This is a genomic window from Cryobacterium aureum (assembly GCF_002954245.1).
In the GTDB taxonomy this organism is placed as follows: domain Bacteria; phylum Actinomycetota; class Actinomycetes; order Actinomycetales; family Microbacteriaceae; genus Cryobacterium; species Cryobacterium aureum.
This window is the reverse complement of sequence record NZ_PPTG01000038.1, coordinates 1-57253: the sequence shown is the minus strand read 5'-3', so window position 1 is coordinate 57253 and position 57253 is coordinate 1. Positions and strand designations below refer to the sequence as shown.

Sequence of the window (57253 nt, the reverse complement as noted above, 5' to 3'; positions counted from 1 at the left end):
TCAGCCAGATCCCGGTCAGCCCCGCAGCGGCCGCGCCCACAGCATCCGTGCGCAGTCGATCACCCACGTACACCGCTGCACCGACGGGCACATCGAACTGCGCGCAGGCGTACTCGAAGATGCGTGCATCGGGCTTGGTGAAGCCGACCGCACCCGATGCGATGACGTGGTCGAACCGATCAGCGAGGCCGACACGACGAATCTTGTCCCCCTGAAACACCGGGTCGCCGTTCGTGATGAGGCCGAAGCGAACTCCGGGAATCTGCTCGGCGAGGGCATCAAAGCAGGGAAGAGCGTCGTCGTGCAGCCGCCAGCTCGCCCGGTAGCTCTCAAAATATTGGTCGAACCAAACATCCGCCTGATCATCGGTCAGCGCGATGTCGAACCAAGCAGCAAAATCCTGGGCACGAGCGCGACGCTGGCCGGCAAAGTCCAATTCATTGGTGAGGTAGGAGTGATAATGCTTCTCTTCGAGGGCATCCCACAGCGCCGTCGACGCGCTCCGGTCCCCGGTTGCGAAGGCGCCACCGACTCGATCGAGGTGCAGCAGAATACCGTCAGCGACCGCGGCTCGGTGCGCGAACAGGGTGTCGTCGAGGTCGAACAGCACGACCCTTGGCAGCATCACAGTTCGAGGACCTCGGCGGGCCAGCCGGGTTGAGGCCTGCGGTCGTCTCCGGCGGCGAGGTGGCCCTGCCAGGAGTCGGGGTAGCTTCCGTCCCGGTAGGCGGCGACGGATGGCCCCACCCCGGAATATCGAAACCCCGACTTCCACGCCGCTCGGGCTGACGCGACGTTCCCGAGCAGGCACTCCCAGTGCAGAACGTCGATGATCCCCTGATCGAAGGCCCAATCGGCGACCAGTCGCTGCGCTTCGGGGATGAGCCCACGACCGCGGTGCGGGGCCCCCAGCCAGAATCCGATTGACCCCACCCGGTGAACGGATGCGTCCGCCGCGACGGATTCTCCCGTCAAGCGCAGCGCGATCACGCCCACAAGGTCTGCCCCAGCCGACTCGCGCAGCGCCCAGGTATATTCCCGATCCGACGCCCAACCGGCGGGAACATACTCACCGAGGAATCCCTCGGCGTGCTCACGGGCATACGGCCACGGAACGGTGAGGAAACGCTCGAAGATTGGGTCCTGACAGTAGTCAAAGACCTGGTCGGCGTCTCCGAGCGACGGCTCATCCAGCAGCACCACTGGCGATGAGAGCGAGAACGGGCGCATCAGCGGCGGGGGAGGAAGCCTACGCGGTCGTAGACGGTAGCGAGGGTCTCGTTGGCGACAGCGTCAGCCCGGGCGGCGTTCGACGCCAGCACCCGGTCGAGCTCGGCTGGGTCGCCGAGCAGTTCGGCGACGCGCGCGCGAATAGGGTCGAAGGTGCCTAAAACAACGTCGACGAGTCCCTTTTTCAGGTCGCCGTAGCCGCGACCGGCGTACTCGGTTTCGAGCGACTCGATCGTGCGCGAGGCGAGCACGGAGTAGATCGTGAGCAGGTTGGCCACGCCCGGCTTGTTCTCGCGGTCGAAGACCACGCCGCCATCGGCATCCGTCACGGCTCGCATGATCTTCTTCTTAGTGACGCCGGGCTCGTCGAGCAACCAGATGACTCCGGCGTGCGACTCGGCCGACTTCGACATTTTCGACGACGGATTCTGCAGGTCGTAGATCTTCGCGGTCTCCTTCACGATCGCCACCTCGGGAATCGTAAAGGTGTCGCCGAAGCGCGAGTTGAAGCGCAGCGCGAGGTCCCGGGTGAGTTCAACGTGCTGACGCTGGTCTTCCCCCACCGGCACCACCTCCGTTTGGTACAACAGAATGTCCGCGGCCATCAGTGTCGGGTAGGCGAACAGCCCCACGGTCGTCGCGTCGGCGCCGTGCCGCGCGGACTTGTCCTTGAACTGCGTCATCCGGCTCGCCTCACCGAACCCGGTGATGGTGTTCAGTACCCAGGCCAGCTGCGCGTGCGCGGACACGTGCGACTGCACGTACAGCGTCGACGCCGACGGGTCGATCCCGGCCGCAATGTATTGCGCCGCCGTGCCGCGGGTGTTCTCGCGCAGCTTGGCTGGCTCCTGGGCGACCGTAATGGCGTGCAGGTCCACGATAGAGAAGAACGCGTCGTGGGTCTGCTGCAGCGACTTCCAGTTGAGCAGTGCGCCAATGTAATTGCCGATCTGCAGGGACTCGGCGGAGGGCTGCATGCCCGAATACAGGCGGGGTTTGGTCATGATTTAGCTCCAGAAAGGTCATAGTCGACAACGACGGGGGAGTGGTCGCTCCATCGCTGGTCATACGCTGCAGCCCGGTCGACCGCGTAAGAAACAACGGATGCCGCCAAAACCGGGCTGGCCAGATGGTAGTCCAGTCGCCACCCGGTGTCATTGTCGAAGGCCTGCCCGCGCTGGGACCACCAGGTGTAGGGCCCCTCGACCTCACCGGCCCACTTACGCCCGACATCCACCCAGCCGATTCCGGCACCCGCGTTGTACTCAGCGTCGCCTTCGGCCCCGAGGATACGGTCGAAATACTCACGCTCTTCCGGCAGGAAGCCCGCGTGCTTCTTGTTTCCGCGCCAGTTCTTGATATCGAGCGTGCGGTGCCCCACGTTCAGGTCGCCCAGCACGAGCGCGAGCGGGCTGTGCATGCTCAACTCGGGCAGCCGAGCGAGCATGGCGTCCAGAAACTTGTACTTCTCGACCTGCTTCGGAGTGTCGGTCTCGCCGGAGTGCACGTACGTGCTCACCACGGTGATGATGTGCCCGTTGACCTCGTAGTCGGCTTCGAGCCAGCGGCCCGCGCTGTCGAATTCTTCGGCGCCGAGGGCGACACGGTGAATGGATGCCCCGGCGCGACTCGCCAGGGCAACTCCGGCGCGGCCCTTGGCCGTGGCGGCATCGTGCAGAATGTTCCAGTCCGGCCCGAGCAGTCCCTCGAGGTCTTCGGTGGAGGCTCGCACCTCCTGAATCGCGAGAATGTCAACGTCACGGGCATCTAACCAGTCGCCCATCCCCTTGCGGTACGCGGCTCGTACCCCGTTCGTGTTGATGCTCGCAATGCGAAGGGGTTTGGTGTCAGACATGGGTCAAGTCTACTTAGGGGCGTCGGCCGCATCCGCCGTGGCGTACCCCTCGACGACTGCCTCGGCCGTCTTAAGTCGGCGTCGGGCGTTCCAGCGGGCATACCACGGCGCCGCATCGAGGTCGCCCCTGGCGGCGGTGAATTCGGCCTGCGCGGTCAACCGCAAGGCATCGTGCATCCGCTGTTCCTGATTTTCGGCGGCTTCATCGGCGCTGAGCGTGTGCGGCGGAATTCCCGCGTCATTCATGCCGACCGCAATCCAGGAGGCGGCGAGGAGCGTGACACTGCTCACCAGATTGAACCAGACCAGCAGACCGATGATCACAGCGAAAGTCGCCAACAACGGGTTGCGACTGGCACCGCCGAGCAGCGCGCCACCAAGAATCTTCAGCACCCCCAGAGCGACGCCGCCCAGTACGGCTCCGGCGAACAGCCGTCGCACCGGAATGCGCACCCGTGACAGTACCCGGAACAGGCCGGCCAAGGTAATCGTGTCGATGATGAGCACCACCAAAAGACCGATGCCACGGGCCGATGCCTCGTAAAACACCGAGTCCTGCGGAATCTGGAACAGGCCGAACAGGGCACCGAGCAGCGCGGTGCTCGCGAGTGAGACCAGCGCGGAGACGACCAGGGCCAGCCCGAACAGCAGTCCCAGGCCGAGCTCGCGCAGTTTGACCCAGATGAAGAACGTGGCCTGGGGCGGCATTCCAAAGACGGTACGCACGGCCTGCGCCGTGGTCGAGAGCCACCCCAATGCCGTCAGCAGCAATCCGGCCAGAGCGATTACCCCGGTCCAGGTGAGGATGCCAGCAGTCGCGAGAACCTCAGGGTCAATAATGCCGTCGGTACCGATGAGGCCCGGAATCGACTGGTTGATAATGGCGTAGAGCGCGTTCAACAGCCCCTGGTTCGCGGTGAGAAACAGCCCAGCGATGGAGAATCCCACCCAGACTGCCGCGAAGATGGCGAAGATGGCCTGGTACGACATGCCGCCGGCGAGGATACTGCCGCCCACGCTGGTGAAGTGGGTGAACACCCGTACGGGTCGCCACGCCATGATGCGCGCCAGAAGCTCTTTCACTGGTTCAGCCTAACCGGATGCACGAACACCCCCATCGAATCGACGGGGGTGTTCGTCATGCAATCGAGCAGTTACGCCTTGCCGCGCATAATGGCCTGCTTGACCTCGGCGATGGCCTGGGTCACCTGAATACCGCGGGGGCAGGCATCCGTGCAGTTGAAGGTTGTGCGGCAACGCCACACGCCCTCCTTGTCGTTGAGAATGTCCAGGCGCACGGCCGCATTCTCATCGCGCGAGTCGAAGATGAAACGGTGCGCGTTGACGATGGCGGCCGGGCCGAAGTACTGGCCGTCGGTCCAGAAAACCGGGCAGCTCGACGTGCACGCAGCGCAGAGAATACATTTCGTAGTGTCGTCGAAGCGCGCACGCTGAGCGACCGTCTGAATGCGTTCCTTGCCCTTGACCGGGGTAACGCTGTTCATGAGGAACGGCTGCACCGCCCGGAAGGAGTCGAAGAACGGCTCCATGTCAACAATGAGGTCCTTCTCCAGCGGCAGGCCCTTGATGGCCTCCACGTAGATGGGCTTCGTGACGTCAAGGTCCTTCATGAGCGTCTTGCAGGCCAGACGGTTGCGGCCGTTGATGCGCATGGCGTCCGAGCCACAGATGCCGTGGGCGCAGGAGCGACGGAAGGTCAACGAACCGTCCTGCTCCCACTTGATCTTGTGCAGCGCGTCGAGCACGCGGTCGGTCGGGTAGAGCTGTACGTCGAAGTCCTGCCAGTGCGGCTCGTCGTCGACCTCTGGGTTGAAGCGACGAATAATGAGCGTCACCGTGAAGGACTTGATCTCTTCGGGAACAACGGGCTTGTTATCGATCGTGGTGGTACTCACTAGTACTTCCTCTCCATCGGCTGGTAGCGGGTGATGACAACCGGTTTCCAGTCGAGCTTGATGTGGTCGGCGGCATCGGCGCTCATCGCGTCGCCCTTGAGATACGCCATGGTGTGCTTGAGATAGTTCTCGTCGTCGCGCACGAGGTAGTCCTCGCGCTGGTGTCCGCCGCGGCTTTCCTTGCGGTTGCGGGCGGAATAGACGACAACCTCGGCGAGGTCGAGCAAAAAGCCCAGCTCGACGGCCTCGAGCAGGTCGGTGTTGAACCGACGCCCTTTGTCTTGCACGCCGATGTTCTTGTACCGCTGACGCAGCAGGTGGATGGTCTCTGTTACTTCGGCGAGGGACTCGTCGGTGCGGAACACCTGCGCCTTCTTGTCCATTTCTTCCTGCAGAATCTTGCGCAGCACGGCAATACGTTCGGTTCCGGTCGACGAACGGATGCCTTCCAGCAGTTCGCGCACCTCCTTGGCCGGGTCTTCCGGCAGGGGAGTGAACGAGGCCGTCTTGACGTATTCGACCGCGTTGTTGCCGGCGCGCTTGCCGAACACGTTGATGTCGAGCAGCGAGTTGGTGCCGAGGCGGTTGGAGCCGTGCACGGAGACGCAGGCGCACTCGCCGGCGGCGTACAGACCGGGAACGACCTGCTCGTTGTTGCGCCAGACTTCGGCGTTCACGTTCGTGGGGATGCCGCCCATCGCGTAGTGCGCGGTCGGCATGACCGGAACCGGCTCGGTGACCGGGTCAACGCCGAGGTAGGTGCGGGCGAACTCGGTGATGTCTGGCAGCTTGGTCTCGAGCAGTTCCTTGCCGAGGTGGGTGCAGTCGAGGTACAGGTAGTCCTTGTCCGGGCCGGCGCCGCGACCCTCAGCGACCTCCTTGAGCATGCAGCGCGAGACGATGTCGCGCGGGGCGAGGTCCTTGATGGTGGGCGCGTAGCGTTCCATGAAGCGCTCACCGGAGGCGTTTCGCAGGATGGCTCCCTCGCCGCGGGCTCCCTCGGTCAAGAGGATGCCCAGCCCGGCCAGCCCGGTCGGGTGGAACTGGAAGAATTCCATGTCCTCCAGCGGCAGTCCCTTGCGCCAGACGATTCCGACGCCGTCACCGGTGAGGGTGTGGGCGTTCGACGTGGTCTTGTAGATCTTGCCGAAACCGCCGGTGGCGAAGATGAATGCCTTGCCCTGGAACACGTGCAGCTCGCCGCTGGACAGGTCGAGGGCGACCACGGCCGATGGCTGATCGACGCCGTCGACGTTGGTCATAACGAGGTCGAGCACGTAGTACTCGTTGAAGAAGTTGATGCCGCGCTTGACGCAGTTCTGATAGAGCGTCTGCAAAATCATGTGGCCGGTGCGGTCGGCGGCGTAGCAGGAGCGACGAACCGGCGCCTTGCCGTGGTCGCGGGTGTGACCACCGAAGCGTCGCTGGTCGATCTTGCCCTCTGGCGTGCGGTTGAACGGCAGACCCATGTTCTCGAGGTCGATGACCGCGTCGATGGCTTCCTTGGCCAGAATCTCGGCGGCGTCCTGGTCGACCAGGTAGTCGCCACCCTTGATCGTGTCGAAGGTGTGCCATTCCCAGTTGTCTTCCTCGACGTTGGCGAGGGCGGCAGCCATCCCGCCCTGCGCCGCACCGGTGTGCGAACGCGTCGGGTAGAGCTTGGAGATGACCGCCGTGCTGGCGTGGGGGCCGGCTTCGATGGCGGCACGCATGCCGGCTCCACCCGCTCCCACAATTACGATGTCGTGCTGGTGGTAGTGCACGCCGTCTACGACGGTGGACTCCGTGGGTGCTGAGGTGGAAGAAGTCATATTTGTTAGTGCAGCTCCTAGAGGGACTTACAGAACGAGGCCACGAGGTCGGCGGGCGCACCGGCGGGGCAGGGATCAAAGGTGAACACCACGAGGGTGCCGAGCACGATTAGCGCAACAACGCTGACCAGGATCGCGACCTTCAAGATGCCGCGGCTGATTCGCGAGGTGGCGTAGTCGTTGACCAGGGTGCGCATGCCGTTGCCGCCGTGAATCAGCGCGAGCCAGAGCATGATGATGTCCCAGACCATCCAGAACGGGTTGGTGAGCTTGCCGGCGACGAACGCGAAGTTCAGGGCGCTGACGCCCTCGCCGATCATGAGATTGACGAACAGGTGGCCGAAGATGAGCACGACCAGCACGACGCCGGAGACACGCATGTAAATCCAGCCCCACTTTTCCCAGTTGACACCGCTCTTCTTCGTGCTGCGGCCATAAGGGCCCTTGGGGGTCCGCGGGCTGCGGGGAGCTTCGATTGTTGAAGTCATATTGTCGCCCCCTAGTGGCTGAACACGTTGATGAGGTGGCGCGGCACGAAGCCGAGCATGGTGACGACCCACAGGCCGATGACCACGTAGAACAGCACCCGCTGGTACTTGGCGTTCCAGAAGTCGATCAGGATGATGCGCAGTCCGTTGAAGGCGTGGAACACGATGGCGCCGACGAGCGCGACCTCACCGAGCCCCATGATCGGCGTCTGGTACTGCGAGATGACCGCGTTGTACGCTTCGGGGCTGACCCGCACGAGCGCCGTATCGAGAATATGAACGAGCAGAAAGAAGAAAATCGCGACGCCGGTGATGCGGTGCAATACCCACGACCACATGCCCGTGTTACCCCGATAAAGGGTGCCGGCGGGGCGACGTGACGTCGTCTTCTGCTGAGAATCTAGGGTTCCTGCCGTCTGTGGCATGAACAACCCTCCCTGGCTGAATTATGGCTCTTAAGTGAGACCGAGAATGCGCTATAAGCACATTTCATTAGTCTACAAGCGCTCCGCCTTCTTGTGCCGGTTAGGGTGACCTAACGTTGCATCGAGGGCGGGACGTGCGTGTTGGCGCGTACGGCGAGACGCTCGTCGATGGCCTGTTCGTAGTATTCGATCAGCTCGGAGCAGACCGTGGGCCAGGAGCGACCGAGCACGGCGCGGCGCCCGGCTTCGCCCATCCGCGCCCGAAGCATGGGGTCGTTGGCGAGTTGGCACACCCAGTGCTTCAGGTCGCCGTCGTCGTCCGGTCGAAATAGATACCCGTTCTCGCCGTGGGCGACGAGGTCGATTGGCCCGCCGGCGTGCGGGGCCACCACCGGCAGCCCGGCCGCGTGGGCTTCCTGCAGGGTCTGGCCGAAGGTTTCTTCCGTACCGGCGTGCACGAACACATCAAAGCTCGCGTAGGCGACGGCGAGTTCGCGGCCTGACAACCGCCCGAGCCAGGTGACCGGCATGCCCGCGAGTGCCCGCCGTATAGAGGGAACGCTCGGCCCGTCACCCACGAGAGCCAGACGGATGCCCGGCACCCCGCGCAGCGCACGCAGCCGCTCCACCTGCTTCTCCGGGGCCATGCGACCGACGTAGCCTACGATCACGTCGGGCGGGCCTTCCGTTTTGGGGGCAGGCGCGATCCGTTCCCGTAGCGCGGCGACCGCCGGATCGTTCTTCAGGTTGGGGTGAAAGCCGTTCAGGTCGACACCGCGAGTCCACATAGCCAGCCGGGGCACACCGAGGCGCAGCAGCGCGGCCATGGACGACGACGATGGAACCAGGGTGCGGGTGGCGCCATCGTGTACCCACTTCACAAATCGCCAGGCTAGCGCCGTTGCGGGGCCGAGGTGGTTTCTGTGTGCGTAGCCGGCGACATCCGTTTGGAAGATCGCGACCGAGGGAATGTCGAGCCGGTTGGCGGCGCTGATGCCCTGAGCACCGAGCAGAAACGGCGAGGCGGCGTGCAACACGTCGGGGCGAAAGTCAGCGAGCAGCTTCTGCACCTGCGGGCTGGGCATACCCACTGGAAATTCGCGGTAGTTCACTGCAGAGACCGTGTGTACCGGAAATCCGGCGTACTCGGCCGGGGCGCCGGAAGGGGCGATGACCATGGCCTCGTGTCCGGTGCCGGCCAGGTGTTCGAGCACTCTGCATACGCTCGTGGTCACCCCGCTCACGGTGGGGAGAAAACTTTCGCTGATGACTGCGATCCGCATGGTTCGAGACTAAGCAACGGCCATTGCCGCCTGGTGACGCGCGCATGAACAATCGTGGCCGACAGTGGTCGGGACCGCCCGATAGTCTGAGCCAATGATTACGTCCAGTGAGCCCATCGACCGCCTGTACAACGTGATTCCCGCTGGCGGTATCGGCTCCCGGCTGTGGCCGTTGTCGCGAGCGGATGCCCCCAAATTTCTGCACGACCTCACCGGTTCCGGCCACACCCTGCTGCGCGATACCTGGGATCGCCTCGTTCCACTGTCGGGCGAGCAGCGCATCATGGTCGTCACCGGCCGTGCCCACCGGGCTGCCGTCGAAGTGCAACTGCCCGAACTGGCTGACCCCAACGTCGTGCTCGAGAGCGAACCGCGTGACTCCACCGCCGCGATCGGACTCGCCGCCGCTATTTTGCAGCGTCGCGAGCCGGGCGTCATCATTGGGTCGTTCCCGGCCGATCACGTCATCAAGGGCGACGCCCAGTTTCGGTCGGCGGTCACCGAAGCGGTTGCCGCGGCGGATTCCGGTTACATCGTCACGATCGGCATCCAGCCGACCGAGGCCGCGATCGGCTTCGGTTATATCAAGAGCGCAGCGTCGCTAGCCATCGACGGCGCTCCGACCGCATTGGCCGTCGCCTCCTTCGTGGAGAAACCCAGCCCCTACATCGCCGAGGGTTACCTCGCCGACGGACACTACCTGTGGAACGCCGGAATCTTTATCGCCCGCGCCGACCGCCTGCTCGCCGAGATCGAAGCGGCAGAGCCGGAACTGCATGCCGGCCTGCTGGAGCTCGCTGCCGCCTGGGATACCCCGGCCCGCGGCGCCGTGGTCGACCAGGTCTGGCCGCGCCTGAAGAAAATCGCCATTGACTACTCGGTGGCTGAACCTGCCGCGGCCGCCGGCAAACTCGTCGTCATTCCCGGCCAGTTCGACTGGGATGACGTTGGCGACTTTGCGTCGATTGCCAAGCTGCACTCCGGCGGGCGCAAAGCCAACCTCGCCATCCTCGGCGAGGGGGCCCGCGTACTCGCCGACTCGTCGAGCGGTATCGTGGTCAGCCACACCGGCCGTATGATCGCGCTTATCGGCGTCGAAGACATCGTCGTGGTCGACACCCCTGATGCCCTGCTGGTCACCACGAGCGCGAACGCCCAGAAGGTCAAGGCGGTCGTCGATGCGCTGAAGCTCTCGGGTTCCAGCGACGTGCTCTAAGCCCGACCTGACTAGAATTCCAGTTCATGCTTAAGGGAGTGCTCATGCGCCGGTTGATTGCTGTTTCTGCCCTCGCGGCATCCGCTCTGCTGCTGGCGGGGTGCGCGCAGGCGCCGACACCGACCGCGACAGTGGATGCGACGGCGCCCGACTACTGCGCCCGCATGGTCACGAACTCGGGTGGCCTCGAAGACCGGTCCTTCAACCAGTCCAGCTGGGAAGGGCTGCAGGAGGCGGCGACGAAGTACAGCATTGACACCGATGCGATCGTGTCGACGTCGGAGATCGACCTGGCACCCAACGTGAGTCAGGCCGTGGCAACCGGATGCCAGTTCGTTCTCACCGTCGGCTTTGAACTCGCCGATGCCACCCTCGCGGAGGCGACCGCCAACCCCGACGTGCACTTCGCGATCGTCGACGAGGTCGTCGATGCCCCCAACGTGAAACCGATCGTGTTCGACACCGCCCAGGCCTCGTTCCTCGCCGGCTACCTCGCGGCCGGCGTCACCAAGACCGGCATCGTGGCGACCTTCGGCGGCGGCAACCAGCCACCCGTCACCCTGTTCATGGACGGTTTCGTCGACGGTGTCGCGATGTATAACGACAAGCACAAGACGCAGGTGCAGGTTCTCGGCTGGAACAAGGACGCCCAGGACGGCAGTTTCACAGGCGACTTCGAAGACGTCAACAAGGGCAAAGCCCTCGCCCAGTCGTTCATCGACCAGGGGGCCGACATCATTCTGCCGGTGGCCGGCCAGGTCGGTCAGGGCGCGGCGGCCGCAGCGATCGAAACGCCGGGCGTCTCCGTCATCTGGGTCGACAACGACGGCTACATCACCCTGCCGGCCCAGTTTCAGTCGGTCGTGCTCACGAGCGTGCTGAAGAACACGTCGGCCGCCGTCGTCGAAACCATCGGGGCCGACCTCGACGGTAGCTTCGACAACACGGCGTTCGTGGGAACCCTGAAGAACGGCGGCGTCGAGATTGCCGACTTCCACGATCAGGCCGCGCTCGTCTCGGCCGAACTCGTGGATGAACTCGACCAGATTCGATCCGCGATTATAGCCGGGATCATTTCCGTGGAAGGCCCGAGTTCACCCCAATAAGGGAGAAATTGTTTCGGCAATGTCGCGGCTTGATAACGACTCGCCCGTGCACGCACAATGCTCATCTGCGCAGCGTCACATTCGGTAACGTGGATCGCACCACGCCCGTGCGATCTCGCTGGGCAGCACCCTGGAGGTCCTCTTGACAATTTCGACCCGTAAGACCGTACTCGCCGGTCTTGCAATGTTCGGTTCCGTGGCGATGCTCGCGGCCTGTGCCCAGGCCCCCGCTACCACTGATGACACCAACTCCGCTGCCGCCAGCGACTTTCTGCCCTGCATGGTGTCCGACGCCGGTGGCTTCGATGACCAGTCGTTCAACCAGCTCGGCTTCGAGGGCCTCAACGAGGCCGCCGCTGAACTCAAAGTCACTCCGAAGACGGTCCAATCCGCTGCCGAAACCGACTACCAGTCGAACGTGCAGAACCTGGTTGACCAGGGCTGCAGCCTCATCATCACCGTCGGCTTCGACCTCGCCGCCGCCACCATTGAGTCGGCACTCGCGAACCCCGAAGTCAACTACGCCCTCATCGATAACAATGCCGACCTGGACAATGACGGCAAAATCGACGCCCCGAATATCAAGCCGCTCCTGTTCGACACCGCCCCGGCCGGCTTCATGGCCGGCTACGCCGCTGCCGGATACAGCAAGACCGGCGTCGTCGGTACCTATGGCGGACGGCAGATCCCACCGGTCACCATCTTCATGGACGGTTTCGCTGACGGCGTCGCGTACTACAACGAGCAGAACGGTACCTCCGTCAAGACCATTGGCTGGGACGTCGCCTCGCAGACCGGTTCGTTCACCGGTGGCTTCGCCGCCGGCGTTGACTCCCTCGCCAAGGCCCAGGGCCTCATCGATCAGAACGCCGACGTGCTCCTGCCCGTTGGTGGACCGATCTTTCTGAGCGCGATCGAAGCGATCAAGAGCTCGGGCAAGGACATCGCCATGGTGGGTGTTGACGCCGATCTGTACGTGACCAACCCGGCCGGCTCCAGCCTGTTCCTGACCAGCATTCTCAAGGACATCAAGGTCGCCGTGTCCACAGTGGTGACCGCCTCCGGCTCTGGAACCTTCGACCCGAGCGCCTACGTCGGGACCCTCGACAATGAGGGCGTCGGCATCGCACCGTTCCACGACTTCGAGTCCAAGGTTCCTGCGACCATAGCCGCCGACGTTGACGCGATCAAGGCCGGCATCATCGACGGTTCGATCACTGTCGAATCGCCCGCCTCGCCGAAGCAGTAATACGCTGCAGTGACCTGGGGAGGCCGGATTGTCGGCCTCCCCATTTTAATCCCCCGTGCAGCGATCCGCCGGTGCTACCCCAAGAATTCAGGATGAATGAAGCTCGAACTTCGCGGCATCACCAAGCGCTTCGGTGCGTTGGTCGCCAACAACAACATCTCCCTCACCGTCGAGCCGGGTGAAATTCACGCCCTCCTGGGCGAGAACGGTGCCGGCAAGTCCACCCTGATGAACGTGCTGTACGGCCTCTACATCGCCGAAGAGGGCGAGATTCTGCTCGACGAGGTGGTGCAGAAATTCGCCGGTCCCGGCGACGCCATGAATGCCGGTATCGGCATGGTGCACCAGCACTTCATGCTCGTTCCGGTGTTCACCGTCGCCGAGAATGTCGTGCTCGGCCACGAACAGACCACTTTCGGCGGACGCCTGGATCTCAGTGCGGCCCGGGCCAAGGTGCGGGAGATATCCGACCGGTTCGGCTTCGACATCGATCCCGACGCCCTGATCGAAGATCTGCCCGTCGGCGTGCAGCAGCGCGTGGAGATTATCAAGGCGCTGTCCCAAGACGCCAAGGTGCTGGTCTTCGACGAACCCACCGCCGTGCTCACCCCGCAGGAAACCGACGAGCTCATGATCATCATGCGCCAGCTGGCCGAGTCGGGCACGTCAATCGTGTTCATCACGCACAAGCTGAGGGAGGTGCGCGCCGTCGCCGACCGCATCACCGTCATCCGCTTAGGAACCGTTGTCGGTGAGGCCTCGCCGACCGCGACGAACGCCGAGCTGGCCTCACTCATGGTGGGACGCGCTGTTGAACTGACCGTGCACAAGAACGCGCCAGAGTTGCGCGGTACCGCACTGTCGGTGAAGAACCTGACGGTCATCGACGCCCGCAACCAGATCGTCGTGAACAACGTGAGCTTCGACGTTCAGGCCGGTGAGGTGCTCGCCATTGCCGGCGTGCAGGGCAATGGCCAAACCGAACTGACCGAGGCACTGATCGGGCTGCAGCACCACGTGACCGGGTCGATCGAACTCGACGGAAAACCGCTGCGCGGCTACAGCGTGCGGCACATCCTCGATTCCGGTGTCGGGTTCGTTCCCGAGGACCGCACTGAAGACGGCCTCATCGCGGACTTCAGCATTGCCGAGAACCTCATGCTCGACCGCAGCTCCGGCGCGCCGTTCGTGAAGGCAGGCAACCTGCAACTGGGCTTTCGGGCCAGGTTTGCCGCCGACAAGATTCACGAGTTTGACATTCGCTCGCAGGGCAGCGACATGGAAGCCGGTCGGCTTTCCGGGGGGAACCAGCAAAAGGTCGTGCTCGCACGCGAACTCAGCCGTGACCTGCGCCTGTTCGTGGCGGCGCAGCCGACCCGCGGACTCGACGTTGGCTCGATCGAATTCGTGCACACCCGCATTATTGAAACACGCGACTCCGGAATTCCGGTGATTGTGGTCTCCACCGAGCTTGACGAGGTCGTCGCTCTGGCCGACCGCATCGCGGTGATGTATCGAGGAGAAATCGTTGGAATCGTGCCCGGCACCACGCCCCGCGCCACTCTCGGCCTCATGATGGCTGGCGAACACGCTCCCGCAACGGAGGCCGCACTGTGAGCGACCTGACAGCACCGGCAGCCCCGGCTCCCGCCGCTCCGGCTTCCGGACCGGCCCAGACGGACGGGTCTGAGCGCTGGAACCAAACCCTGCGCGACATCACCGGTGGCAGCGCCATGATTTCCATCCTGGCTGTCGTGTTCGCGCTCGTGGTCGGCGCCATCCTGATCGCATTCACCAACGAACGTGTGCAGGAAACGTCCGGATACTTCTTTTCCCGGCCCGCCGACCTGCTGCAGGCCGTCGGGGATGCCGTGGCTGGCGCCTATTCCGCCCTGTTCCAGGGGGCGATCTATAACTTTCGGGCTAACGGCTTTCTGACCGCGATCCGTCCGCTGACCGAGACGCTCACCTTCGCGACGCCGCTGATCGCGGCCGGCCTCGGCGTCGGGCTCGCCTTCCGGGTGGGAATGTTCAACATCGGTGGCCGTGGGCAGATGCTCATTGCGGCCGGCGCCGCTGGCTATGTCGCCTTCGCGATCGAACTCCCGGCCGGCATCCACTTGATCGTGGCTGTACTGGCCGGGCTGCTCGGCGGTGCCATTTGGGGCGGAATCGTGGGCCTGCTCAAGGCCCGCACCGGAGCCCACGAGGTGATCGTCACGATCATGCTCAACTTCGTGGCGCTCTATCTCATTCAGTTTCTGCTCCGTACCCCGGGTGCACTACAGGCTCCGGGCAGCAACAACCCGAAGACCCCGCCGATGTTGTCGACCGCGGTCTTCCCCGACCTGTTCGGCCCCAGGTACAACCTGCACGCCGGTTTTCTCACGGTCATCGCGGCCACGATCTTCGTCTGGTGGCTGCTCAGCCGGTCCAACCTGGGGTTCCAGTTTCGCGCCGTCGGGCAGAACCCGAGCGCGGCCCGGGTGGCCGGCATTAACGTGAAGAACGTCTACATGTATGCCATGGCCATCTCGGGCGCGCTTGTGGGCTTGGCCGGTATCAACCAGGTGCTCGGCACAGTGACTACCGGGTTCGGCGCCGGCATCGACGCCGGTATCGGCTTCGACGCCATCACCGTCGCCCTGCTCGGGCGGTCCAAGCCGTGGGGCATCTTCGCCGCCGGCATCCTCTTCGGCGCGTTCAAGGCCGGTGGCTTCGCCATGCAGGCCGCCGAGGGCGTTCCGATCGACATTGTCGTGGTCGTGCAGGCCCTCATCGTGCTGTTCATCGCCGCGCCGCCGCTGGTGCGTGCCATGTTCCGCCTGCCGACACCGGGCACCACCAAAAAACCCAAAATCCGCCCCGTCAAGGTGCGCAAGACCAACGAGGTGGTGGCCAAATGAGCACTCTGACAGAGAGCAACGTTCCGGTTCCGGCCTCGGCGCCGATCGTGAAACCGACGGCGCAAATTCGCAGCTGGAAGATTCCGATCACCTTCGGCGGCTTTTCCGTGCTGTCCTTGATCCTGTTCGTGCTCTTCGGGCGTGGCCAGCGCGGCGAGCTCAGCACCTTCCGCCTGTCCGAAGCGCGCGACCTGATCCAACTGCCCGAAGTTGCCCTGCCCACCTTCGCCACCGGCGTGTTCGTCGCCATCGTGCTCGTGCTCCTGGCAGCGGCGTCGGCCTGGCTGGTCTACCGCCACCGCAAGATTCCCATCGTGCTGACCATTCTGTTCGCTCTGCTGTTCCTGGTCGGGTTTCTGGCCTGGGCGGCATCGGGTTCGACTATTCCGGTGCCCGGGCTGCTGATCGGAACGGTCACCCTGAGCGCCCCGCTCATCTTCGGTGCTCTCGGCGGTGTGATGTCTGAGCGCGCCGGCGTCGTGAACGTGGCCATCGAGGCGCAGCTCCTGGCCGGTGCCTTCAGTTCGGCGGTCGTCGCCTCTGCCACGGGCAACCCCTACCTCGGCCTGCTCGCCGCGATGGTGGCCGGAGCGCTCGTCTCGATGGTGCTCGCCGCGTTCGCGCTCAAGTATCTCGTCGACCAGGTCATCGTCGGTGTCGTGCTCAACGTGCTCGTGATCGGGCTCACCAGCTTTCTCTACTCGCAGGTTCTCGCCCCGAGCGCCAACCTCAACTCACCGGATGTTTTTCCTCGACTCAACATTCCGCTGCTCAGCGAAATCCCCATCATCGGCCCGGTACTGTTTCGCCAGACCATCATCGTCTACGTCATGTACGTTGCCGTTGCCGTGGTGTATTTCGGCTTGTTTCGCACCAAGTGGGGCCTGCGCGTGCGGGCCGTGGGGGAGCATCCGCAGGCCGCCGACACTGTCGGCATCAACGTGAACCGCACCCGTTTCGTTGCCGTCACCCTCGGCGGTGTTATCTCGGGCTTCGGCGGAGCGTACTTCACGCTCGGTGCTGTCGGTGCGTTCAACAAGGAGATGACCAACGGCATGGGCTTCATCGCCCTCGCCGCGGTGATCTTCGGCCAGTGGCATCCGATCAAGGCCACCCTCGCGGCGCTTCTGTTCGGCTTCGCCACCAACCTGCAAAACGTGCTGGGCATCATCGGCTCGCCGGTACCGAGCGAATTCATGCTCATGCTGCCCTACGTCGTCACGATCTTCGCCGTGGCCGGGTTCGTCGGCCGCTCCCGGGCCCCCGCCGCCGACGGAAAGCCGTACATCAAGTGAGTGCATTGACCATCGATTGGGCTCTGCTGCGTTCGCAGGCCCTCGACGCTATGAAAACCGCCTACGTGCCGTACTCGAAGTTTCCGGTGGGTGTCGCGGCGTTGGTCGACGACGGGCGCGTAGTTAGCGGATGCAACGTGGAGAACGCTTCCTACGGCCTCACCCTCTGCGCCGAGTGCGGTCTGGTCTCCGCGCTGCATCGCAGCGGCGGCGGCCAGCTCGTGGCGTTCACCTGCGTCGACGGCAACGGTGGCATCCTCATGCCGTGCGGTCGCTGCCGGCAGCTTCTGTATGAACACTCCGCGCCGGGCATGCTGCTTGAAACGGTCTCCGGCGTGAAGACCATCGACGAGGTGCTGCCGGATGCCTTCGGGCCCAGGCAACTCGCCGAGTACCACGCTGTACAGGAGCACACAGAATGACCACCATCGAAGCGTTTGACGCCGTCGACCTCATCCACACCAAACGTGACCGCGGGGAGCTCAGCGAAGCACAGATCAACTGGCTGATCGACGCCTACACGCGCGGTTACGTCGGCGACGAGCAGATGGCCGCCATGACCATGGCCATCTTTCTGAACGGTATGACGCGCAGCGAGATCCGCGCCCTCACCATGGCGATGCTCGAAAGCGGCGAACGCATGAGCTTTACCGGCCTTGGCAAGCCGACCGCCGACAAGCATTCCACCGGCGGTGTCGGCGACAAGATCACCCTGCCGCTGATGCCGCTCGTGGCCGTGTTCGGCGCGGCCGTGCCGCAGCTCTCGGGCCGTGGCCTCGGCCATACCGGCGGCACGCTCGACAAGCTCGAGTCGATTCCGGGCTGGCGCGCCAACCTGACCAACGACGAGATGCTCAAGCAGTTGCAGGAGATCGGCGGCGTGGTCTGCGCGGCCGGCAGCGGTCTGGCTCCGGCCGACAGCAAGCTCTACGCCCTGCGCGACATCACCGGAACGGTCGAGGCGATTCCGCTGATCGCATCGTCGATCATGTCGAAGAAGATCGCCGAGGGCACCAGCGCGCTCGTACTCGACGTAAAGTTCGGCTCCGGCGCCTTTTTGAAAGACATCGAGCGGTCGCGGGAACTGGCCCGCACCATGGTGGAGCTCGGCGAGGATGCCGGGGTGGCGACATCCGCGCTGCTGACCAATATGAACGTGCCGCTCGGATTGGCCATCGGCAACGCCAACGAGGTGCGCGAGTCGGTCGAGGTGCTCGCCGGCGGCGGGCCCGCCGATGTAGTCGAGTTGACCGTGGCGCTGGCGGAGGAGATGCTCTCCCTGGCCGGAATCACCGGCGTCGACGTGGGGGCTGCCTTGAAAGATGGTCGCGCCATGGACAAGTGGCGCGCCGTGATTCGCGCGCAGGGCGGCGACCCGGATGCCGCGTTGCCGGTGGCCCGCGAAACTCACGTCGTGCTCGCTGAGCGGAGTGGACTGTTGGTCGAACAGCAGGCCCTTTCGTTCGGCATCGGCGCCTGGCGGCTTGGCGCCGGCCGGGCGCGCAAGCAGGATCCGGTGCAGCACGCGGCCGGAATAGACCTGCACGCCAAGCCCGGCGACACCGTCGTCAAGGGCCAGCCCCTGTTCACGCTCAGCGCCGACGAGCCCGAGCGGTTCGCACGTGCCCTCGAGGCCGTCGAGGGTGCCTGGCGCATCGGCGACCCGGGTGAGCCTGTGCAAAATGGTGGACCGCTGATCGCCGAGCGGGTCGGGAGTCGCTAGGCTCAGGGTGTGGCTTTCCGGGGGTAGACGGCCCGTCGCGCCGGCACAGATTCGAGGGGGATTGATGCTGCAACCATGGCACGTCGACGATGAGCGTTTTCATTCGGGATTTGATCACCGACCGGCTCGGTCGTGAATGCCGGTGCCGCAGACCGCGCATCGGATGCTGCGTCCCTCGGCGTGCAGCGACACCCGCGTGTGGTGGTGTTCGGTGACGTCATCGACGACATCATGGTGCGACCGCACCGGAAGCCGGAGGGCGATACCAACACGGCGTCGTCGATTCGGCAGCTTCCGGGTGGCGCCGCGGCCAACGTGTCGGCCTGGTTCGGAAGCGCGGGTGTCGCGGTCGACTTCATCGGCAGGGTCGGTGCCATCGACCGTGATTACCATGCGGGCTTCCTCGCTGAGTTCGGTGTGCGCGCCCACCTCACCCCCGACGCGACCCGGCCCACGGGCACAATCATTGTCATCGTCGATGAAAATGGCTCCCGTACAGTGCTGACCGAACGCGGTGCGAACCGGGTCCTTACTCCGAATGACGTTCCCGATTCCCTACTCGACGGTGCTGCCGCACTGTACTTCACCGGGTACTCGGTGTTCTCTGGACTGCACGATCCGGAGGGCACTATCGGCTCCTTTCAAGACCTGCTGGCTCGGTGCCGCGAGCGCGGCGTGCCCGTTGTCGTCGACCCGGGGTCGGCACGCGTCCTGGCGGATTTCGGAGTCGCGCATTTCTTGCGTGCGGTGGCGGGAGCATCCGTTCTGTTGCCCAACCTTCCAGAGGGGCGCGCCCTCACAGGGCTTGACGATCCGCTCGCCGTTGCGACACGCCTGGCCGAAAGCTTTGGGGTCGTTGCCCTGACTATGGGCGCCAAGGGCTCGGTCGTGGCCGTTTCCGGCCAACCTCCGGTGATGATTCCTGTTGCGCGCGTCGAGCGGGCGGACTCGACCGGAGCCGGGGATGCGTTCGGCGCTGGCTTCGTCACAGCGTGGCTCGAGGGCGCGTCGTTGGCGTTGGCGGCGGCTGCCGGTGCCCGCCTCGCGGCGCGCGCCGTCACCATCATCGGGGGCCGCCCGACCTGAGACTTCCGCGGCGGTTCTGCTGCACAGGGTTTGGCGCGCCGTTGCACCCAATGTCTAAGCTGGAGCTATGCAAAAACGAACCCTGGGACGAACCGGCCGCACTGTTTCCGTGATCGGGCTCGGAACCTGGCAGCTCGGCGCCGACTGGGGCGCCGTGACTGACGCCGACGCGGCTGCTGTGCTGGCGGCATCCGCCGATGCCGGAATCACCTTCTTCGACACAGCGGATGTCTATGGTGACGGCCGCAGCGAACGCCTGATCGGACATTTTCTCGCGCACGACGCCCCCGGCGCAGAGATCACCGTCGCCACCAAGATGGGGCGCCGGGCTGAGCAACTGGCCGAGAACTTCGTGCTGGCCAATTTTCGTGAGTGGACCGACCGCTCGCGCACGAACTTGGGCATGGACACCCTCGACCTCGTGCAATTGCACTGCCCACCGAGCGCGGTCTTCGACTCCGGTGAAGTCTATGACGCGCTTGACACCCTCGTCGATGAGGGCGTGATCAGCCATTACGGTGTGAGCGTCGAGACCTGCGACCAGGCCCTCGCCGCGATCAGCCACCCGGGCGTAGCCACCGTGCAAATCATTCTGAACGCGTTTAGACTGAAGCCGCTCGACGTGGTGCTGCCCGCCGCGCGTGAGGCCGGGGTCGGCATCATTGCGCGGGTTCCGCTGGCCAGTGGACTGCTGACCGGCAAATATTCTCGCGAGACCGTGTTCGCCGAAAGCGACCACCGCAACTTCAACCGCGACGGCAGCCACTTCGACGTCGGCGAGACGTTCTCCGGAGTTGACTTCGAGGTGGGTCTTCAGGCCGCCACCGAATTCGCCGCTCTGGCCCCGGCCGGCCTCACGCCAGCGCAGGCGGCACTGGCCTGGGTCGCCCAGATCGATGGCGTCAGCGCCGTCATTCCGGGAGCCCGCTCGGTCGCGCAGGCGCAGGGCAACGCCGCGGCCGGTATTGCCGAACCACTCTCCAGTGCCTTCAACGAGGGCGTGCAGGATATCTACGATCGACTCCTGCGGAAGCAGATCCACCCGCGCTGGTAGCTGTGAGCTCGGCAGCGCTCAGTCGAGGTCGTCGGGGTCCTTGCCGGTGCGCTCGCCGCTGCCGAGACGGGCGATGGCCGCGAGGTCGTCGGAGTCGAGGGAGATGTCAAACACGTCGATGTTGGCGCGAATGCGCGCCGGCGTCACCGACTTGGGAATGACCACGTTGCCGAGCGCGAGGTGCCAGGCGATCACGATCTGCGCTGCCGACTTGCCGTGCTTGGCGCCGATCGCATCAAGGGTCTCGTTGCCGATCGCACGCCCGCGAGCCAACGGCGACCACGCTTCGGTCAGGATGCCGTGGGCCGCGCCATACGCGCGCACCCCGGTTTGCGGCAGCCACGGGTGCAACTCCACCTGGTTGAGCACCGGCACGACGTCGGTCTCATTTCGCAGTCGTTCGAGATGGTGCGGGTGAAAGTTGGAGACCCCGATCGAGCGGGCGCGGCCTGAGGTCCGGATAGCCTCGAGCGCCCGATAGGTTTCGACGTAGCGGTCCTGCTTCGGCGCCGGCCAGTGGATCAGATACAGGTCGACGTAGTCGAGGCCGAGCTTGGCCAGGCTCTCGTCGAAGGCTCGCAGCGTTTCGTCGTAGCCGTGGCGATCGTTCCACACCTTGGTGGTCACGAACACGTCCTCGCGGAGCACGGCTGAGCGCGCCAGACCCTGCCCGACACCGACCTCGTTCTCGTAGAGGGCTGCGGTGTCGACGTGGCGGTACCCGGCGTCGAGCGCGACCTGGACGGTGTCGGCGGCGAGGGCATCCGCTACCTTGTAGACCCCGAGACCGAACTGGGGAATCAGGCGGCCATCGTTGAGCGTGAGGGAGATCATCCCATAATGCTACGAGACCTGCACCTGGATGGGCTCGGTGTCGGGGATGGGGCTGATGTCGCGGCCACGCAGGTCGGGGTGCCAACGGCGGCCAAGCGCGGGAATGATGCAGCCGAGGGCGGCAAAACCCGCGGCGACGTAGATCGCCGAGACTGGCCCGGAATGGTCGATCGAGAAACCAGCAATGGCGGAGCCCAGGGCGGCGCCGATCAGCTGGCCGGTGCCCACCCAGCCGTAGGCCTCGGCGGTGTCGCTGAACTTGACGCTGGCCGAGACGATGCCGAACAGCACCGCGAAGGCGGGCGCGATGCCGACCCCGGCCAGAAGCAGGGCAAACGACAGCCACCAAAAGGTGAGCCACAGGCTGGCCAGGGCGAGGCCGATGGTGACGATGAGCATGCGGGCGGCGAGGGCCCACGGTCCGATCGGGGCGTGGCCGAGCGCGAGTCCGCCGATGAGTGAGCCGATCGCGAAGATGCCGAGCACCCAGCCGGCATCGGCGCTGCCGTGCCCGAACACCGCGACCACCCCGGCTTCCACGGCGGCGCAGGCCGCCACGAGCGTGAACCCGACGATGGTGCTGAGCAGCACCTCCGGCTTCTTCAGCACGACGCCGAGCTTTCGCCGGCTGCGGGGGATGCGCACGCGACCGACCTCGGGCAGCGAGACGAACCAGATTCCGCCGCCGACCAGAAAGAATGCGGCGAGCAGAATGCCCGCGGTCGTCGATACCTGCAGCGCCACGAAGGTTGCGATGACGGGCCCGAGCACCCAGATGATCTCCTGCGCCGACGCGTCGAGGGAGAACAACGGGGTGAGCTGGCGGGAGTTGACGATTTTGGGGTAGATCGTGCGCACGGCCGGCTGGATCGGCGGGGTGGACAGACCCGCGACGAATCCGATGAGCATGAGACTCGGCACCGACAAGGGAACGAGCGCCATAACGACGATCGAGACCGCGCAGATGAACATCGTGGCGATGATCACCGGGCGCATGCCGAGCCGACCCATCAGCCTGCTGGTGAGGGGCCCTGCAATCGCCTGGCCGATGCTCATCGCGCCCAGAACGAGCCCGGCCGCACCGTACGAATCAAAGATGCGCTCGATGTGAATGAGAAAGGCGAGGGAGAGCATTCCAAAAGGAAACCTGGCCGTCAACTGCGCGCCGATCAGGCGGGATACGCCCGGCGTGCGTAGAAGAGTCCAGTAACTTTTCACAATGATTTCAGTCTAGGGTCGGGCGCGTCGAAAACTGGGGCAGACGACGTGACCATGTGGGCCTGACAATCTCGACCGCACCGTCCATTGTGAGGAAAGGCATGCCATACTAAGGTAATGCTTACCTTACCGATCGTGACCGGCCCCGGCACCGCGGCGGTCGCTGACCGCCCGGCCTACCGTCCGTATCGCGCGACGGTCGTCGGTATCCGCTGGTTGAGTGAGCATTTCACCCGGGTCACCTTCTTCGGTGAACAATTTGACACCTTCGGCACGTCCGGGCTCGATCAGCGCGTCAAGATCGTGCTGCCGCTGCCCGGCCGTGGTCTTGCCAACATCGGCGCCGACGACGAGCGCACGATTGCCGACGGTACCTGGTATGCCCGCTGGCGTGCGCTGCCCGACGCCGATCGCAACCCGTTTCGCACCTACACGATTCGCGCTGTGCGCCCCGAACAGCGCGAGGTCGACGTGGACTTCGTCACGCACGGAATTCCCAACAGCCACGGCCCGCTCGGCCCGGCCGCGCGCTGGCTGCAGGCCGCCCGAATCGGCACCGACGTTGTCATCGTCGGCCCCGACGAGCGCAGCCCGGGTCGCGCTATCGGCCTCGACTGGCGCCCTGGCCAGGCGACCGAACTGCTGCTGGCCGGCGACGAGACCGCCGCCCCCGCCATCTGCAGCATCCTCGAGAGCCTGCCCGCCGGCCGCCGAGCGCGCGCCTTCATCGAAGTGCCCACCCAAGCGGATGCCCTGCCCCTCGTTCTTTCCAGTGGGTGCGAGATCACGTGGCTGGCCCGCGACCAGGCCCCGCATGGAGAACGACTGGACGAAGCCATACGCGGCTGGGTCGCACGCAACCGTCCCCTCGTCGAAACCGCGGTCGCCACGGCGCCGCAGTCGTTCGCCGACGTCGACGTGGACTGTGACCTGCTCTGGGAATCACCCAACGACGCGAGTGGCACCGGCTTCTACGCCTGGCTCGCCGGAGAATCCTGCACGATCAAGCTCCTGCGTCGCTTCCTGGTGAGGGAGACCGGTATAGACCGTTCACGGGTGGCTTTCATGGGTTACTGGCGGCTGGGCCGGTCCGAAGCTCAATGACCCTGGCTCTGGATCGACCCGCACCAGCTCGCACCCGCCCGCGCCGGGTCGTCATCGGCTTCGTCGTCGCTTTCGTACTGCTCGGCTTCAGCATCGCCGCGTCCCTCGTGGTCGGATCCCGCGAGATCGGCCTCGGCACCGTGTTCGACGCCCTGATTAGCCCCGACCGCACCCTGACCGACCACACCGTTATCCTCGATCTGCGGGTGCCGCGCACCGTCGTCGGCCTGCTCGCCGGCCTCGCCCTCGGCCTGGCCGGTGCGCTCATGCAGGGCGTCACTCGCAATCCGCTCGCCGACCCTGGCCTGCTCGGCGTCAATGCGGGCGCTTCACTGTTCGTCGTCGCCGGAATCGGCTGGTTCGGAGTGACCTCCTCACTCGGCTACGTCTGGTTCGGCTTTATTGGCGCCGCCGTGGCGGCCACCATCGTGTACCTGATCGGCTCCCTCGGTCGTGAGGGGGCGACGCCGGTCAAGCTCGCCCTCGCCGGAACCGCGCTGACCGCCGCTTTCACCTCGCTCATCACCATCGTGCTGCTCGCCGACACCGAAGCCTTCGACCGCTACCGGTTCTGGGCGGCGGGCTCCCTCGTCGCTCGCGGCCTCGACGCCGCGCTGCCGCTCGCCCCGTTCATCCTGGTCGGCGCGATCCTGGCGATTGTGGCCGCTCGCATGCTCAACGCCCTCGCTCTCGGCGACGATCTCGCCCGGGGCCTTGGCCAAAACCTGGTTGCCGCCCGCATCGTCTGCGCCGTCGCGATCGTGCTGCTCTGCGGTTCGGCGACAGCGATGGCCGGCCCGATCGTGTTTGTCGGCCTCGCCGTGCCGCACGTGGCCCGCTGGATCACCGGCCCCGACTACCGCCTCATCATCGCGTTCTCGGCGCTGTTCGGCCCGACCCTGCTCGTGGCGGCCGACGTACTCGGACGTGTCATCGCCCAGCCCGGCGAAATCGAGGCCGGCCTCGTCGTCGCCTTCCTCGGCGCGCCGGTGCTGATCGCCCTGGTACGTCGTGTGAAACTGGCCGGCCTGTGATGACAGCCCTGCAGAAAGCGGATACCGCCCCCCGCTCCGTCCCCCCTCTGGCCCGCGCGCGCGCCGGCCGCCGCAGACGCGAACGCCGCATCGTGCTCGTGCTCGTCGGTGCCCTCGTCATCGTCGCGGCGTTCAGCCTCGCCGTCGGGGCATATTCGCTCAGCGTGCCGGACCTGCTGCGCACACTCACCGGCCAGGGCAGCCAGAGCGAGAATTTCATCGTGCTCTCGCTGCGCTTGCCCCGCCTCACCCTCGCCGTGCTCGTCGGCGTGGCGTTCGCGCTCTCCGGCGCCTTGTTCCAGACCGTGCTGCGCAACCCGCTGGCGAGCCCGGACATCATCGGTGTCACCGGGGGAGCGAGTGCCGCAGCCGTCTTCGGGCTGCTCATTCTTGGTTTCGGAAGCGTTGCCACCTCCCTCGCCGCCTTCGCCGGAGCGATCATCGTCGCCTGCGCCATCTACCTGCTGGCCTGGCGCGGCGGCGTGGTCGGTTACCGTTTCGTGCTGATCGGCGTGGGCGTCGCGTTCATGGTGCAGGGCTTGCTCGGCTACCTGCTGTCCCGCGCCGACCTGAACGACGCGCAGGGCGCGCTGCTCTGGCTGGTCGGCAGTGTCAGTGGCGCGCGCTGGCAGGATATCGCCGTCGTGGCCGTCGTTCTGCTCGTGCTGTTGCCGGTTATTCGCCTGCTGAGCGGACGCCTGCGGGCCCTGCAACTCGGCGACGACCTGGCTTCGAGCCTCGGCGTCGGTGCCGAACGCACCCGGCTGCTGCTGCTCGTGATCGCGGTTGCCGTCGCCGCAACGGCCACCGCGGCGGTCGGCCCGCTCGCGTTTGTGGCCTTTGTGGCGGCTCCGATCGCCCGACGAGTGGTCGGCACCGGCGGACTCGCCCTCGTGCCGGCGGCGCTCGTGGGCTCCCTCATCACTGCCGTGGCCGATTTCACGGCCCAGCACCTGCTGCCCGGGCAGCTCGAACTGCCCGCCGGAATCATCACGGGCGCCATCGGCGCCCCCTACCTGCTCTGGCTGCTCGCCACCAGCAACAAAACCGGAAAGGGTGCCTGATGACCCACCAACTGCGCGCCGAAGGCATCACTCTCGGCTACGATCACACGCCCATCATCGACGGTCTCGATCTCGAGGTCATACCCGGAGCCATCACGGTCATCGTTGGCGCCAATGCCTCGGGCAAATCCACCCTGCTCAAGGGCCTCGCCCGGCTGCTGAAACCGGAGGCCGGACAGGTCACCCTGGGCGGGCGCAATATCGCCGCGCTGTCCGGCAAGAAGGTTGCGACCGTCGTGGGGTTGCTGCCGCAGCAGCCCATTGCTCCCGACGGCATCACCGTGGCCGACCTCGTCGGGCGTGGCCGCTACCCGCACCAGGGCTGGTTTCGGCAGTGGTCGAGCACCGATGACGAGATCGTCGCTGCGGCAATGGCCGCCACCAACACCCAGCAACTCGCCGCGCGCCGGCTCGAAGACCTCTCCGGCGGGCAGCGGCAGCGGGTCTGGATCGCTATGGCCCTCGCCCAGGATCCCGAGATTCTGCTGCTCGACGAACCGACCACCTTTCTCGACGTGACGCACCAGATCGAGGTGCTCGACCTGCTGCTCGAGCGCAACCGGGAGCGCGGTACGACCGTCGTAATGGTGCTGCACGACCTCAACTTGGCCGCCCGCTACGCCGACCACCTCGTCGTCATGCGTGCCGGGAGCATCGTCGCCAACGGCGCCCCCGCCGAGACGCTCACCGCCGACATCGTGCGGCACGCCTTCGACCTCGAAGCTGCGATTGTGCCAGACCCGGTCTGTGGTGCCCCGATGATTATACCGATCGGTCGGTTCCACGGGCGGGTGTCGACCGCTGAGACGCCCGAAGTTTGGCAGAGCAAGCCAGTCAGAATTTAGGGTAGGCTATCCTTATAACGTAGGTGGTTACTCCGTCTGCGCCCGACGAACTGGAGAATTTCGTGTCCCGACGCCTCACCGTCACGCTGGCCACCGCCAGCATCCTCGCTCTGACTCTGAGCGGTTGCACGGCCGCCGCCGATAAAGCGACCGACCCTGCTGCTGACGCCGCGGCATCCGGCAGCTTTCCCGTCACCATCGAGCACGCCTTCGGCGAAACCACGATCGACCAGCAGCCGACCCGCGTCGTGGCCTGGGGCTGGGGCAGCGCCGACGACGCGATCGCACTCGGCGTGATCCCGGTGGCGATTCCGTTCCAGAGCTACGGCGGCGACGAGAACGGCGTGCTGCCCTGGATCGCCGAAGCTCTCGAAGGCGAGGAGATGCCCGTCGTGCTGCCCGACAGTCAGGAGCCGCCCTACGAAGACATTGCCGCCGCCGCCCCCGACGTGATTCTCGCCGCCTACTCCGGCATCACCGAGCAGGAATACGACCTGCTGCGCAAGATCGCCCCGGTCGTGGCGTACCCGGGCGACGCCTGGGCCACCCCGTGGCGCGATCTGATCGAGATCACCGGAACCGCGCTCGGCAAGAGCGACGAGGCGAGCGCCCTGCTCGCGTCGATCGACACCGAAATCGCCGACCAGGCCGCGGCGCACCCCGAATTCGCCGGCAAGACCATCGCCCTGTCGAGCGACAGCACCGGCAGCTTCTACGTCTACAAGAAGGAAGACCCGCGCGTCGACTTCACCCTCGACCTCGGCTTTGTCAGCGCGCCCGCGGTCGACGAACTCGCGACCGACGAGGCGAGCTTCTACTACACGCTCAGCTACGAGCAACTCGACCAGCTCGACAGCGACCTGCTGGTCAACTTCGGTTCCACCCAGGAAGAGTCGGACGCGTTCCTTAATGCTAGCTACGCGCAGGCCATGCCGCAGGTGCAGGCCGGAACGGTCGCGTCCCCGGTCGGCGCGGCGTTCATCAGCTCGGTTTCCCCGCCCACCGGACTGTCACTGTCCTGGGGCCTCGACGACTACGTCGCCCTGCTCGCGGCCGCCGTCAAGTAACCATCGCAGAAAACGGATGCAGCAGGGCCAGCCGGCCTCGCTGCATCCGTTTTCTGCGTGCCCAAAATAGTCGCACCGCATGGGGTCAGGTGGCACCGGGCGATTTACCATAAAGAGATGACCAGAACTCAGCCGTTGCGGGAAGAGGTACTCGCGAGTGTCGCCGATCTGGTCGGCAACACCCCGCTGGTGAATCCGATCCTCACCGCGAACGCCGCCGCGACCGAGTCGGTGCGCGCGCACCGGGCCGAACTCAGCCAGGCCGCGATCGACGAAGCGTTGCAGGGGGTCTCCTGCCTGTCCGGGGTCGATTTCAAGGCCTGCGACCTCGACGAGCCGCTGCCCTAGCTGACGACGAACAGCAATCAGGGTACCCTCGACAACTTCGTCAAGTCGGCACCGGCCGGGTCGACGCTGCGCGAAATTCTGCAGGCCAGGGCGAATAAAGACGGGTTGGCGATCATCGGTACCGGGGAGGAGGTGGCCGAGCACCTCGGAGAGCTCGCGGATGCGGTCGGTGGCAATGGCTTTCTATTCACCGGCCAGGTTGCATCCAGCGCACGTGCACCGCACCCTCGACCCGCTCGCCCACGTCGCCTCAGCCAGCGAACGGCGCATCAGCGCGCTCTCCGAGCTCGCCCGGCCCGATCGCGCCGCCGGCACGAGTTCGATTCCCGGCTTGCTCTGGTATTCCGCCGCCGCCAATCTCGCCGAGCTTCGGCAGCTGGCCCACCCGGCGAGCGTGGCCGGTGCGGCGCTGTCTGGCGTCGAAGACCAGGCCAGCTACGCCCCGCTGCCCCTACAGCTGTTGCAACGCAGCCGCGCCCTCACCCTCGAGGTTCTCGCGATCGAGGCGCTGCACGCCGCGCAATTGCTTGACCCGGCGGGCCGGTCAGCGACCTCGCTCGTGCCAGTGCTGCACGGGTTCGTCAACGCCAACCTGCCAGCCAGCGTGCTCGTCGATCTGACGACTGCCCTTATCGGCTCCTAAAGCGGCGTGCCTAAAACGACGCGTCGCCCGATTCGTCGACCACCGCAAGCTGCTTGCGAAACTCCAGATACCCGATCGACTCCCAGTCGTCGCCCGGGTCGAACTGCGGTTCGTAGCCGAGCGCGAGGTACAGCGCCACCGCCTCCGGCTGCCGGGCTCCCGTGGTCAGCACGATGAAACGGATGCCGCGCCGCCGGGCTTCCGCCTCCAGCTCGGCCATCACCTGGCTGGCGAGCCCCCGGCGGCGGTGCGCGGAGTGCGTCCACACCCGTTTGACTTCGACGGTGCCTTCCTCCTCGGCCCGCATGAACGCTCCGCCGGCCACCGCCTGCCCGTTTTCGACCAGGAGCAGAAAAGTACCGCCGTCGACCGGCTGAAACCGCCGCGCCGGATACCGGCTGAGTTCCACCGACGACGGAATGCCGTCGTTCAGGCCGTAGCGCTCGTCGTACTCCCGTGACAGCTCGGCTACCAGCGGCGCGGCAAGCGGGTCAGTGGGGGAGGTGTACAAAATGTTTGGTCTGAGGATTGGCACCTTTCGACGATAGATCCGCGGCATCCGCTCGTCAAACCGTCTGACCCGTCCGGCGCTCGAATACAGACGGCCGCTGTTGCACTAGGCTCGTTAGGTCTTACTCGCGTGTGGATTCATCGTCGAATCCGCGCATTTTCGATCGATTCAAGAAGGAAGTGCCATGCGCGCACGCTACATCGTTCCCGCTTTCGCCGCCGCCGCCGTTCTGTTGCTCACCGGTTGTGTCGACAACTCCACTCCGGCCACGGCGCCCTCGGGCGAGGCGAGCACCATTGAAGCGGATGCCGCAGCCGTCGCGCTGCTCCCCGAGGACATCAAGAGCGCCGGCGTGCTCATCATCGGCACCGACGCGGCCTACCCGCCGAACGAGTTCAAGGACGAGGCTGGCGCACCGATCGGCTGGGGCATCGAACTCGCCGACGGCATCGCCGCCAAGCTCGGCCTCACCACCGAGTACCAGATCGCGTCCTTCGACAACATCATTCCGAGCATCACCGGCGGCACCGTCGACATTGGCGAATCCTCCTTCACCGACAACCTCGAGCGCGAGAAGCAGGTCGACTTCGTCAACTACTACAACGCCGGAATTCTCTGGGCCGCGCCGAGCGGATCCACCATCGACCCCGACAATGCCTGCGGCCTGACCGTCGCCGTGCAGGACAACACGGTGCAAGATACCGACGAGCTGCCCGCCAAGAGCGCGGCCTGTGTTGCCGCCGGTTTGGAGCCGATCGAGTCTCAGCCCTACGGTTCACAGGACGAGGCGACCAACGCGGTCATTCTCGGCAAGGCAGATGCCTTGAGCGCCGACTCCCCGGTTACCCTCTACGCCATCTCCAAGACTGACGGCAAGCTGGCCCCCGTCGGGGAAAGCTTTGACGTGGCGCCGTATGGCATCACGGTCGAAAAGGATTCAGAACTAACCAAGGCCGTGCAGGCTGCCCTGCAGTCCATGGTCGACGACGGTTCCTACGGCAAAATCCTTGACGCCTGGGGTGTCACAGACGGTGGCATCGACACCATCACCATCAACGCCGCGTCCAACGGCTAGAGCGTAGCGACTCAGATCATGACTAACACGACCGCGACCGGCGTCAAGGCGGAACCCGGAATCAAGGCGATTCGGCTGCGCCATCCGTGGCGGAATACCTTCGCGGTCGTGTTACTGCTCATTGTCGCGTTGTTCATCGCCGATGCGGCGGTGCGCCCCGCCTACGACTGGCCAGCGGTCGGCAAGTACCTGTTCGACCAGCGCATCTCGCAGGCGGCGTTCATTACCCTGCAGCTCACTGTCTACTCGATGATCATCGCCATCATTCTCGGAGTGACGCTCGCGATCATGCGGCTGTCACCGAACCCGGTGGTCAACAGCATCGCCTGGGTGTACCTCTGGGTGTTCCGCGGCACTCCCGTTTACGTTCAGTTGGTGTTCTGGGGTCTGATCGGAACGATCTACCAGTCCATCGACATCGGCCTGCCGTTCACCGAACCCTGGGTGTCCTTCCCGACCCGGGTGGCGCTGAGCGCCTTCGTCTTGGCGATCGTCGGCCTCGCGCTCAACGAAGCCGCCTACATGGCCGAAATCGTGCGCGCCGGGCTACTCTCCGTCGACAGCGGGCAAGAAGAAGCGGCGACCGCGCTCGGCATGAGCTGGTTCCAAACCATGGTGCGCGTCGTCGTTCCGCAGTCGATGCGGGTGATCATTCCGCCGGCTGGCAACGAGGTCATCTCGATGCTGAAAACGACCTCGCTGGTGACGGCGATCCCGTTCACGCTTGAGCTCTACACGCGCTCCCGCGACATCGCTGCCGTGACCTTTGACACGGTGCCGATGCTCATCGTCGCATCGATCTGGTACCTGTTCTTCACCTCCATTCTCATGGTCGGCCAATACTTTCTCGAGAAACGGTTCGCCCGCGGCATCGGCGATCGTCGTCCAGACAAGAAAGCGGATGACGCCTCAGCGTCGATCACGGGCACCATGACCGGCGTCACCCCGGTCGTCGGCAGCGGTCAACCCACGGTCGTGCTGCCGCCCACAGACCCGAACAAGAAAGACCGCTGATGGCTGCTGCGAGTGAGACCCCCATGGTGGTCGCCGACCGCGTTTCCAAGAGCTTTGGCTCCAACGAGGTGCTCAAGAGTATCTCGCTCGAGGTCAAGCGCGGCGAGGTCATGTGCCTGGTCGGGCCCAGCGGATCCGGTAAGTCCACCTTTCTGCGGTGCATCAACCACCTCGAAGTCGTTTCGGCGGGGCGCCTCAGCGTTGACGGCGAGCTCATCGGCTACCGGGAAGTCAATGACAAGCTCTACGAGATGCGCCCGAAGGAGGCCGCTCGGCAGCGCCGCGACATCGGCATGGTGTTTCAGCGCTTCAACCTGTTTCCGCATATGACCGCGCTGCAGAACGTGATGGAAGCACCCATTCGGGTCAAGGGCCTCTCCAAGGCGGGCGTCGAGGCCAATGCCCGCGCCCTGTTGGCTCGGGTTGGTCTGGCCGAACGCGCCGACTACTACCCCGCCCACCTCTCCGGTGGTCAGCAGCAACGGGTCGCGATCGCCCGTGCCCTGGCAATGGAACCCAAGCTCATGCTGTTCGACGAGCCGACCAGCGCGCTCGACCCCGAACTCGTCGGCGAGGTGCTCGACGTGATGCAGGGCCTGGCCGAAGGCGGCATGACCATGATCGTGGTCACCCACGAGATGGGATTCGCCCGCGAGGTTGCCGACTCGCTGGTCTTCATGGACGGCGGAGTCGTCGTCGAGAGTGGCGTGCCCACCGAAGTGCTCGCCAACCCGCAGCACCACCGCACCCAGGCCTTCCTCTCCAAGGTCCTCTAGCCCCGCTCTCTTCCGGACGGGGCCCGGGCCCCGTCCCCGGGCCCAGTTTATAAACTGGGCCCGGGGACATAAGGTGGGCCCGGGGCGAACTATCCGGCGAGCACCTTCTGGATACGTTGCAGCGAGACGGACTCCGCCGCCTTGAGCTCCTGCGCGAACAGGCTGATGCGCAGCTCCTCGATCATCCAGCGGGCGCGCAGAACCGGCGCCGCGGCATCCGCTGTGAGTGGCATGGTGCCGCCGGCGTTCTCGAACCGGGTGGTGGCGGCTTGGGTCTCGTTCATCCAAACCCGGTCGCGGCTCGGGTTGTCGACCAATTTCGGCACCCGAGCGCTGATGCCGCCGAGGTAGCGCGGCAGGTGGCGCAGCTGGGCGAGGCCGGTTTCGCTGACGAATCCGGGGTAGACCAGCGCGGTGAGCTGTTCGCGGGCATCGCTGATTCCGGGCAGCAGCGCCATGCTGGTTGCTGCCTTGAGCGCTTTGTCGGCGAGGCGATGAGCGGTGAGAATGCGGGCGACCAGGCCGACGGTTTCAAACATGGAATCCATCACAACGCCGGAGACCCGGTCGCGAATGGTGTCGAATTCGGCCTTCATGAACACCTGCCCATCGGGACGTACCCGAAACAATACGTCGTCGACCGCGGCGGCGAGGCAATCCTCGAACAGGGCCTGCGTCGACTTGTACGGGCTGGTCGCGAGGGAGAGCTTTTCGGCGGCGGTCAGGTGCTGCTGCACATACGCGGCCGGTGACGGCGTCGCGAGCAGCAGCAGCCGGCGCACCCCGCGGGGTAGCGCGCGGGCCTGCTCCAGCTCGGTGCTCATCATGCCAATTGAAACGGATGCCCCATCATCGACCAGCGTCGGATACCCGCGAATCGTGTTGTCACCCTGCTTGGTGTCGAGGAATCGGGGGAGTTCGCCGAAGTCCCAGGTGGTGATGGCGCCGCGCTCGATGGCGTTGCTCGGCGCGGCGGCGCTCGTCGCCTTCGCGACGCTCTCCCGCACCCGGGTACCGAGTCGGCGTTGCAGGTCGGCGAGGTCCTTGTCGGCGGCGACGGTGCGCCCACGCTCGTCGGTGACGACGAAGGTCATGCGCAGGTGCGAGGGAACCCGGCCAAGCTCGAAGTCGCGCGCGGAAACCGGCACGTAGGTGAGCTTCTGAATTAACGCCGCGAGCGTCTCGGCGAACGACGCCTCCGGCACCGGCGTCGGCAGGGTCTCGACAATGCCGGGCTCGCCGGGCAGCTCACCCAGCAGCCTGGCGGCCCAGTCGGCCGCGGGAACGACATTGCGGCGGATACTTTTCGGCAGTGACTTGATCATGGCAGTCACCAGTTCGGCGCGGAGGCCCGGTACCTGCCAGTCGAAACCGTTCGGGGAGAGGCGGGCCAGCAGCGCGAGCGGAATGCGCACGGTCACACCGTCGTCCTCTTCGCCGGGTTCGAAGCGATAGCCGAGGGTCAGACGCTGGTCGCCCTGCTGCCAGCTCGGCGGAAACAGCCCTTCGTCGATCTCGGGAGAGTCCTCGGCGACGAGCGCGTCGGCGGTCATCGTCAGCAGATCGGGGGTGTCGAACCTGGCCGTGCGCCACCAGCCCTCGAAACTCTTCGTCGATGAGACATCGGCCGGAATGCGGCGCTGATAGAAGTCGAAAACGGCCTCATCGTCGAAGAGGATGTCCCGGCGCCGGGTGCGCTCCTCCAGCTCGGCCAGTTCCTCCCGTAGCCTGGCATTGGCCCGCTCAAACGCCCACATTCCGGGGTCGCCGGTCTGGCCTGGGCGGCCGCCACGGCTCGCGCTCGAGCCAACGGCTGGGGCGCCATCGGAACGGCAAGAGCCGCGGCCGCTGGCGGCATCGCCGCCATCGACCGAGATGCTCACGCGTTCATTGCGCGATGGTCCGCGTCCGCCGCGATCCGCTTCCTTCTCGGCCGCCGACGATTGCGGTCCCGACGCCCGGTCCCACTCACCCTCTACCAGCGCGTGCCGAATGAACAGCTCGCGCGCATAGGCCGGGTCGATCCGGGAGAACTGCACCCGGCGCCGGGCCACGATCGGCACACCATACAGCGTCACCCGTTCGTAGACGACGGCGGCGCCCTGCTTCATTTCCCAGTGCGGTTCGGAGTAGCTGCGCTTGCACAGGTTACCGGCGAGCGGTTCGGCCCAGGCCGGGTCGACGACGGCGTTCATGCGGGCGAACAGCCGACTGGTTTCGACCAGTTCGGCGCTCATCACGGCGTTTGGCTGTTTCTTGGCCAGGGTTGAGCCGGGAAACAGCACGAAGCGCTGCTGCCGGGCGCCGACATAGTCTTTCTTGGCTACGTCCTTCAGCCCGATATGGGAAAGCAGTCCGGCCAGCAGCGACCGGTGCACACCGTCCGGGTTCGCACTGGGCTCACCGAGATGCAGGCCGAGCGGCTTGGCAAGCTGGCGCAACTGGCGCAGCACGTCCTGCCATTCGCGCACCCGCAGGTAGTTGAGGTATTCGTTCTTGCAGAGTCGACGAAAGGCGCTCGAGCCGAGTTCGGACTGCTGCTTCTCGAGGTAATTCCAGAGGTTGAGCAGGCTGAGAAAGTCACTCGTTGGGTCGGCGAACCTGGCGTGGAACTGGTCGGCCTGGGCGCGACGGTCGAGTGGGCGCTCTCGCGGGTCCTGAATGGTCAGCCCGGCCACGATCGCCATGACTTCCCGGCTGGTGCCCTGCGTCTTCGACTCGATCACCATGCGGCCAAAGCGTGGGTCGATCGGCAGCTGCGCGAGCTGCTGGCCGATACGGGTGAGGCGCGGGGTGGTTTTATCCATAGCTTCAATGGCGCCGAGTTCGGCGAGCAGGTCGAGGCCGTCCTTGATATTGCGGGAATCCGGCGGGGTCAAAAACGGGAACGAGGCGATGTCGCCGAGGCCGAGCGAGATCATCTGCAGAATCACCGCGGCGAGGTTGGTGCGCAGAATCTCCGGCTCGGTATATTCCGGGCGTCGCATATAGTCCTCTTCGGAATATAACCGAATGGCAATACCGTCACTGGTGCGCCCGCTTCGGCCGCTGCGCTGGTTGCCGGAGGCCTGCGAGATCGCTTCGATCGGCAGCCGCTGAACCTTGGACCGCACGCTGTAGCGGCTGATGCGCGCGGTTCCGGCATCGATGACATAGCGGATGCCCGGCACCGTCAGGCTGGTCTCGGCCACGTTGGTCGCGAGCACGATGCGCCGTTTCACCCCAGGGACGGTCGACGGCTGGAACACCCTGTGCTGGTCGGCCGATGACAGCCGGCCGTAGAGCGGCAGCACCTCAGTGGGGTTGCGATTGGCCGAGGAGGCATACTTGCCCTGTAGGGCGTCGGCGGCGTCGCGAATCTCGGTTTCGCCGGAGAGGAAGACCAACACGTCGCCGTTCGACTCACGTTCAAGTTCGTCGAGAGCCGTGGTGATGCCCTCGATATAGTCGCGGTCAACCGGGGGAGCGGCATCCGTGGTGTCGTCGTCGTCGACGCCAGGCTCCGCCACGAGCGGCCGGTAGCGAATCTCCACCGGAAAGGTGCGCCCGGAGACCTCGACGACCGGCGCCGGCACACCGTCCGCGTCGGCAAAGTGCTTCGCGAAACTCGCCGGATCAATGGTGGCCGACGTGATGATGAGCTTGAGATCGGGGCGCTTGGGCAGAAGTTGCCGCAGGTAGCCGAGCAGAAAATCAATGTTGAGGCTGCGCTCGTGCGCCTCATCGATGATGATCGTGTCGTACTTGCGCAACATGCGATCGCGGTGAATCTCATTCAACAGGATGCCGTCGGTCATCAACTTAATGCGGGTATCGGCACCGACCTTGTCGGTAAACCGCACCTGGTAGCCGACCAACTGCCCGACCTCCTGGCCGAGCTCCTCGGCGATGCGCTCGGCGATCGTGCGCGCGGCGAGCCGGCGCGGCTGGGTGTGCCCGATGTTCTTGCGCCCGAGTTCGAGGCAGATCTTGGGCAGCTGCGTGGTTTTGCCCGACCCGGTCGACCCGGCGACGATCACGACCTGGTTCTCGCGAATCGCGCGGGCGATGTCGTCCCGACGCTGGCTGACCGGCAGCTCCGGAGGGAAGGTGATGTTGAGCGTGTCCATGAGCTTTCAATATTACTTCGGTCAAATGACTGCTTTCGCGGTCAGTGAACATTGGGTGTTTGGGGGTGGAACGACCACGGCGACTAATAGGGTCGGGGTATGACGAAATCTGTTCCCACCCTCACCCTCAACGACGGCCACACGATTCCTCAGCTCGGTTTCGGTGTCTTCAAAGTCGAGCCAGACGAAACCACCCGCATCGTCACCGACGCGCTGTCGGTCGGCTACCGCCACATCGACACAGCCGCCATCTACGGAAACGAGGCTGGCGTGGGCAAGGCGCTGGCCACCTCCGGCCTCGACCGCTCCGAGCTGTTCATCACGACCAAGCTGTGGAATGACCGTCAAGGCACCGAGTCCGCCTTCGAAGCGTTCGACGAGAGCCTCGAGAAGCTCGGCCTCGACTACGTCGACCTGTACCTGATCCACTGGCCAGCTCCGGCCAACGACAAGTTCGTGGAGAGCTGGCGCGCCCTCGAGAAAATTCAGGAGTCGGGCCGTGCCCGGTCGATCGGCGTGTCCAACTTTCTGGTGCCGCACCTCGACCGCCTGCTGCACGAGACGAGCATCGTGCCCGCCGTCAACCAGATCGAGCTGCACCCGGCGCACCAGCAGCCGGAGGTCACCGCCTTCGCCCGTGAAAACGGCATCAACATTGAGGCGTGGGGCCCGCTCGGCCAGGGGAAGTACCCCCTGTTCGACGAAGAAGTAGTGACGAATGCCGCCGAGACGCACGAAAAGTCGCCCGCGCAAATCGTCATTCGCTGGCACCTGCAGATGGGCAACATCCTGTTCCCCAAGTCCAACCGGCTCGCGCGTATGGCTGAAAACTTCGACGTGTTCGACTTTGAACTCTCCCGCACCGAACTCACCATGATCTCAGCGCTCGAGCGTGCCGGGCGCGTATCGGCGCACCCCAACGAGGTGAACTAGCCCGAAGCATTCTTTTGAGTGGCCCCGCCGTCTCTGCGGGGCCACCGCTGCGTCATCGGGCTACACCGGTCCGGGCAGCGGCGTAGATTGGGATGCGCCGCGCTTTGTTGGGCGCGGGCACGTGCGAGTACGTGCCGTCTGCGCAGAAAGATCCCCATGAATCCGATCGAATGGCTCTTCGACGCCCAGTTACAGATCGGTACCCAGACCATTCTCTGGCGCGAGGTCGTCGGTAACGCCTTCGGCATAGCGAGCGCGGTCGGCGGCATGCGCCGCAAGATCTGGGCCTGGCCGGTCGGCATCGTCGGCAATGCCCTGCTGTTCACGGTGTTCCTCGGGGCAGTGTTCGGCACGCCCAACCCGGTCAACCTGCTTGGTCAGGCCGGTCGTCAGATCATGTTCATCGTTGTGTCGATCTTCGGCTGGGTGCAGTGGCAGCGCAGCCGCAATTCGGCCGTGCACGTTGCCGTGGCACCGCACTGGGCCGGCACCCGCACCCGCATCCTGCTGGGCCTTGGACTTGTCGCCGGCACGCTCGTGCTCACACCCATCTTTCGTGCACTGGGCTCGTTCGAACCGGTTTGGGCGGATGCCTGGATCTTCACCGGTTCGTTGCTCGCAACCTACGGCATGGCCAAGGGCTGGACCGAATTTTGGCTGATCTGGGTAGCCGTCGACGTGGTGGGTGTACCGCTGCTGATCAGCGCCGGCTACTACGCCTCCGCAGTGCTCTACCTGTTCTACGGCGCGTTCACCCTCGTGGGCTTCGTGGTCTGGGTGCGGGTGCAACGCCGACGAAACGCCCTGCTCGGGGCTGCCCAGCTACCGTAGCCTCGCTCACCCGGGCAACCGGGCGCACAATGGAGTATGCCCAACCGCCTCGCCGATGCCATCAGCCCCTACCTGCGCAGCCATGCCGATAACCCGGTCGATTGGTTTGGTTGGGGCGAAGAGGCCTTCGCCGCAGCGCGCGAGCGCGATGTACCCGTGCTCGTCTCGATCGGCTACTCCACCTGTCACTGGTGCCACGTCATGGCGCGGGAAAGTTTCAGCGACCCGGCCATTGCCGAGTATCTCAACGCGCACTTCGTGAGCATCAAGGTCGACCGGGAGGAGCACCCCGACGTCGACGCGAGCTACCTCGCTGCCGCGAGTGCGTTCGTCGAGGGGCTCGGCTGGCCGCTGAACGTGTTTGTCACGCCCGACGGCCAGGCCTTTCACGCCGGAACCTACTTTCCGCCGGTGGCAATGGCGGGGCATCCGTCGTTTCGTGACGTTCTGACGGCAGTGACGACGGCCTGGCAAACCCGGCGCGCCGAGGTAACGGCCGGCGCAGCGAGGGTGGCCGAGCTGCTCGCCGAATCGGGTCGCGAGCTCGCAACCGGGGTAGCGGCTGGAGTCACCGACTCCGAGCTGACCGCCCGGCCCGACACCGACGTGCTCGACCGGGCCGTCGCCGAACTGGTCGGCTATGAAGATGCCCGGTTCGGCGGATTCGGAGGCGCACCAAAGTTTCCGGTTGCCCCTGCGCTCTCTTTTCTGCTCGGGCACGACACCGCGCTTAGCGGCGACGGCCAGTCGCTCGCACTGCGCACCCTCAAGCGCATCGGTGCGTCACCACTGCGCGACCCGATCGAGGGCGGCTTCTTTCGCTACGCGGTCAACCGAGACTGGAGCGACCCGCACTACGAACGGATGCTCTACGACAATGCTCAGCTGCTCAGTCTGTACACCCGCGCTTGGATGCTCACCGGCGCACCTTGGGCTTGCCACGTCGCCGAGGGAATCGCTCATTTTCTCTGCGACGTGATGCAGCTTCCGGGAGGCGGGTTTGCCAGCGCTCAGGATTCGGAGAGCACCGTCGACGGACACCGGGTCGAGGGCGGCTACTACGCCCTCGAGCAGAGCGACCGCTCTAAGCAGACTCCGCCCGCCCTCGATACGAAGGTGCTGACCGGCTGGAACGGTCTGGCCATCCAGGCGCTGGCCCGAGCCGGTTTCGCCTTCGACCGGCCGGACCTCATCGACGCCGCCCGCCGCGCGGCCGACTACCTGCACGAGCACCACGAGCGCGCCGATGGCAGCCTCGTACGCGCCTCCGTTACCGGTCGTACCTCCCAGGCCAAAGCTACCCTGGAGGACTACGGCATGTACTCACGGGGGCTCCTCGAACTCGCACTCGTCACCGGCGACGTGACCTACGCCACCCGGGCTCGTCACCTGCTCGACAGCACAGTATCGGCAGCCACCGACACTGACACCGAAACGCCCGCTTTTTGCCCCCCGAACGGCGCGGATCCGGTGCTCAGCAGGCAAGGCCTGGTCAGCGCCGTCGACCCTTCAGAGGGTGCCTATCCCTCCGGCCTGTCCGCCAGTGCCGACGCCGCACTGCTGCTCTACCGCCTCACCGGCGATGACCGCTATCGGCGGGCCGCGCAGACCGGCCTCGGCCTGGTAGCCGATTTGGCTCCCGCTCGACCTCTCGCCTATGGCGCTGCGCTACGCCTGTTCGACGAGCTGAACGCACCGATCGAGCAACTCGTGATCGTCTCACCCGACCAGCCCGGTGACGCCGAGGTTCACGGCACGGCCGTCACCCTGCACGACCTCGCCCGACGCCACCCGGCGGGAGTGGTCGCATCCGTTTCAGAATCCCAAGCGCGGGCATTCACCGCCGGCGGATTCGACCTATTCGCGGCCCGCACGGCGCCGAGCGGTCAGCCCACCGCGTACCTCTGCCGTGACTTCGTCTGCCAGCTGCCGGTCACCGACCCGGTCCAGCTGCCGCCGATCGTTGCGACCGCGCGGCTCAGGGCTGAAATCGCCGCTGAAGCGCAACAATCGGACCGGCCGCATACGCACTAACATCGGGGTACTCGTCCGCTTCATCTTCGCCCCAGACAGGGGGCCAGCCGAAAGGATCCGTCATGGTTCCCGAAATCAACATTTGGGCCGTGCTCCTGGCCACCGCGTCAAGCATGGTCGTCGGGTCCATCTGGTACACCCGCGCCGTTTTCGGTCGCTACTGGATGAAAGCTGTCGGTCACACCGAGGAAAGCATGAAGGGCAGCGGCACCGGCGCGATCATCATCACCGTCTTCGTCAGCTTCGTCACCGCCTCCGTGCTCGCCGGAGCCGCGGCGATCGCCCAGAACTTCTACGGCGGAAACTTTCTGTTCAACACCCTCCTTACCGGAGTCATTCTCTGGGCTGGATTCACCGCGGCCCGCATGGTCACCCACGACGCGTTCGACCGCCGCCCGGCGGGCCTGACCGTGCTCAACATCGCCCACGAACTGGTCACCATTCTGCTCATGGCCCTGATCATCGGCCTGTTCGGCATCTCGGCGCTCTGACCCGACGTACCGTCGAAACGGATGCCGCAGCATCCGTTTCGCGGGCGTCGTGCGGTGGGCCGGTCGGCGCAGCAAACTACCGACATCGGGACGTACACTAAAGACAAATGCCCCCGCGTTTCACCAAACGCCAGTTGCTCCTCGAGAACCTCGTCACTTCTCAAGAAGTTCATCACTGAGAAACACCCTGAAGTATCCACGCCGACACAGCCGGCCGCACTCCTCGATTTCAGCCTGGGCTGGACCGAGATCGAGTGCTCCACTTTTTCAAGGAGGACCATGGCGACATTCGATATTCCGGACGCACAACCGGATACTTCCGACCACGGCTTTCCCGATTCGTTCGGCGGCGACATCTTCGACACCGACGCCCATCGCCAAGACTCCGTGGGCTACGACTCGAGCGAGCCGGAACCGCCCACCAACACGGGGCTGATCCCGACGCTGTCGCTCAGCAATGAGCCCGAGCTAGTGCTGATCACACCGGATGCCCGCACGCGCCGGTTCGACCGCGACGACCTCGTCGTGCGCAAGGGTGAGATCGCCCTCATCAACGGTCACTACACCCCGCACGAGTCCATGGTGAAAGACCTCGTGGCCGTGTACGACGCCTTCACCAGCGCCGGCATCGACTTTCTACTCGTCCGCGGCGACCACAACCGGCCGGTCATCGCCGTCGACCGCAAACGGCGCAAGGACATCACCAAGGTCCTGGCTGCGGCTTTCGCCAACGAGCCGTTCTACGCCAAGCCGCTCGATGGCAACGTCAGCCAACAGTTTCTGCTCGCCGACGGCGCGCTCATGACGCTGCGCAAGTCCTCCGTTTTTCGTGTCTACCGGCCGCGCATCGAACCGATCGGCCGCCTGCGCTACGGCGCCCAGACCGCGTTCCAGTTTGAACTGTGGCGTTTCGGCGAAGACGAAATCATCGCCCCGGTTGAAAACGCCCTCATGCGCACCCGGCTGCCGCGGTCCGAAGCCCGCGAAACTACGATCGATCTGTACGGGCGTACCTGGCTCACTCTGCAGAACATGTTCGATGACCTGGCCAGCGACATCTCCTTCGACATCGACCTCGTGTTCAGCTGGGTGGATGGCTCGAGCGACGAGTTTCAGCGAGAGCGCGCCAAGCGAATGAAGGCCTATGTGGTCGGCGAAGGTGACGATTCCGACGCCCGTTTTCGCCAGATCGACGAACTCAAGTACGCGCTGCGCAGCGTCTACATGTTCGCCCCGTGGATTCGACGCATCTTTATCGCCACCGATTCACCGGCACCGGAATGGCTGGCCGAGCACCCTCGGGTCACGATCATGCGCAGCGAAGACTTCTTCGTCGACACGAGCGTGCTGCCCATTCACAACTCACACGCCGTGGAGAGCCAACTGCACCACATTCCCGGCCTCGCCGAGCACTTTCTGTACTCAAACGACGATATGTTCTTCGGTCGCCCGGTTGGGCCGGAGCTGTTCTTTTCGCCGGGTGGAGTGACCAAGTTCGTCGAGGCATCCACTCGCATCGGCCTGGGCGAAAACGACCCGACCCGCAGCGGATTCGAGAACGCCGCCCGAGTGAACCGTGCTCTGCTGCGCGGTCGCTTCGGTAAGGTCACCACCCGGCACCTCGAGCACACGCCGGCCCCGATGCGCAAGAGCGTGTTGCTGGAGCTGGAACAGGAGTTTCCCGAGGATTTCAGCCGCACTGCGGCGAGCCGTTTTCGTTCGGCAACCGACATTTCGGTCACCAACTCGCTCTATCACTACTATGCGTTGATGACCGGTCGTGCCGTCGCCCAGACTCAGGCGCGCTCGATGTACATCGAGACCACGCTACGAATCGCCCTGCGGCAGATGAACCGCCTGCGCAGGCACCGCGACCAGGACATGTTCTGCCTGAATGACGGGAGCTTTCCGGAGATTTCCGACGACCAGCGACGCACGGCCGTCATTGAATTTCTCGACCTCTACTTCCCGTTTGAGGCACCGTGGGAGCGCGCCAGCCAGGTGGTTACCGCAGAACCGGGATCGGCATGGTCATCGGTGGCTCATGGGATGCCGGCACGGCGCCCGCAAGCATGATCTGCACACCCAGCTCGCGGAGTCGACCGGCGGTCTCTTCGGCATCGATGTATTCGAGGGCCGGGTAGGTCCCGATCGGCACGACCGAGTGCAGGATGGTGTCCGGGTAAACGTGTACGAGATTGAATGCCCTGGCACCATCCCAGCCGCGCGTTCCGCCGATGGGCACGGTGAGGTCTTGTGTGTAACAGGTGGCCGAGGCCACCGATACCGGGATCCCCGCGAAGGTCGCCGTCGACGAATAATGTAAGTGACCGGCCAGGATGCTGCGCACATCCGTGCCGCGGAGCACCCCTGCCAGTCCGGCTTGATCACGTAACTCGACGGCTACGGCGAGATCGAGCATGCTCGGCACCGGCGGGTGGTGCATTGCGAGGATCGTTCCGTCAGGTGCGGGAACGCGAAGCTCCTCGGCCAGCCACTCGAGCTGCTCCTCGGACACTGATCCGTAGTGGTGTCCGGGAACCGTGGTATCGAGGGCGATGATGCGAAGTCCATCCAGGTAGTACACCCGGTCGATCGGGGTCGCCGCGGGAAGTTCGCCGAGTAGATTCGTGCGAAACGCTTCACGATTGTCGTGGTTTCCCATGACCCAGATGACTCGCGCACCGAGTCGGACAGCGGCCGGTTCTACGATGTCGCGTAGGTGGTCGTAAGCCCCCGGCTCGCCTTTATCAGCGAGGTCGCCGGTGAAGATGATGGCATCAGGACGACGACCGGATTCCTCAACCTCGGCAAAGAGCTTGATCAGGTGGGCCGTGGCATCCACGCTGCCGTACAGGCGATTGCCGCCGGCAAGCAAGTGTGTGTCACTGAGATGGAGGAGAAATTGGTTCGGCCTGGGATATTCAGCCGTTCGAATGCTCACGAAACTTCCATTCGTTCGGAAGGTACGCACTCTGCACGCGCGCACCAACGGTACTGAATTCATTCCATCAGGAGTTCTTGAACATTAGGTGTACGCCACGCGTTAATCTTGGGGTGAATGGGCAGGGACGGCGTCGGCTGCGTTTGCACCGACGCTGTCGATGCGTGGCCCTAGGCTGGCGGCATGGCTCGATATGTTCGCATAAATGAATTTGGTGGACCCGAGGTACTGAGTATCGTGCACGATGAGCAACCGCAGGCTGGACGGGGGAAGGTCCGCGTGCGGGTGCACGTCGCCGGCCTGAATCCGGTCGACTACAAAATCTTTCACGGCGGCCCGGCTGCACTGCGTTACGAGGCGGTTCCGCCCTGCGGTAACGGAAACGATTTCTCCGGCCTCATCGACGAGTTGGGCGATGGTGTCACGGGTTTTCAGATCGGTGACGCCGTGTTCGGCGGCAAGCGGATGCATGCCCAGGCAGACTTCCTCGTCGTCGACGCGACGCGCATCCTCAAAAAACCGGCCGCCCTCACGTTTGAACAGGCGGGGGGTCTCGACATCGCGGGACGTGCAGCCTGGGCTAGCGTTGCGTCCCTCTGCCTGACTGCCGATGACACAGTGCTGGTCGGTGCTGCCGCCGGTGGTGTCGGCATCCTCGCCTGCCAGCTTGCCCTCCGCACCGGGGCGACCGTTGTGGGCACCGCGAGCCCGGTCAATCACGAATTTCTGCGCGGGCTGGGCGTCATGCCCATCGCCTACGGCGACGGCCTGGTCGACCGGGTGCTGGCCGCCGGCCTGACGGTGACGGCTGCCCTCGATTATAACGGCGCCGCCACGATCGACGCTGCCCTCGACCTCGGGGTGCCCGGCACGCGCATCAACACCATCGCCGCACGCGGCCATCGTTCCGGCGCCGGAGTGACCGAGGTGGGCGGTCAGGCCGCGGATATCAACGATCTCGAGGCGCTGGCCACACTGATTGCGAACGGTGAGATCGTGCTGCCGATCGATCGGGTGTTTCCGCTCGATCACGTGCAGGACGCCTACCGCTACCTCATGGCGGGCCACCTGCGCGGCAAAGTCGTGCTCGCCACCCGGTAGCGGGCGCTGAGAAACCGCGTTTTCAAGCACACTGTGGCATGCTTGACCGTGCGCATTTGGTCCCCTCTAAGCTCCCTGAAACAGGGATCGCTCGGGTACGTCGCCGGGGCCGTGCTCACGACCGTAGCCTTCATCGGTCTCTACCTGTTCTTCGTGCGCAGCCATGCCGGCCAGGAAGCCGACCAACTCGCCTATGACGGCGCCGAATTCGGCCGTCACAGCATCACCCCGTTCACCGGTCGGGTGCTCGACTCCGTGCCGGACCTCGCCGTGGCTTTTGGGGTGGTCCTGACCGCGGTCATCGCGCTCGTGCGCCGCAACTGGCGCACCCTCATAGTCGCGCTGGTCGCTGCTACGGCGGCCACTGCCTCGGCCCAACTGCTGAAGTACGGCATTCTGGCTCGCCCCGACCTCGCGGTCGAGGGGTATGCCGGAAACTCTTTCCCGTCGGGGCATACGACGGTGGCGGCGGCATCCGCTCTCGTGGTCTTTCTGGTCGCGAGCCCACGCATGCGCCCGATGGTCGCCGGGTGGGGCACCGCTTTCGCCGTGCTGGCCGGTGTGGCTACACTCGCCAACCAGTGGCATCGGCCGAGCGACGTGATTGCAGCCCTGCTCTGGGTCGCCCTCTGGGGGTGCCTCGCCGGGGCGGTGCTGGCTTGGCCGTGGGTGGGTGTCGTGCCGCAGACGGATGCTACCGCCCCCAGCTCACGATGGCCAGCCTTCACCGGCCTGCGCCGATCAACGGTTCGCCTTATCCGGTGGCTGTCGGTCGGCTGTGGCACGGTCTCCGCCGTGGCCTTTATCGCCACCCTGGTGCTGGATAGCAGCCTGTTCGAGCGCGTCGGCACGCTCGGCACGGTCGTAGCCTACCTGGGTGGGGTCGCGGCCATCGTGACCGCCGGCCTGCTGCTCGCGCTCAGCGGAACGCGGCTGTTCGCTCGACTGCCCTAGATTCGCCATAGCCCCGAGATTCGGCCGTGAAGGGGTGTACTCAATCGAAGCCACGTGCGACACTAACTCATGGCCGTCACGCTGAGAGCGCTCCAGACCGTAGTTCCCCCGACGATTTTGATCCAGGAGCAGGTGCGCGACATCTTCGCCGCCCAGCCCGGACTCAGCCGGCTCGCACAACGGCTGGTCAGTACCAGTTTCAACGTGTCGGGCATCGAGACCAGGCATACCGTGATCGCCGAGCTCACCCTCGACAACGATTCGGCCGAGCCGCAGTTCTTCGATGCAAGGCAGCAGTTGCTGCTGGTGCCGAGTACCCGGGTGCGCAACGAGCTCTACATCGAGGAGGCCACCAAACTCTTCGTCGAGGCCGGCCGCCTCGCGCTCGCCGCGTGCCCCGACATTCGCCCCGAAGATGTGACCCACGTGATCACCGTCTCCTGCACCGGGTTCTACGCCCCCGGCCCCGACTACATGCTCGTGCGAGAGCTCGGCCTGAAACCCAGCACCCAGCGCTACCACCTCGGATTCATGGGCTGCTACGCCTCCATGCCCGCGCTCCGCACCGCGAAGCAGTTCGTCGAGGCCGACCCGAATGCGGTCGTACTCGTGGTCAGCGCCGAGCTCTGCTCGCTGCACCTGCGCACCTCCAGCGACCCGGACACCATCGTCGCCTCCTCGCTGTTCTCCGACGGCGCTGCCGCCGGCATCGTCAGCTCCCGGGCGCCGCTGCCGGGCGAGAAAGCACTCGGTCTCGACCTGTTCGAAACGGTCATTACCCCGGTCGGTGAGGGCGACATGGCGTGGAAAATCGGCGATGAGGGCTTCGAGATGATTTTGAGCACCTACGTTCCGCACATCATCGACGAACACATCGTGGGCGCCCTGGCGCCCCTGTTCGCCCGCGACGCGTCGATCACCGGGCAGCTCGCGGCTCCGCTCCGAGCGGAGGCGAGCGAGTCTGGGACCACGGTGGCCGCCCCGGTTCTCACCCTCGCGCCACCGGCCACGCTGAGCTCGGTGATCGAACACTGGGCGATCCACCCGGGCGGGCGGAGCATCCTCGACAAGACCGAGGCCAAACTCGAACTCCGCCCTGACCAGTTGTTTCCCTCGAGGGAAACCCTGCGCACTAACGGCAATATGAGCAGCGCGACCATCCTCTTCGTCATGAAGGCCATTCTCGACGGCCCGGCCACCGCCGCCGAAGAACGCGTCTGCGCCATGGCGTTCGGCCCCGGTCTCACCGTGGAGTCCGGCCTCATGACCGTGATCGAGGGCTGAATGGCCCTTCCCTCACTGCGCGTGCGGGCGCACGGTGCCCGCGAGATCATGGATTCCCCGCTGTGCGACCCGGCCATGCTCACCCGCACCTACCAGGATTTTCGCGTGGTCAACGCGGTCGTGTCGGGCTGGTGGAGGATCTATCGCCGCAGCATCCGCCCGACCTTGTCCACCACCTCCGAAACGACGTTGCTCGACGTCGGCTCCGGCGGCGGCGATGTCTCACGGGCGCTCGCCCGCTGGGCGGTGCGCGACGGACTGCGGCTCACGGTGACCGGAATCGATCCGGATGCCCGTGCGCACGTTTTCGCGACCAGCCAGCCGAAGATTGCCGGCCTGTCGTTTCGGCGGGCGCTCAGCTCTGACCTCGTCGCGGAGGGCGCGCGCTTCGACTTCGTGGTCTCCAACCACGTGCTGCACCACTTGAGCGTGGACGAGTTAAAGGGGCTGCTGGTGGACTCGGAGGATCTCGCCCGCGTGCGCGTGCTGCACGCCGATTTGGAGCGATCCAACTATGCCTACCTCGGGTTTGCGGCGGCGACCTGGCCGTTCTTTCGGCACTCCTATATTCGCCCGGACGGGCTCACCTCGATTCAACGCAGCTATACGGCCGTGGAGCTGCGGGCGGCTGTGCCAGCCGGGTGGACGGTGTCGCGCGGGCTGCCGTCGCGGCTCGTGCTGGCCTGGACACCGCCGGATGCGTGACGTCGTCATTGTGGGTGGCGGCCCGGTGGGCGCTATGCTCGCCTGCGTTCTCGCCGTCGGCGGGCTCGACGTTGAGGTGCTCGAGCAGCGCGATACCCCGTCCTTCCGCTCGCGGGCGATCGGCATCCACCCGCCGTCCCTCGCCGCCCTCGCCGCCATTGGCATCGCCGACGCCCTGCTCGAGCGGGCCGTGCGCATTCGCGAGGGGGAGGTACGGTGCGATGCGCGCAGGCTTGGACGGTTGTCGTTCGAGAAGGCCGCGCCGGCGTATCCGTTCGTGGTCGCCCTGCCGCAGTACGAGACGGAGGCCCTGCTGCGCGCACGGTTCGAGCAACTCCGCCCCGGCCAATATCGGAGGGGCGTGACCGTGACCGCGGTGCAGGACGACGGCGATGCCGTCGCAGTGTCGACCGACACCGGCGCGATCGAGGCCCGCTACGTGATCGGCGCGGACGGCGCGCGCAGCCGCGTGCGCGAGCAGGCTGGTATCACCTGGCGGCAGCTCGGCCGGCGCGAAACGTATCTCATGGGCGACTTCGCCGATCCTGACTCGAGCGATACCGGCGCGGTGCTCTACTTCGAGCGCGGCGGCGTGGTCGAGTCCTTTCCGTTGCCCGGCGATCGGCGTCGGTGGGTAGCGATGACCGATTTTCTCGCAACGGATGCCGACAGTGCCGACCTGGCCGCGCTCATCCGGCACCGAACGGGAGTCAGCGTTGCCGAGCCGCTCGGGGCTGCCAGTTCCTTCGCCGTGCAGCAGCGGCTCGCGGGGAGCATGTGCGCGGGTCGAATCCTGCTGGCCGGCGATGCGGCGCATCAGATCAGCCCCATCGGCGGGCAGGGCATGAACCTCGGCTGGCTCGACGCCGTGGCCCTCGCGCCGGCGCTGCAGCGGGCGCTGCTCGAACCGGCAGCGGCGGCATCCGTTTTGGCCCACTATGACCGCACGCGCCGCAGCGCCGCCCGCCGCGCGGCCCTGCAAGCCGGATTCAACATGCAGATGGGCCGGCCAGCCCACGGCCTGCGACTCGGTGTTCGGAACGCCTTCGTGCGGACTCTCACGCTGCCGCCGGCCAACGAGCTCGTCGCCCGGGCGTTCACCATGCGGTGGCTGTGACCGCGCACATCGAGTTGAATGGATAAGTGACTTCTGCAACTCTCATTTCCTTACTGCGCACCGACCTCGCCTCCGCTCATTTCTCGGTTCCCGGCCTGACCGGGTTGTGGGGCATCGAAGCGGATGCCGCCCTCCGCCGGAACCAGCGGGTTCCGGCCCAGCGGGCGCTGGTCACGCTCGCCGCCAAACTGGGTCGGAATGAACCCGCAGCAACCCTGGCCCGGCTGTTCCTGCTCGGGGACGCGGTGCCGCGTGCCGACCTCGATGCCGCCCTGCCCACACTCGGGGCAGCCGGTGCTGAACAGCTCGGGCTCGTGGTGGCACTCGATGCGCTCGTGCGCCCACTCGTGGACCTGCGTCCGTACAGCTTCATCGACGCCTACGGCGCCGGAAGCTGGTGGATCGTGAGCGATCTGGGGGAGCTGGCGCTCGGGCATCCGCTCGGCGAAACTCATGTTCTCGGCATCGGCGGGGCCTCGCGTACCCTGAGCTCACTCATGATGCCGAGCCCGGTCGAACGGGCGCTCGACATCGGTACCGGCTGTGGAATCCAGGCGATGCACGCATCGCGGCACGCCGCGCACGTCGTCGCGACCGACATCTCGGTGCGGGCGCTGGAACTCGCCGCACTGAACGCGAAGCTCAACGAGATCGACAATATCGAGTTTCGCTTGGGCAGCCTGTTCGAGCCGGTGGCGGGGGAGCGGTTCGATCACATCATCTCGAACCCGCCGTTCGTGATAACGCCACGCGCCGAGGGAGTACCGAGCTATGAGTATCGGGACGGCGGTATGGTCGGAGACGCCCTGGTCGAGGCCGTCGTGCGCGGTGCCGCAGACCATCTCACTCCCGGCGGTGTCGCGCAGCTGCTCGGCAACTGGGAATACTCGGGGGAAACGGATGCCTTCGAACGGGTCGAACGCTGGCTCACGCCCGATGCCGGCCCGGCACTCGACGCGTGGATCATCGAACGCGAAGTGCAGTCGCCGGGCGAGTACGCCGAGACCTGGATCCGCGACGGTGGCACCCGCCCCGGAGCCGACTTCGACCGGCTGTACGACGCCTGGCTGAACGACTTCGAGGCGCGAGGCGTGCGCCGGATCGGGTTCGGCTACCTGCTGCTGCGCATGCTGCCCGAGGGAGTGCCAGCCCCGACCCTGCTCCGCCTCGAACGGATGCCCGATACCCTCGGCCACAACCCGGCCGGCCTCGGCGCGCACCTGGTCGAGTGCCTCGCCGCCCACGACTGGCAAGTTCAAGCGGATGACGCGCGCCTGTTGCGCACGCAGCTCACCCTGGCCTCCGACGTCACCGAGGAACGCCACTACTGGCCCGGTCAGCAGGATCCGACCGTGATGACTCTGCACCAGGGCAGCGGATTCGGCCGTTCGGTGCCGCTCGACACGGCCCTGGCCGGGCTGGTCGGTGCCTGCGACGGCGACCTCGCGGTCGGCGCCATCATCGGCGCTCTCGCCCAGCTCCTGGACGCCGACGAGCAGGCGCTGAGTGCCGAACTCCTGCCCAGGGTGCGTGAGCTACTCGTCGACGGTTTTCTGTCGTTGCCACAGCCCGTCTAACGCGTCAGGCCCAAAATTCGTCCGGGTCTGTGCATAACTCCTGCAATTTGAAGCCGCGGCAGAAAAGTTGGGCGGAATTCCGGGTCACCGCAGGGCATCCGCTTCTCGCCGATCACAATTTGCCGGAGTTATGCACGGGGTGCGGGAGCGCTAACCTGACGCCATGACTCCTGCACCCGCGCTCCCAGCCGCCCTCGACCTCGGCGGACGCACCGCGCTCGTCACCGGGGCGGGCAGCGCCACCGGCATCGGCTTCGCAGCAGCACGGATGCTCGGTGAACTTGGCGCCCGGGTGATTCTCACCGGCACGACGGCGCGGGTACACGACCGAGCAGCCGAACTCACCGCCGACGGCCGGGGCGCCGTCGGAATCGTCTGCACCCTCGACTCGGCCGTGGGCGCCGCAAAACTTCAGGCGGCCCTCACGGCGGGCACGCTCGAACCGACGATCCTCGTGAACAACGCCGGTATGGTCGCCGTCGGCGACGCCGAGATGGGCCACGGCGACATTCTCACCAGCCCCGACGACTGGGCCCACGGGCTCGCCATCAACCTGTCGACGGCATTTCACGCTACGCGCGCCGTGATCGGGTTCATGCGCGCAGCGGGCTGGGGCCGCATAGTTACGGTGTCGAGTGTGAGCGGAACGATTATGGCGAGCCGGGGCGACGTCGCCTACGCAGCGGCCAAGGCCGGCTTGGTCGGGCTGACCCGAGCCCTCGCCGTCGATGAGGCCGAGTTCGGCATCACGTCCAACGCCGTGGCTCCCGGCTGGATCGCGACCGGCTCCCAGCTCACGAGCGAGGCCCTCGAAGGTGCGCTCGTTCCGGCCGGGCGCAGCGGCACGCCGGGGGAGGTCGCATCCGTTATCGCGTTCCTCGCCTCTCCCGGCGCTTCCTATGTCACCGGGCAGGTGATCGTCGTCGACGGCGGCAACTCCGTGGCCGAGGAGCGCCGCCCGGCCTGACCTCTAGTTCTTCGGGGTGGCTCGGCGCAGGGCGAGGAAACCGCCGAAGCCGGCTGCAGCGGCAGGGACCAGCAGCCAGGCGAAGATACCCGCGATGCCCTGCGCGCCGTACCAGAGGCCGACGGCGGGCCAGTTGCTCGTGAAAGTGATGATCGTGACGGTGCCGACGATGGCCAAAGCCAGAGCGCTCCAGAATATGAGCATGCCGGGCATGCGCCAGCGCATGTAGATGGTCGCGATCGACGCGCCGATGAAGAACACCAGCAGCTGCATCACGAAGAAGGAGAACAGGTCGACCCAGAAACCGTCGATGCCGAGCCAGATCGCGTTGAACATGTAGGTGTCGATGAACCAGCCGTCGGTCAGCTGTTCGAGCTGGGTCAGCACGGCGAAAGCCAGTGCGTTCGCGGCCGAGATCAGCACGAACAGCAGCGCGGTACCGAGGTAAAAGTCCCGCCGAGTCACGCCGAAACCAAGCGCGAGCGGAAACCCGAACGAGATGGCCTGCACGCCGACTGCGATCAGGTACCCCTGCGGAGCCAGCACAGCCCAGCTGTACCGCTGACCCGCGATGGCGTCGGCGGTACCGAGGCCGCCGGTCGTGAAGCCGATGATTTGGGCCATGAAAACTGTGACCACGAAGGCCATCCCGGCGATCAGCCACGGAATGCCGATGTAAGTGCGGCGGTCGACGAGGTGCAGCCGCACCACGTTCCAGATGCGCGCCGGGGCACTACGCGGGTGTACGGATGTCGCGGTGCCGGTCAACAAAGCGGTCATGAGCGTGCGCTCCAAGCGTCGGTCGTGCTCGCAGTTTCAGAGGTGGTGCTCGTCGTACGCTGCACGATCAGCTGCTGCAGCGACACGGGGGAGAGCTCGAGCCCGGCGGTGCGGGCGGCGGCTCGTTCGGCCTCGCTGAGGCCCGTGACGGTCACCGAAGCTAGCCCGCCGATACCATCTCGAGAAATGATGTCGCGGCCGGCGACGAAAGCATCGACATCCGTCTTCTTGCCCACGACGGTACTCGCGGAGCCGCGCAACTCGTCGGCGTCCTGGTCCATGAGAATGCGACCCTCGTCGATGACGAGAACGTGTTCGAGCAGGTTGCTGACCTCGTCGATGAGGTGCGTCGACAGAATGATGGTGCGCGGATGCTCGGCATAGTCCTCGAGCAGGCGATCGTAGAAGATCTGCCGCGCGACCGCGTCGAGCCCAAGGTAAGGCTCATCGAAGAAGGTGAGCGGGGCGCGCGAGGCGAGCCCAACGATCACGCCGACCGCTGAGAGCTGCCCGCGGGAGAGCTTCTTGATCGGGCGGTTGAGGGGCAGCCGAAAATCTTGGGCCAGGCTGGCCGCGAAGTCCGCGTCCCAATTGGCGAAAAACCACGGCGCACTCGCGAGCACGTGCTCCGGCCGAAAGCTGTCCGGATACTTCTGGGTTTCCTTGATGAAACACAGCGACTGCAGCACCCGTGCATTCTCAACCGGCGAAGCTCCGAACACCTCGAGGGTGCCGCTGGTGGCGAATTGTTGCCCGGTGAGCAGTTGCATGAGGGTGGTCTTGCCCGCACCATTGCGGCCGAGCAAGCCATAGATTTTGTTGGTCTCGACCGTGAAACTCACATCGTCGATCGCGGCGAAAGCACCAAATTTCTTGGTGAGGCCGGTGACGCGCACGGCCGGTTCGGTGAGGTTCATGAGTTGCTCGCATTTCTGTCGGTCACGGATTCTGCGTTGATCATGCTGGCGACCTGCTCGGCGGTGATGCCGAGTTTGGCGGCTTCACTCAGCAGCGGGCCGACAAAGTTGGCCCGAAACTGATCGGTGCGGGCGTCGACCAGCCGTTGCCGGGCTCCGGTTGCTACGAACATCCCTATTCCTCGCCTCTTGTAAAGAATTCCGTCTTCGACCAGGCGGTTGACGCCCTTGCCGGCGGTCGCCGGGTTGATGCGGTGAAAGACCGCGAACTCGTTGGTCGAGGGCACGGGAGTCTCCTCCTCGATGACGCCATCGATGATGTCGTTCTCGATCTGCTCCGCGATCTGCACGAAGATCGGTTTGCCCGCTTCGATCAAGGACTGCCTGCTTTCAGTGGATGCTGCGCCCGCTTCGGTTCACGGGTTAGTTGGTCATGTAACTAACTAACTACCTTGAGCGGAAAATGTCAAGCTGCACGGTCTGCGGTAGTTTGGTCTCATGACTGGCGCAGTACTGAAGCACTCCGGGCGCGCGCCCGGGATCCGCCGTTCTGAAGCAGACCGATCGTGAAGCGGCGCACTTTTCTGCTCGGCACAGCGTCGGGTTTTTCCGTCTTGGCCCTCGCAGCGTGCGTGGCGCCGGCGCCGGTGCCGACGACATCCCCGTCGCCCACCACGCTCACCCCCTCGCTGGTTCCGCAGCCGCTCACGGTCTCCAGAACCAACTGGTCGACCGACCCCTTCTCCCGTGGATCATTCAGCTACGCCGCCGTCGGCGCCACTCCCGAGCACCGAGCTGCCCTCGGCCAGGCAGTCGACGCCCGAGTGTTCTTCGCCGGTGAAGCCACTGCGGCTGATGAGCCCGGTACCGTGCAGGGTGCCCGCGCCTCCGGCCTGCTGGCGGCCAGCCAGGTGCGAGACATCGCGGCTCCGGGGGAACGCATCACGATTGTCGGTGCCGGAATTGCCGGGATAACGGCGGCCAGGGAACTCGTCAACGACGGCTTCAACGTGGTCGTGATTGAGGCGCGCGACCGCATTGGTGGGCGCATCGATACCGTCAGCGCCGACTGGCCATTTCCGATCGAACGTGGTCCCTCGTTCGTGCACAACACCGCCGACAGTTTTCTGGACGACGAGCTCACCGCTCTTGGAGTGAAGCTACTACCGTTCGTGCGTACGCCCGAGGTGCGAACCCGCGCCGGGGAGGTCGTCGAGGTATCACCACTTGGCACTCAGGCCGTCGCCGGCGCCCTCAGCTGGGCGGCCAATCAGCAGCAGGATGTCTCGGTAGAACGTGCCCTGGTCGATTCGGGCGAAGCCAGCCTGTCGAAGACTCCGAACGCCGAAGGCCTCTCGGATGCCGACTGGCTCGAGTACGAGATCGCCACGAAACTCAAGGTCGAAACCGGGGCCACACCGAGCCAGCAATCGGCCTGGTACACGACCGATAGTGCGAGCGCCGACGATGACCAGATCGTGCTGGGCGGATACTCAACCCTGCTCGCCGGCGACGCGGAAGGCCTCGAGCTGCTGCTCTCGAGTGTGGTCAATCGCGTGGCCCACGACGACGATGGCGTGAGCCTGCGCCTCGGTACCGGCGAGTCGCTGTCCGCCGATCGGGTGATCGTGACCGTGCCGCTCGGTGTGCTGAAGGACGCGGCCATCGAATTCTCGCCGGCGCTTCCGTTCGCCCATCGCGGTGCCATCGGCGCGCTCGGTATGGGCGTGGTCGACAAGATCTGGTTGCGGTTTGACGCGCCGTTCTGGGAGACGTCCGCCCGTCTCTGGACCATCGTCGGTGAAGACGCCGACTTTCCGGTCTGGATCAACATGATGCCGCTGACCGGCGAGCCCGTTCTGATGGGGCTGATCGCCGCCGAAAACGCGACCCGCCTGAGCGAACTCGACGACGAGGCCTTTCTCGCGGCGGCGCTCACCGCGCTCGAGCCGTTCCTCGCCGTACCCGACCAGTAGCAGTGCAGCTAAACAGCTGAACAGTTGAACAGCTCAAGGGCGCCAGTACGGAAGTCGGTGGTGCGGCATCCGTTTCAATCGCGTAATCCCGGTGAGCAGGGCCGCGATGCTCGTGATGATCAGCACGATGATCAGGCAGTAGGACACGGTCTCGCCGGGGCCGCTCACCTGACGGGCATCGAGAAAGAAGTAGGGGTACCAGCCCACGATCGGCCCACGAATGAGGGTGAAGACCAGCCAGAACACCGGAAACACGATGGCCCAGCTGAGATATTTCCACGGCAGGCGTGCCTTGAACGGGTCGACGATCCAGTCGATGAGGGCGAAGACCGGAATCACGAAGTGCAGCAACTGGCTCGACCACGGCACTTCGATGGAATAGTTCGCGCCGGAGGACTGCCAGACGATGATGCCGTAGACCACGCCGGAGACCAGAATGTAGGTCGTCACCATGGCGCGCAACATGTCGAGCCAGGCCGGGTCGGTGGGGCGTCGCAGAGCGACGACGGCGGCCGTCAGGAAGACGAAAATCGATGCGATGGCGCTCTGCACCGTGAAATAGCTGAAGAAATTCGCCATCGCAAACGCGGCGACCCCGAGGGTGTACTGAAAATAGCCGACCAGCGCAACCAGCCCCACCGCCGTCAGGCCGAGGCGCGCCACGCCGAACGCGGTGCGCGCTCTCATTGCCGCCCTCCGGCGAGGCTCGTGCGCGCGGTCATAGGCTAACGGTACGCCAGCGCCGGGCGGCCTCCGACCTCAGTCGGTGATCTGAAACTCGCTCTCGCCGGTTGCTGCGATATCGCTCACCTCGAGGGCGGTCACGACGGCATACCGTGGGCCGGTTTCCAGCCAGAGCAACACCTGCACGAAATCGTTTGCGACGTGACCCGGCCATTCTGGCACGGGGAGTTTGCGCAATGCACCGTTCGTAAATCTGCGATCGAACCGATTTCTGGGAACGAACCGGAGGAGACAGCGTGACCTACCCTCTTATGACCGCCGCACCACGATGGTGGCGGCCACGACGGTGGTGGCCACGTCTGCACCGAATTGAGCCGGTCAGGTGGGCCCGTGTGGCGTCAGGCGCGAGCGAGCCGTCGAACCCGGGCCAGCAATAGCCCGGCCGCTAAGAGCCCGGCCGCCAGCAGCCCCATGGTGAACACGCCCTCCGAGCCCGTCGCCGCGAGCTCCGCCGAGGCCGCAGTGGTGGTGGTGGTGGTGGTGGTGGCGGTGCCGGTCGGGATGTCCGTCGGCGCCGGGATCCGTGTGAACGTAGACACCTGGATGACGTCGGTGGTGCCGTCGAAGCACTGCCAGGTGACGGTGATGGTTGTGCCATCTGCCACGATCTGCGGTGAGTACGCGCGCTGGCCGGGGGTGGAGAGTGTGGTGGGGGTGCTCCAGGTGGCTCCGACGTCGGTGGAGGATGCCGTCTGGATACCGTAGTTGGTGCCGTCGAAGCGGCGCCAGGTGACGGTGATGGTTGTTCCATCGGTCACGATCTGCGGTGAGTACGCGCGCTGGCCGGGGGTGGAGAGGGTGGTCGGGGCGCTCCAGGTGGCGCCGGCGTCGGTGGAGGATGCCGTTTGGATGACGTCGGTGGTGCCGTCGAAACGGCTCCAGGTGACGGTGATGGTCGTGCCATCAGTCACCGCCTGCAGTTCGGACGCGTCCTGGCCGGGGGTGGAGAGTGTGGTGGGGGTGCTCCAGGTGGCGCCGGCGTCGGTGGAGGATGCCGTCTGGATTCCGTAGTTGGTGCCGTCGAAGTGGTTCCAGGTGATGGTGATGGTTGTGCCATCAGTCACCACCTGCGGTGAGTACGCGTTCTGGCCGGCGACGGAGATCGTCGTCGGGAGGTCCCAGGCCTTCTCGGCGGCGCTCGCCGTCATCCCCGGCAGCACGGCCAGCGTCCCGATCAGGGCCACCGTGAGCATCGTTCGGGCCAACCGCATCATGAAAATCCTTCGTTCGTTCCGGGCGCAAAGAACGACGAGTGCCCCCCCGCTCCGAGCCCAGCTTAGCGATCGCTAGAGTTACGGGGACCTGTCCGGCGCCGATCCCCCCACTCACTGGGGGCGCGTCCCCGATGCGCAGTGACGCCAGCACGACATGAGCTAGCGTTGCCCGGCACTGACGGAACCAAACGTCGATTGCGTTGTTCCCGGTTCGCGGTGGGTGAGGCATCGCGCGCTGGCCCAGCGTAGTGAAAAGGGCTGACCCGGTATACCTAGATGAGTGAGTCCTAATGGTCGTAGGCGATGAGGGATCGTTTGTTGGGAGTTCCGAGGAGCCAGTTGTGCCAGATTCCGGCGGCGAGGGCGAGTAGGCGGCCGGCGACGCGGGAGTAGACGCCG

General features: G+C 65.4%; 54 protein-coding genes and 1 pseudogene (1 of these 55 cut by a window edge). 33 read left to right on the top strand and 22 right to left on the bottom strand.

What is annotated here, in order from left to right; genetic code table 11:
* The 10 genes from CJ028_RS14635 to CJ028_RS14590 form a co-directional block, all read right to left on the bottom strand.
* Positions 1–625: the 5' portion of an HAD family hydrolase gene (locus tag CJ028_RS14635; protein WP_240607317.1), read on the bottom strand. 128 nt of this gene lie to the left of the window's left edge; only the first 625 of its 753 coding nucleotides appear in the window; it begins with the start codon at positions 623–625; its stop codon lies off the left edge, out of view.
* On the bottom strand, positions 625–1203 hold the full coding sequence (locus CJ028_RS14630; protein WP_161498996.1) for a GNAT family N-acetyltransferase: 579 nt from the start codon (positions 1201–1203) through the stop codon (positions 625–627). The genes CJ028_RS14635 and CJ028_RS14630 overlap by 1 nt, the downstream gene beginning before the upstream one ends.
* 26 nt (positions 1204–1229) lie before the next feature.
* The gene (trpS, locus tag CJ028_RS14625) at positions 1230–2234 is read right to left on the bottom strand and encodes a tryptophan--tRNA ligase (RefSeq protein ID WP_105035960.1); all 1005 of its coding nucleotides are present in this window, start codon (positions 2232–2234) and stop codon (positions 1230–1232) included.
* Positions 2231–3085, bottom strand: coding sequence for an exodeoxyribonuclease III (locus tag CJ028_RS14620; RefSeq protein ID WP_105035959.1), 855 nt, complete (start codon positions 3083–3085; stop codon positions 2231–2233). Before CJ028_RS14620 ends, trpS begins: the two co-directional genes overlap by 4 nt.
* 9 nt (positions 3086–3094) lie before the next feature.
* Positions 3095–4168 carry a YihY/virulence factor BrkB family protein gene (locus tag CJ028_RS14615; RefSeq protein WP_129590506.1) on the bottom strand — a complete coding sequence of 358 codons (1074 nt, stop codon included), beginning with the start codon at positions 4166–4168 and terminating at the stop codon, positions 3095–3097.
* Between the two features lie 71 nt (positions 4169–4239).
* Positions 4240–5001, bottom strand: a complete 762-nt coding sequence (locus CJ028_RS14610; protein WP_105035957.1) for a succinate dehydrogenase iron-sulfur subunit — start codon at positions 4999–5001, stop codon at positions 4240–4242.
* Complete coding sequence (sdhA, locus tag CJ028_RS14605) at positions 5001–6812, bottom strand: succinate dehydrogenase flavoprotein subunit (protein ID WP_105035956.1); 1812 nt, start codon at positions 6810–6812, stop codon at positions 5001–5003. The genes CJ028_RS14610 and sdhA overlap by 1 nt, the downstream gene beginning before the upstream one ends.
* Positions 6813–6829: 17 nt before the next feature.
* Positions 6830–7300, bottom strand: coding sequence for a succinate dehydrogenase hydrophobic membrane anchor subunit (locus CJ028_RS14600; RefSeq protein ID WP_105035955.1), 471 nt, complete (start codon positions 7298–7300; stop codon positions 6830–6832).
* Between the two features lie 11 nt (positions 7301–7311).
* Positions 7312–7725, bottom strand: a complete 414-nt coding sequence (gene sdhC, locus CJ028_RS14595; RefSeq protein WP_104191172.1) for a succinate dehydrogenase, cytochrome b556 subunit — start codon at positions 7723–7725, stop codon at positions 7312–7314.
* Positions 7726–7835: 110 nt separating this feature from the next.
* Positions 7836–9008, bottom strand: a complete 1173-nt coding sequence (locus CJ028_RS14590; RefSeq protein WP_105035954.1) for a glycosyltransferase family 4 protein — start codon at positions 9006–9008, stop codon at positions 7836–7838.
* Between the two features lie 94 nt (positions 9009–9102).
* Between CJ028_RS14590 and CJ028_RS14585 the strand changes: the two genes are divergently transcribed.
* The 10 genes from CJ028_RS14585 to CJ028_RS14540 all read left to right on the top strand — a co-directional run bounded on the left by CJ028_RS14585 (position 9103) and on the right by CJ028_RS14540 (position 20643).
* A complete protein-coding gene (locus CJ028_RS14585) occupies positions 9103–10224 on the top strand; it encodes a mannose-1-phosphate guanylyltransferase (RefSeq protein ID WP_105035953.1) in 1122 nt (373 codons plus the stop codon).
* Positions 10225–10250: 26 nt separating this feature from the next.
* The gene (locus CJ028_RS14580; protein ID WP_240607311.1) at positions 10251–11330 is read left to right on the top strand and encodes a BMP family lipoprotein; all 1080 of its coding nucleotides are present in this window, start codon (positions 10251–10253) and stop codon (positions 11328–11330) included.
* A gap of 142 nt (positions 11331–11472) precedes the next feature.
* Positions 11473–12579: a BMP family lipoprotein gene (locus CJ028_RS14575; RefSeq protein WP_105035952.1), complete on the top strand. Its 1107-nt coding sequence runs from the start codon at positions 11473–11475 to the stop codon at positions 12577–12579.
* 96 nt (positions 12580–12675) lie between these two features.
* Positions 12676–14196 (top strand): ABC transporter ATP-binding protein, encoded by a 1521-nt coding sequence (locus CJ028_RS14570; RefSeq protein ID WP_105035951.1) that lies wholly within the window; start codon positions 12676–12678, stop codon positions 14194–14196.
* A complete protein-coding gene (locus CJ028_RS14565) occupies positions 14193–15485 on the top strand; it encodes an ABC transporter permease (protein ID WP_240607310.1) in 1293 nt (430 codons plus the stop codon). The genes CJ028_RS14570 and CJ028_RS14565 overlap by 4 nt, the downstream gene beginning before the upstream one ends.
* The gene (locus CJ028_RS14560; protein ID WP_105035950.1) at positions 15482–16780 is read left to right on the top strand and encodes an ABC transporter permease; all 1299 of its coding nucleotides are present in this window, start codon (positions 15482–15484) and stop codon (positions 16778–16780) included. Before CJ028_RS14565 ends, CJ028_RS14560 begins: the two co-directional genes overlap by 4 nt.
* Positions 16781–16785: 5 nt before the next feature.
* The gene (locus CJ028_RS14555; protein WP_105035975.1) at positions 16786–17202 is read left to right on the top strand and encodes a cytidine deaminase; all 417 of its coding nucleotides are present in this window, start codon (positions 16786–16788) and stop codon (positions 17200–17202) included.
* Positions 17199–18503, top strand: coding sequence for a thymidine phosphorylase (locus CJ028_RS14550; protein WP_105035949.1), 1305 nt, complete (start codon positions 17199–17201; stop codon positions 18501–18503). Before CJ028_RS14555 ends, CJ028_RS14550 begins: the two co-directional genes overlap by 4 nt.
* Positions 18504–18635: 132 nt before the next feature.
* Positions 18636–19589, top strand: coding sequence for a carbohydrate kinase family protein (locus tag CJ028_RS14545; protein ID WP_105035948.1), 954 nt, complete (start codon positions 18636–18638; stop codon positions 19587–19589).
* Between the two features lie 67 nt (positions 19590–19656).
* A complete protein-coding gene (locus CJ028_RS14540; protein ID WP_105035947.1) occupies positions 19657–20643 on the top strand; it encodes an aldo/keto reductase in 987 nt (328 codons plus the stop codon).
* An 18-nt stretch (positions 20644–20661) separates the two neighbouring features.
* Here the strand turns inward: CJ028_RS14540 and CJ028_RS14535 are convergent, their stop codons facing one another.
* Together CJ028_RS14535 and CJ028_RS14530 are read right to left on the bottom strand one after the other, a co-directional pair.
* Positions 20662–21477: an aldo/keto reductase gene (locus tag CJ028_RS14535; protein ID WP_105035946.1), complete on the bottom strand. Its 816-nt coding sequence runs from the start codon at positions 21475–21477 to the stop codon at positions 20662–20664.
* Positions 21478–21486: 9 nt separating this feature from the next.
* Positions 21487–22695 carry an MFS transporter gene (locus tag CJ028_RS14530; RefSeq protein ID WP_105035945.1) on the bottom strand — a complete coding sequence of 403 codons (1209 nt, stop codon included), beginning with the start codon at positions 22693–22695 and terminating at the stop codon, positions 21487–21489.
* Between the two features lie 117 nt (positions 22696–22812).
* On the opposite strand from CJ028_RS14530, the gene CJ028_RS14525 reads away from it, so the two are divergent.
* The 7 genes from CJ028_RS14525 (at position 22813) to CJ028_RS14495 (ending at position 28800) form a co-directional block, all read left to right on the top strand.
* Positions 22813–23799: a siderophore-interacting protein gene (locus CJ028_RS14525; RefSeq protein WP_105035944.1), complete on the top strand. Its 987-nt coding sequence runs from the start codon at positions 22813–22815 to the stop codon at positions 23797–23799.
* Positions 23796–24833, top strand: a complete 1038-nt coding sequence (locus CJ028_RS14520) for a FecCD family ABC transporter permease (protein ID WP_105035943.1) — start codon at positions 23796–23798, stop codon at positions 24831–24833. Before CJ028_RS14525 ends, CJ028_RS14520 begins: the two co-directional genes overlap by 4 nt.
* Positions 24833–25897 (top strand): FecCD family ABC transporter permease, encoded by a 1065-nt coding sequence (locus CJ028_RS14515; RefSeq protein WP_105035942.1) that lies wholly within the window; start codon positions 24833–24835, stop codon positions 25895–25897. The genes CJ028_RS14520 and CJ028_RS14515 overlap by 1 nt, the downstream gene beginning before the upstream one ends.
* Complete coding sequence (locus tag CJ028_RS14510; RefSeq protein WP_105035941.1) at positions 25897–26742, top strand: ABC transporter ATP-binding protein; 846 nt, start codon at positions 25897–25899, stop codon at positions 26740–26742. The genes CJ028_RS14515 and CJ028_RS14510 overlap by 1 nt, the downstream gene beginning before the upstream one ends.
* A gap of 62 nt (positions 26743–26804) precedes the next feature.
* On the top strand, positions 26805–27809 hold the full coding sequence (locus tag CJ028_RS14505; protein WP_205684059.1) for an iron-siderophore ABC transporter substrate-binding protein: 1005 nt from the start codon (positions 26805–26807) through the stop codon (positions 27807–27809).
* Between the two features lie 117 nt (positions 27810–27926).
* Positions 27927–28157, top strand: a complete 231-nt coding sequence (locus CJ028_RS14500) for a hypothetical protein (protein ID WP_105035940.1) — start codon at positions 27927–27929, stop codon at positions 28155–28157.
* A 175-nt stretch (positions 28158–28332) separates the two neighbouring features.
* A complete protein-coding gene (locus CJ028_RS14495; protein ID WP_161498995.1) occupies positions 28333–28800 on the top strand; it encodes an aromatic amino acid lyase in 468 nt (155 codons plus the stop codon).
* A gap of 10 nt (positions 28801–28810) precedes the next feature.
* Here CJ028_RS14495 and CJ028_RS14490 read toward each other — a convergent pair whose 3' ends face one another.
* Positions 28811–29335 carry a GNAT family N-acetyltransferase gene (locus CJ028_RS14490; protein WP_240607309.1) on the bottom strand — a complete coding sequence of 175 codons (525 nt, stop codon included), beginning with the start codon at positions 29333–29335 and terminating at the stop codon, positions 28811–28813.
* A gap of 160 nt (positions 29336–29495) precedes the next feature.
* Here CJ028_RS14490 and CJ028_RS14485 point away from each other — a divergent pair, with 160 nt between their 5' ends.
* Genes CJ028_RS14485 through CJ028_RS14475 form a run of 3 tightly spaced genes read left to right on the top strand, consistent with a single transcriptional unit; the run spans position 29496 to position 32176 of the window.
* Complete coding sequence (locus CJ028_RS14485; protein WP_105035937.1) at positions 29496–30386, top strand: ABC transporter substrate-binding protein; 891 nt, start codon at positions 29496–29498, stop codon at positions 30384–30386.
* Positions 30387–30404: 18 nt separating this feature from the next.
* Complete coding sequence (locus CJ028_RS14480; RefSeq protein WP_105035936.1) at positions 30405–31400, top strand: amino acid ABC transporter permease; 996 nt, start codon at positions 30405–30407, stop codon at positions 31398–31400.
* Positions 31400–32176, top strand: a complete 777-nt coding sequence (locus CJ028_RS14475; RefSeq protein ID WP_105035935.1) for an amino acid ABC transporter ATP-binding protein — start codon at positions 31400–31402, stop codon at positions 32174–32176. Before CJ028_RS14480 ends, CJ028_RS14475 begins: the two co-directional genes overlap by 1 nt.
* An 89-nt stretch (positions 32177–32265) precedes the next feature.
* Here the strand turns inward: CJ028_RS14475 and hrpA are convergent, their stop codons facing one another.
* On the bottom strand, positions 32266–36285 hold the full coding sequence (hrpA, locus tag CJ028_RS21500) for an ATP-dependent RNA helicase HrpA (protein WP_167395146.1): 4020 nt from the start codon (positions 36283–36285) through the stop codon (positions 32266–32268).
* Positions 36286–36384: 99 nt separating this feature from the next.
* Here hrpA and CJ028_RS14460 point away from each other — a divergent pair, with 99 nt between their 5' ends.
* From CJ028_RS14460 to CJ028_RS14440, 5 genes are all read left to right on the top strand, one after another.
* Complete coding sequence (locus CJ028_RS14460; RefSeq protein ID WP_105035934.1) at positions 36385–37218, top strand: aldo/keto reductase; 834 nt, start codon at positions 36385–36387, stop codon at positions 37216–37218.
* 156 nt (positions 37219–37374) lie between these two features.
* Entirely contained in the window at positions 37375–38049 is a 675-nt protein-coding gene (gene pnuC / locus CJ028_RS14455; protein WP_105035933.1) for a nicotinamide riboside transporter PnuC, read from the top strand.
* Between the two features lie 36 nt (positions 38050–38085).
* Positions 38086–40083: a thioredoxin domain-containing protein gene (locus CJ028_RS14450; protein ID WP_105035932.1), complete on the top strand. Its 1998-nt coding sequence runs from the start codon at positions 38086–38088 to the stop codon at positions 40081–40083.
* Between the two features lie 62 nt (positions 40084–40145).
* Positions 40146–40574, top strand: coding sequence for a DUF1761 domain-containing protein (locus CJ028_RS14445; protein WP_105035931.1), 429 nt, complete (start codon positions 40146–40148; stop codon positions 40572–40574).
* Positions 40575–40853: 279 nt separating this feature from the next.
* Positions 40854–42650 (top strand): stealth family protein, encoded by a 1797-nt coding sequence (locus CJ028_RS14440; protein ID WP_105035930.1) that lies wholly within the window; start codon positions 40854–40856, stop codon positions 42648–42650.
* Here the strand turns inward: CJ028_RS14440 and CJ028_RS14435 are convergent.
* Positions 42580–43518, bottom strand: coding sequence for a phosphodiesterase (locus CJ028_RS14435; RefSeq protein ID WP_240607308.1), 939 nt, complete (start codon positions 43516–43518; stop codon positions 42580–42582). The two genes, CJ028_RS14440 and CJ028_RS14435, sit on opposite strands and share 71 nt — an antisense overlap.
* A gap of 183 nt (positions 43519–43701) precedes the next feature.
* Between CJ028_RS14435 and CJ028_RS14430 the strand changes: the two genes are divergently transcribed.
* The 7 genes from CJ028_RS14430 (at position 43702) to CJ028_RS14400 (ending at position 51223) form a co-directional block, all read left to right on the top strand.
* Positions 43702–44619, top strand: coding sequence for an NADP-dependent oxidoreductase (locus CJ028_RS14430; protein ID WP_105035928.1), 918 nt, complete (start codon positions 43702–43704; stop codon positions 44617–44619).
* 48 nt (positions 44620–44667) lie between these two features.
* Positions 44668–45573, top strand: a complete 906-nt coding sequence (locus tag CJ028_RS14425; protein ID WP_240607313.1) for a phosphatase PAP2 family protein — start codon at positions 44668–44670, stop codon at positions 45571–45573.
* 69 nt (positions 45574–45642) lie between these two features.
* A complete protein-coding gene (locus CJ028_RS14420) occupies positions 45643–46857 on the top strand; it encodes a type III polyketide synthase (RefSeq protein WP_105035926.1) in 1215 nt (404 codons plus the stop codon).
* The gene (locus tag CJ028_RS14415; RefSeq protein WP_105035925.1) at positions 46858–47562 is read left to right on the top strand and encodes a class I SAM-dependent methyltransferase; all 705 of its coding nucleotides are present in this window, start codon (positions 46858–46860) and stop codon (positions 47560–47562) included. It begins immediately after the preceding gene.
* Positions 47555–48679 carry an FAD-dependent oxidoreductase gene (locus CJ028_RS14410; protein WP_105035924.1) on the top strand — a complete coding sequence of 375 codons (1125 nt, stop codon included), beginning with the start codon at positions 47555–47557 and terminating at the stop codon, positions 48677–48679. Before CJ028_RS14415 ends, CJ028_RS14410 begins: the two co-directional genes overlap by 8 nt.
* A gap of 26 nt (positions 48680–48705) precedes the next feature.
* A complete protein-coding gene (locus CJ028_RS14405; RefSeq protein ID WP_105035923.1) occupies positions 48706–50256 on the top strand; it encodes a DUF7059 domain-containing protein in 1551 nt (516 codons plus the stop codon).
* 163 nt (positions 50257–50419) lie between these two features.
* Positions 50420–51223: an SDR family oxidoreductase gene (locus tag CJ028_RS14400; protein ID WP_105035922.1), complete on the top strand. Its 804-nt coding sequence runs from the start codon at positions 50420–50422 to the stop codon at positions 51221–51223.
* A 3-nt stretch (positions 51224–51226) separates the two neighbouring features.
* Here CJ028_RS14400 and CJ028_RS14395 read toward each other — a convergent pair whose 3' ends face one another.
* From CJ028_RS14395 to CJ028_RS14385, 3 genes are read right to left on the bottom strand one after another with little or no spacing between them, the layout of a single operon-like run.
* The gene (locus CJ028_RS14395; protein ID WP_105035921.1) at positions 51227–52003 is read right to left on the bottom strand and encodes a hypothetical protein; all 777 of its coding nucleotides are present in this window, start codon (positions 52001–52003) and stop codon (positions 51227–51229) included.
* A complete protein-coding gene (locus CJ028_RS14390; RefSeq protein WP_105035920.1) occupies positions 52000–52920 on the bottom strand; it encodes an ABC transporter ATP-binding protein in 921 nt (306 codons plus the stop codon). Before CJ028_RS14390 ends, CJ028_RS14395 begins: the two co-directional genes overlap by 4 nt.
* On the bottom strand, positions 52917–53297 hold the full coding sequence (locus tag CJ028_RS14385; protein ID WP_105035919.1) for a GntR family transcriptional regulator: 381 nt from the start codon (positions 53295–53297) through the stop codon (positions 52917–52919). The genes CJ028_RS14390 and CJ028_RS14385 overlap by 4 nt, the downstream gene beginning before the upstream one ends.
* Positions 53298–53486: 189 nt before the next feature.
* On the opposite strand from CJ028_RS14385, the gene CJ028_RS14380 reads away from it, so the two are divergent.
* Positions 53487–54896, top strand: a complete 1410-nt coding sequence (locus CJ028_RS14380; protein ID WP_129590505.1) for a flavin monoamine oxidase family protein — start codon at positions 53487–53489, stop codon at positions 54894–54896.
* A 33-nt stretch (positions 54897–54929) separates the two neighbouring features.
* Here CJ028_RS14380 and CJ028_RS14375 read toward each other — a convergent pair whose 3' ends face one another.
* The 4 genes and pseudogenes from CJ028_RS14375 to CJ028_RS14365 all read right to left on the bottom strand — a co-directional run.
* Entirely contained in the window at positions 54930–55583 is a 654-nt protein-coding gene (locus CJ028_RS14375) for a Pr6Pr family membrane protein (RefSeq protein ID WP_105035918.1), read from the bottom strand.
* Positions 55584–55655: 72 nt separating this feature from the next.
* A complete protein-coding gene (locus CJ028_RS20995; protein WP_161498993.1) occupies positions 55656–55802 on the bottom strand; it encodes an acylphosphatase in 147 nt (48 codons plus the stop codon).
* A gap of 176 nt (positions 55803–55978) precedes the next feature.
* Positions 55979–56854: a sialidase family protein gene (locus CJ028_RS21775; protein ID WP_105035917.1), complete on the bottom strand. Its 876-nt coding sequence runs from the start codon at positions 56852–56854 to the stop codon at positions 55979–55981.
* A gap of 287 nt (positions 56855–57141) precedes the next feature.
* Positions 57142–57253, bottom strand: a pseudogene (locus tag CJ028_RS14365) (IS982 family transposase); the annotation flags it as partial.

Bases quoted from the DNA above. Each gene is read 5' to 3' on its own strand.
- trpS (WP_105035960.1), bottom strand. From the start codon at position 2,234: ATGACCAAACCCCGCCTGTATTCGGGCATGCAGCCCTCCGCCGAGTCC.
- CJ028_RS14620 (WP_105035959.1), bottom strand. From the start codon at position 3,085: ATGTCTGACACCAAACCCCTTCGCATTGCGAGCATCAACACGAACGGG.
- sdhA (WP_105035956.1), bottom strand. From the start codon at position 6,812: ATGACTTCTTCCACCTCAGCACCCACGGAGTCCACCGTCGTAGACGGC.
- CJ028_RS14600 (WP_105035955.1), bottom strand. From the start codon at position 7,300: ATGACTTCAACAATCGAAGCTCCCCGCAGCCCGCGGACCCCCAAGGGC.
- sdhC (WP_104191172.1), bottom strand. From the start codon at position 7,725: ATGCCACAGACGGCAGGAACCCTAGATTCTCAGCAGAAGACGACGTCA.
- CJ028_RS14590 (WP_105035954.1), bottom strand. From the start codon at position 9,008: ATGCGGATCGCAGTCATCAGCGAAAGTTTTCTCCCCACCGTGAGCGGG.
- CJ028_RS14585 (WP_105035953.1), top strand. From the start codon at position 9,103: ATGATTACGTCCAGTGAGCCCATCGACCGCCTGTACAACGTGATTCCC.
- CJ028_RS14580 (WP_240607311.1), top strand. From the start codon at position 10,251: ATGCTTAAGGGAGTGCTCATGCGCCGGTTGATTGCTGTTTCTGCCCTC.
- CJ028_RS14570 (WP_105035951.1), top strand. From the start codon at position 12,676: ATGAAGCTCGAACTTCGCGGCATCACCAAGCGCTTCGGTGCGTTGGTC.
- CJ028_RS14560 (WP_105035950.1), top strand. From the start codon at position 15,482: ATGAGCACTCTGACAGAGAGCAACGTTCCGGTTCCGGCCTCGGCGCCG.
- CJ028_RS14550 (WP_105035949.1), top strand. From the start codon at position 17,199: ATGACCACCATCGAAGCGTTTGACGCCGTCGACCTCATCCACACCAAA.
- CJ028_RS14540 (WP_105035947.1), top strand. From the start codon at position 19,657: ATGCAAAAACGAACCCTGGGACGAACCGGCCGCACTGTTTCCGTGATC.
- CJ028_RS14535 (WP_105035946.1), bottom strand. From the start codon at position 21,477: ATGATCTCCCTCACGCTCAACGATGGCCGCCTGATTCCCCAGTTCGGT.
- CJ028_RS14525 (WP_105035944.1), top strand. From the start codon at position 22,813: ATGCTTACCTTACCGATCGTGACCGGCCCCGGCACCGCGGCGGTCGCT.
- CJ028_RS14520 (WP_105035943.1), top strand. From the start codon at position 23,796: ATGACCCTGGCTCTGGATCGACCCGCACCAGCTCGCACCCGCCCGCGC.
- CJ028_RS14515 (WP_105035942.1), top strand. From the start codon at position 24,833: ATGACAGCCCTGCAGAAAGCGGATACCGCCCCCCGCTCCGTCCCCCCT.
- CJ028_RS14510 (WP_105035941.1), top strand. From the start codon at position 25,897: ATGACCCACCAACTGCGCGCCGAAGGCATCACTCTCGGCTACGATCAC.
- CJ028_RS14500 (WP_105035940.1), top strand. From the start codon at position 27,927: ATGACCAGAACTCAGCCGTTGCGGGAAGAGGTACTCGCGAGTGTCGCC.
- CJ028_RS14495 (WP_161498995.1), top strand. From the start codon at position 28,333: ATGGCTTTCTATTCACCGGCCAGGTTGCATCCAGCGCACGTGCACCGC.
- CJ028_RS14485 (WP_105035937.1), top strand. From the start codon at position 29,496: ATGCGCGCACGCTACATCGTTCCCGCTTTCGCCGCCGCCGCCGTTCTG.
- CJ028_RS14480 (WP_105035936.1), top strand. From the start codon at position 30,405: ATGACTAACACGACCGCGACCGGCGTCAAGGCGGAACCCGGAATCAAG.
- CJ028_RS14475 (WP_105035935.1), top strand. From the start codon at position 31,400: ATGGCTGCTGCGAGTGAGACCCCCATGGTGGTCGCCGACCGCGTTTCC.
- hrpA (WP_167395146.1), bottom strand. From the start codon at position 36,285: ATGGACACGCTCAACATCACCTTCCCTCCGGAGCTGCCGGTCAGCCAG.
- CJ028_RS14460 (WP_105035934.1), top strand. From the start codon at position 36,385: ATGACGAAATCTGTTCCCACCCTCACCCTCAACGACGGCCACACGATT.
- pnuC (WP_105035933.1), top strand. From the start codon at position 37,375: ATGAATCCGATCGAATGGCTCTTCGACGCCCAGTTACAGATCGGTACC.
- CJ028_RS14450 (WP_105035932.1), top strand. From the start codon at position 38,086: ATGCCCAACCGCCTCGCCGATGCCATCAGCCCCTACCTGCGCAGCCAT.
- CJ028_RS14445 (WP_105035931.1), top strand. From the start codon at position 40,146: ATGGTTCCCGAAATCAACATTTGGGCCGTGCTCCTGGCCACCGCGTCA.
- CJ028_RS14440 (WP_105035930.1), top strand. From the start codon at position 40,854: ATGGCGACATTCGATATTCCGGACGCACAACCGGATACTTCCGACCAC.
- CJ028_RS14430 (WP_105035928.1), top strand. From the start codon at position 43,702: ATGGCTCGATATGTTCGCATAAATGAATTTGGTGGACCCGAGGTACTG.
- CJ028_RS14420 (WP_105035926.1), top strand. From the start codon at position 45,643: ATGGCCGTCACGCTGAGAGCGCTCCAGACCGTAGTTCCCCCGACGATT.
- CJ028_RS14415 (WP_105035925.1), top strand. From the start codon at position 46,858: ATGGCCCTTCCCTCACTGCGCGTGCGGGCGCACGGTGCCCGCGAGATC.
- CJ028_RS14410 (WP_105035924.1), top strand. From the start codon at position 47,555: ATGCGTGACGTCGTCATTGTGGGTGGCGGCCCGGTGGGCGCTATGCTC.
- CJ028_RS14400 (WP_105035922.1), top strand. From the start codon at position 50,420: ATGACTCCTGCACCCGCGCTCCCAGCCGCCCTCGACCTCGGCGGACGC.
- CJ028_RS14395 (WP_105035921.1), bottom strand. From the start codon at position 52,003: ATGACCGCTTTGTTGACCGGCACCGCGACATCCGTACACCCGCGTAGT.
- CJ028_RS14390 (WP_105035920.1), bottom strand. From the start codon at position 52,920: ATGAACCTCACCGAACCGGCCGTGCGCGTCACCGGCCTCACCAAGAAA.
- CJ028_RS14375 (WP_105035918.1), bottom strand. From the start codon at position 55,583: ATGAGAGCGCGCACCGCGTTCGGCGTGGCGCGCCTCGGCCTGACGGCG.
- CJ028_RS21775 (WP_105035917.1), bottom strand. From the start codon at position 56,854: ATGATGCGGTTGGCCCGAACGATGCTCACGGTGGCCCTGATCGGGACG.